Raw genomic sequence first — 54,422 nt, 5'->3', positions numbered from 1 at the left:
ACCCCCGCCGACATCGTGGTGATATCCGCCGCCGATACCGAACTGGCCGCCCTCTCCGAGGCGCGCGCCGAACTGCCCGATCCGCCCGGCCTGCGCCTGGCCAACCTCACCCACCTGGTGCACCCGATGTCGGTGGACCTGCATCTTGATGACTGCGCGACGAAATCGCGGCTGGTGATCGCCCGGCTTCTGGGGGGCGCGGGATACTGGAAATACGGCTTTGCCCAATATGCCGCCCGGCTGCACGCCGCCGGCGTGCCCTTCGCCGCCCTGCCCGGCGACGACAAGCCCGACGCCGAGATCCGCGCCCTTTCCACGGTCAGCGATGAGGATTACGACGCGCTCTGGTCCTATTTCGTCGAAGGCGGCCCGGCCAATGCCGCCAACTTGCTGCGCTATGGTCGCGCCATGCTCGACGCGCCCGCCACCCGCAAGGACATTCCCGCCGCGGCGCCCCTGCTGCGGGCCGGGGCCTATTGGCCCGGCAGCGGGCCGACATCGCTGGACGACATCCGAAACCACTGGCGCGACGGCGCACCCACCGTGCCCATCGTCTTCTACCGCGCCTTGGTGCAGGGAGCCGGGCTGCACCCCATCAACCGCCTTACCCGCGCGTTGCTGCGCGCCGGGATGAACCCGCTGCCCATCTTCGTTGCATCGCTGAAGGATCCCGTCTCGGCGGCCACGCTCGACCATCTGTTCACCGAAACCGCGCCCCAGGTGATCCTGAACACCACCGCCTTCGCCACCGGCTCGCCCCACCAGGGCGACGGGCAGACGGCCAATCCGCTGGCCATGACCTCGGCCAATGGGGCGCCGGTCTTCCAGGTCGTCCTGGCCTCGGGCACCGAAGACGCCTGGGCCAAAGGCACCACCGGCCTTTCGGGGCGCGACATCGCCATGAACGTCGCCCTCCCCGAGGTCGACGGCCGCATCCTGTCGCGCGCCATCTCGTTCAAGGGCGAGGCCTATTTCGACGAATCCACCCAATGCCCCATCGCCACCTACCGCGCCAACGGTGAACGGATCGATTTCGTCGCACACCTGGCCAGGAACTGGGCCAACCTGCGCACCACCGCAATTGCTGACCGCAAGGTCGCACTGATCCTCGCCAACTATCCCAACAAGGACGGACGCCTCGCCAATGGCGTCGGCCTCGACACGCCGGCGGCGACGGTCCATGTCCTCTCGCTGCTGGCCGCCCGGGGCTATGGCGTCGAAAACACCCCGCCCGACAGCGACGCGCTGATGCAGCACCTGCTCGCCGGGCCCACCAACTGGCTCACCGACCGCGCCGAGAGGGAGGGCGGCGAAACCCTGCCCCTGGCCACCTACCGCGACCATTACGCAAAGCTCCCCCTCGCCCTGCGCGACCAGGTCGAATCCCGCTGGGGCCCGCCCGAGGACGACCCCTTTCTCGCCCCCATCTTTGGTCCTGAAATATCCCCCCCGGAGGGTCGGCCAGCCACGGGCGCAGGTTTCAAGCTCAGCATCCACCGCTTCGGCAATGCCGTCGTCGCCCTGCAACCGGCCCGCGGCTACAACATCGACCCGACGGAAACCTACCATTCCCCCGATCTCGTCCCGCCCCACAACTATCTCGCCTTCTACATCTGGCTGCGCGAGCACTGGGGCGCCCATGCGCTGGTTCACATGGGCAAGCATGGCAACCTCGAATGGCTGCCGGGCAAATCCCTTGCGCTGTCCGATGAATGTTTCCCCGAGGCAGCACTTGGCCCCGTGCCCCATATCTATCCCTTCATCGTCAACGACCCCGGCGAAGGCACCCAGGCCAAGCGCCGCGCCCAGGCGGTGATCGTCGATCACCTGACCCCGCCCCTGACCCGCGCCGAAACCTATGGGCCTCTGCGCGATCTCGAAGCGCTGGTCGATGAATATTACGAAGCCGCGGGCGTCGATCCCCGCCGCATCACCCACCTGCGCCGCGAAATCCTGTCGCTGACGGCAACCTCGGGGCTCGATCAGGACGCGCAGTTCACCGGCGACGCCGACAGCGACCTGGCAAAGCTCGACGCCTATCTTTGCGAGTTGAAAGAGGCGCAGATCCGTGACGGGCTGCACGTCTTTGGCCAGTCGCCCGAAGGCCCCCTGCTGCGCGACCTTGCCATCGCCCTGGCCCGCATCCCGCGCGCAGATGGCAAGGGAAAGAACGCCTCGCTGCTGCGCGCCATGGCCGATGACCTTGCCCTCGGTTTCGATCCGCTGGATTGCGACATGGCCGCCCCCTGGACCGGCCCCCGCCCCGAGGTGCTGGCCCTCTCCACCGATCCCTGGCGCAATACCGGTGACACTGTCGAACGTCTGGAGCTTCTGGCGCAAAACCTCTGGGACGGTGAGCTGGGGTTGCCGGAATCGCGCCATCGGTCCGAGCGATCCCGGCACCGCGACAGCCGCGCACCTTCCCCCGGCCCCGCCACAGACGCCGTACTGGCGGAACTGGAAACGATCACCCATACCGTCACCCGCTGCGGCCCCGCCGAAGGCGCGGCCCTAATGCGCGCACTGGAAGGCCGCGCCATTCCCCCCGGCCCCTCGGGCGCCCCCACCCGCGGCCGGCTCGATACCCTGCCCACAGGGCGCAACTTCTTCAGCGTCGACAGCCGCGCCGTGCCCACCCCCACCGCCTGGGCGCTGGGATGGAAATCGGCCAACCTGCTGATCGAAAAGCACCTTCAGGATCACGGCGACTGGCCGCGCAGCCTGCTGCTCACCGCCTGGGGGACGGCCAACATGCGCACGGGGGGTGATGACATCGCCCAGGCCCTTGCGCTCATGGGGGTAAAACCCACCTGGGATGCCGCCAACCGGCGCGTCACCGGATTCGAGGTTCTGCCCGCCGAAACCCTCGCCCGCCCCCGGGTCGATGTCACCCTGCGCATCTCGGGATTCTTCCGCGACGCCTTCCCGCAACTGATCGACCTGGTCGACAGCGCCGCCCGCGCCGTCATGGCCCTCGACGAACCCGAAGGGATCAACCCCGCCGCCCACCGCGCGCGATCCGAAAACAGCACCTCCCGCGTCTTCGGCTCCAAACCCGGTGCCTATGGTGCAGGCCTGCAGGCCATGATCGACGAAAAGCTCTGGGGCAACACCGCCGACCTTGCCGACGCCTACCTGGCCTGGGGCAGCTACGCCTATGGCCAGGGCGATGAGGGACGCCAGGACCGAAGAGCCTTCGAAGCCCGCCTGACCCAGGCCGAGGCGATCGTCCAGAACCAGGACAACCGCGAACACGACCTGCTGGATTCCGACGACTACTACCAGTTCGAAGGCGGTGCCGCGGCGGCGGTGCAAACCCTGCAGGGACGCCAGCGCCCGATCTATCACAACGACCATTCCCGCCCCGAACGGCCGGTGATCCGCACGCTGGAGGATGAAATCGGGCGGGTCATGCGCTCGCGCGTGGTGAATCCCAAGTGGATCGACGGGGTGAAACGCCACGGCTACAAAGGTGCGTTCGAAATCGCCGCGACGGTGGATTACATGTTCGCCTTCGCCGCCACCACCGGCGCGGTGAAATCACACCATTTCGACCTGGTCCATGCCGCCTTTCTGGAAGACGACGAGACCCGCACCTTCCTGGCCGAGCACAACGCCCCCGCCCTGCGCGAGATTGCCGAACGCCTGAACGAGGCGATGGAACGCGGCCTCTGGACGCCGAAATCAAACTCGGCCCCCGCCCTGATCGACAGGCTGCGCCAATGACACCGCGCCGGATGGCCCCCGACGATCCGGCCCTCGACGCCACCCTGGCATTGGTCCAGGCCGCATTCGCCCCGATGCAGGGCCGGATCGATCCGCCCTCGTCGATCCAGGATCTTACCCGTGCGCGGTTGTCGGCCCATGCAGCTGAAGGCGCGCTCTGGGTGATCGGAACGCCACCCCTCGGCGCGCTCATCGCATCGCCGCAACAGGACGCCCTCTATCTGGGCAAGATCGCCGTCGCCCCCGCGGCCCGCCGCAGCGGTCTGGCCCGGCAGTTGATCGAGGCGATGGTCCGCCACGCCCGCGACAACGGTTTTTCGCGCCTGCGCCTGCAAACGCGGGTCGAGCTTGTGGAAAATCACGCCACCTTCGCCGCGCTGGGTTTCGTCGAAACCGCGCGCACCACGCACCCGGGCTTTGCGCGCCCGACCTCCATCACCATGGAACGCCCGGTATCCTAGCCACAGTCAAGACGAGCGCGCACGATGGCCTGATCGCCGCTCAGCCCGTTCTTCGCGATCCCGCAGCCCGAGGCCCGGCGAATCGCCTCTTCGCCCCGCGCCAGGATGTCGGGTTTCGCGGGCCACCTTTCGCGGCTGACGCGCATCGCTTCGGCACGGTCGCCGCGCACCCTGACACTGAAGGTTGACGGGCCAACGGTGACGCTTTGCGCCGGCACGCCCTGAAAGGCGATACTGGGGCTGTCGCAACCGGCAAGGGCCAGGGCGCAGACTGACAGGGCAAGGGCGGCAAGCTGTTTCATGCCCCCTTTCCACCACGCCGAGGTTAAGAAACCGTTAAGGACATTTCGGCCACAACGGCCTGAAATAAAAAGACTTGCCCGCGTTCACCACTTGTTAACCGACGCCGGTTCATATGCTAGGCGGGCCTGAACAACGGAGACCCCACATCATGCGTCGCGCCCTTATTGCCCTTGCCCTTCTGTCCCTCGCCGCCTGCGAAGCGGCGGATGTCACCACCCCGCCGATCATGGTCACACCCAAGAACCCGGCCGGCGCTGTCGGGATCGATGTCTATGCCCGCGACCGGGCCCGCGGCAATCCGGTGCCCCGCTTCCGTGGTCAGGAAACCGTCAATGTCCGCACCCGCGGCCAGGGCGAAACCGGCGGGGGCAACGTGGAAATCAGCGGTGTGCCCTGCATGCTGGATGCCGGTCTCTACACCGCCAGCTTCACGACACCGGCGAATGTCGTCGTTCCCGATTACGGCCCGAATTCGCCCGCCATCTTCGTGCGCTGCACCCACCCCGACGGGCGGGCCGGATCGGCGACAGTCAGCGCCTTCAACTTCTCTTCGTCCCAGCGCCAGAACGCCGCCATCGGCACTGGCGTGCTGGGGGCCATCGTGATCGGCGCCGTCAACGCCGCCAACACCAACCCCGAAACCGACGAATTCAAGTACCCCGCCATTTCGGTGCGCCTGAAGTAACCCGCGCCCCTTGCACCCACCGGTCAGCCGCGCCACTCTGGGCGCGACTGCACCGGAGGGCACCCCATGAGCGACACCCCGCAAGATCAGCAACAGGCCGACCTCGAGCGGCACAGCGCCAAGATGGCCAAGAAAAAGGCCGCCCGCGACAAGATCATGGCGACCAAGACCGATCAGAAGGGCCTGATCGTCGTTCACACCGGCAAGGGCAAGGGCAAGTCCAGCGCCGCTTTCGGCATGATCTTCCGCTGCATCGCCCACGAAATGCAATGCGCCGTGGTCCAGTTCATCAAGGGCGGGATGAGCACCGGCGAACGCGACCTGATCCTGCGGCATTTCACCGACACCTGCGCCTTCCACACCATGGGCGAGGGATTCACCTGGGAAACCCAGGACAAATCCCGCGACATGGAGATGGCCGCCGCCGCCTGGGAAAAGGCCAAGGAGCTGATCCGCGATCCCGCCAACACCATGGTTCTGCTGGACGAAATCAACATCGCCCTGCGCTATGATTACCTGGACATCAACGAGGTCGTCGCCTTCCTGCGCGACGAAAAACCCCACATGACCCATGTCGTGCTGACCGGGCGCAACGCCAAGGACGAACTGATCGAACTGGCCGACCTGGTGACCGAGATGGAACTGGTCAAGCACCCCTTCCGCTCGGGGATCAAGGCGCAGATCGGCGTGGAATACTGACGCGCCGCGCTAAAGCGTGGCGCGGTACTTGTCCTCGGTATCGCAGGCAAAGATCGCCACGCGTTTTTCCATGCGCCGCAGGATCGACGCGCGCGCCAGGCGCAATGATTGCGCCAGAAGCCGCGTCTTGAAGGTGCGCGGCACAAGCGCCAGCGTCACGGTCAACCGCGTCACCCCACGCGACAGGGCCAGAAGATCGACCGTCAGATCCAGGTCCACCCCCGAGGTGCCACCGCTGATCACATAGCCCGACGGCGGATCGAAGGACACCATATCGCCCTTCACCGACCAGATCTGGTTGCGGTAATCGATCTTCATCAGCCAGCTTGCCCCGGGCCCGACGGGGCCATTGCCGCTGGTGCGTGTCACCTCCAGCCCGCGACGCAGCGCCTGCCTTTCGAAGGCGGTGAAATCGCTGACCGCCCGAAAGACGAAATCCTGCGGCGCCTCGATATCCTTGCGGTTGGAAAATTCGATCATTGCTTTCGTGGCCTTTTCGTTGCGAAGCGTCTTTCCGGCCCTAATCCAGGCTGTCCGCCACCCAATGCGAGAGCAGGAATCCGGCGATCGCCCCCTTGCGCGGCGGGCGGATGCGCGGATGATCGCCGGCGAAGACCTGCATCATCTCTTCACGCGTCAGCCAGAGCGCCTCTTCAATCTCGTTCGGGTCGATGGTGAACTGATCGTCCAGCGCCACGCCACGGCATCCGAACATCAGCGACGCGGGAAAGGGCCAGGGCTGCGAGGCCAGGTATTCCACCGCCCCCACTGTCACGCCGACCTCCTCGAAAACTTCGCGGCGCACCGCCGCTTCGATGGTTTCGCCCGGCTCCACGAACCCAGCCAAAAGCGAGAACATCCCTTCGGGCCAGGCCGGAGACCGCCCCAGCAAAACAGAGTTGCCCCGCGTGATCAGCATGATGACCACCGGGTCGGTGCGCGGAAAGTGATGCCCGCCACAGGCCGCGCAATCACGCTGCCAGCCCGCCATCGTTATCCGCGATTCCGCACCGCAGCGCGCACAGAACCGGTGTGTCACATGCCATCCCAGAACCGCCTTTGCGGTCGCCACCAGTTCGGCGTCGCGCGCTGTCAGTTCGGTCATCACCCCGCGCAATTCGCCAAAGGCCATGTCGTCGGGCAACCCCGGATGCTGCTGTTGGGAAGGATCGAAGAAATCGTGAAGTGTGTCGGGCAGGGCCTCGGGCTCCCACAGGGAAAGATCGACGGCAAAGCGCGGGCCGTCGTCCAGCCCCAGAAAGACCGGCGGCCCCGCGTCGGCCAGGGCCGGATGCGCGGTGCCCAGCCAGCCGGGAAGCTGGCGGCCGTTTTCCATCGTGAACAACGGCTTGCCCCGCCAGATCGGCAGAACCCGCGCCGCCGGATCGGCCCAGAGCCGCGCCTGGGTTGCCGGATCCGCGCGCAATTCCGCGGCCCGGTTCAACCCGCCGCCGCCAAAAGTGACCGTCTCTGCCAGCTTCATTCCGCTCTCCGCACAAATCCCCCATTCCGTGCCACGTCAGCACCGCGCGGTAAATGCATCACTGTCAGAAACATCCGCGAAACAACCGAAGCAAGAGTTAAAATCCATTCACTCACCGTGATGGATATGTCAAAAGTTTCCTAACTCCGGAATTCCTGTCATGATGTCTTTCAATATGTCCGTTCAACGCTCCAGGAGTTCGAGATGTCTTTCAATGCAGTGTCCAGAATGAGTCGCCGTTCCTTTCTTCACATCACGGCCGCCGGGGGCGCCATGGTGCTGGTGCATCCGTTTTCGGCCCATGCCGCGGCCGGCCAGGCGCATCTGCGGCTGATGGAAACCACCGACCTTCATGTGCATGTTTTCCCTTACGATTATTACTCGGACAAGCCGGTGGATACCGTGGGCCTGGCCCGCACCGCGGCGCATATCGCCGATATCCGCGCCGAGGCCACCAACACCCTGCTGCTGGACAACGGCGATTTCCTGCAGGGCAACCCCATGGGCGATTACATTGCCTATGAACGCGGCATGAAAGAGGGCGACCTGCACCCGATCATCGCGGCGATGAACGCGGTCGGTTTCGATGCCAGCACCCTGGGCAATCACGAATTCAACTATGGCCTCGATTTCCTGATGAAATCGGTGGCGGGCGCGAAGTTTCCCGTGGTTTCCGCCAATGTGGTGAAAGAGGCGGGCAGCGATCCGACCAAGGACAAGACGCTTCTGCCACCCTTCGTCATTCTCGACCGCGAGCTGACGGATGGCGCGGGTGAAAAGCACCCGATCAAGATCGGCCTTATCGGGTTCGTGCCGCCGCAGATCATGAACTGGGATCGCAAGCATCTTGAGGGCAAGGTCAGCACGCGCGACATCGTCGCCACCGCCCGCGCCTGGGTGCCGGTGATGAAGGAACAGGGGGCCGACATCATCGTCGCCCTGTCGCATTCCGGCATCGGCACGCCGGACGACAAGGAGGGGCTGGAGAACGCCTCGACCGCGCTTGCCCTTGTCGACGGGATCGACGCGATCCTGACGGGCCATTCGCACCTTGTCTTTCCCGGCCCGAACTATGCCGATTTCCCCGGTGTCGACGCCGAAAAGGGAACGCTGCACGGCAAGCCCGCCACCATGGGCGGTTTCTGGGGCAGCCACCTCGGCGTTGTCGACCTGATGCTGGAACGTGACGGCGCGGGCTGGCGCATCGCCAGCCACATGAGCGAGACGCGCCCGATCTCCAAGCGCAACGAAGACCGTTCCGTCAGCGCCCTGGTGGAAAGCAACGATACCGTGCTGGCCGCCGCCCAGGCCGACCACGACGCCACCCTGGCCTATGTGCGGCGCGGCGTTGGCAAGACCGCGGCACCGCTGCACAGCTATTTCGCCCTGGTGGCCGACGATCCGTCGGTCCAGATCGTCAGCCAGGCCCAGACCTGGTACATCAAACAGATGATGGCGGGCACCGAATACGAAGGCCTGCCGATCCTTTCGGCGGCGGCCCCCTTCAAGGCGGGCGGGCGCGGCGGCCCCGAGTATTACACCGATGTTCCCGTGGGGGACGTGGCGATCAAGAACGTTGCCGATCTCTACCTTTATCCCAACACGATCCGGGCAGTGAAGATCGACGGCGCGCAGCTTCGCGGCTGGCTGGAGCGCAGCGCGGGCATGTTCAACCAGATCGAACCGGGCAGCACCGATACGCCGCTGCTGAACCCCGACTTCCCCAGCTACAATTTTGACGTGATGGATGGTGTGACCTATGCCATCGACCTGTCACAGCCCTCGCGTTTCGATTCCAAGGGCGCGCCGCTGAACCCCGAATCGGCGCGGATCACCGACCTGAAATACCAGGGCGAACCGGTGCGCGACGACATGGAGTTCATTGTTGCCACCAACAACTATCGCGCCTCGGGCGGCGGGGATTTTCCGGGCGCCAAGGGCGACACCATCGTGTTCGAGGGCCCCGACACCAACCGCGACGTGATCGTGCGCTATATCGTCGAACAGGGCACCATCAACCCCAAGGCCGACGGCAACTGGGTGTTCGCGGCGCTGCCCGGCACCACGGTGACCTTCGATACCGGTCCCGGTGGCGCGGCCTATGCCGACAAGGTGCCCGGCGTCACGCTGGAGCCTGCGGGCCAGGGCGACGACGGCTTCGCCCGCTTCCGCCTGACACTCTGACCGCTACGGCGCGGGCCCTGCATCGCCGGGGCCCGCCGCGTCAGCGCAGGATCAGGAAAAGCCCGCTGACGATGGCAAAGACCAGCACCGCAAGGCGCAGGCCCGGCCCGCCGATCCGGCTGTGGGTCAGGCGCGAAAGGCCGCTGCCCACCAGAACCGCCGGACAGAGATACAGCGCCGCCAGAAGCTGATCGGCCCCGATCCGCCCGGCAAAGGCCAGCACAGCAAGCGAAATCACCTCGCCCACCAGGAAACAGACCGCCACGGTCGACCGCAGAACCGGCCCCGAGGCATGTTGGTATAGCAGCGCCAGGGGCGGCCCGCCGATCCCGGTCGAGGTTTCGGTGATTCCGGTGAACAGCCCCACGCCCAGCGATGTCGGTCGGTTCGGGTCGAAGGGACGCGCCACCAGTGCCGCCCCCGCCGCAAGAATGGTGAACCAGCCGACAGCCAGATCAAGCTGCCCTGCCGAAAGCGCCGCCAGCAGCCAGAGCCCGGCGAAGGTACCCGCAAAGCGCCCGACGGTGATCCACTTCGCGCCGTCCCAATCCACATGCGCCCTTTCGCGCCAGGCGACATGGCTGTTGAGGGGCAGCATCAGGATAAGCAGCGTCACCGGCAACAGGTCGGGGCGGGTCAGCCCGATGATGGGCGCGACGATCAGCGCAAAGCCGATGCCGATCGCGCCCTGAACGAAGGCGGCCACGAAGACCGCCGCCGAGAGGATCAGGAACAGTTCAAAGGTCACGGTCTGCGCACCTGCTTTTGTGATCGGCCGAAACCGGGTGAATGCGTTGAATGCCGGCCCCGGCTATGGCCTTGTCGGCCACGTCGCGGATCTCGGCCATCAGGGCGCGGGCGTCCCAATCCACCGGCCAGCCCTGCCATATCCGCAGCCGGCCCTCGGTGAAGACCGCGTCAATCTGATCGCGGTTGCCATAGCGCACCAGCTCCCAGACCAGATCATGCGAGGGTGTGAATTCGGGGCGGTCCAGGTCGACCAGCAGGAAATCGGCGGCCAGCCCTTCCTGCACGGCGCCCGTCACCTTCGAGAGGCCCGCACAATCGGCAGCGCGGCTTGTCGCCGCCTCAAGCCAGAGCCAGCCGCCCCCGCAGGAGGAATCGCCGGTGGCCAGCCCTGTCCCGGCACGTTGCAGGCTTTCGCCCGCATCCATGAGCCGGAAGCCATCGGCCCGCGTCCCGTCGGTGCCAAGGCCGAAACGCACCCCCAGCGCCTCCATCTGCAGGGCCGGGGCGATGGCGTTACCCTTCCAGAGGCTGGCGACAGGGTTATAGGCCACCGCCGCGCCGCTGTCGCGCAGCAGGTTCAACTCGCCCGGCGTGATCAGCGTGGAATGCGCCAGCAGGGCATGGGGCCCCAGGGCGCCGATGGCGGCAAGATGCTCGATCGGGCGCTGGCCGCGCGCCACCAGCGACCGTTCGACAGCGACAAGGTGTTCGTTGACATGGGTCTGGAAAATCGCCCCCGCCTGCCCCGCCATCTGCGAGACATCGTGCAGCATGTCGTCGCTGGCCACCTCGGGAATCGAAATGGCAAGCGAAGGGTGGATCAGGGGATCATCCTGCCAATCGTCCAGGTGGGCGCGCGCGCGGTCAAGAATGGCATCCCGTTCAGGAATGTTCGCGGCACCGCCCCGATCGTTGCAGATGAAGCCGATGACGGTGCGCAGACCGGTTTCGCGCGCCGCCTGCGCCAGGGCATGGATGCACCCGTCCGAGCGGGTTCCGGCATCGACGGCGGTGGTAAACCCGCCGCGCAGACATTCCAGCGCGGCCAGCTTGCCCGACAGATGCACCATCCTTTCGTCCATGCTGGATTCCAGCGGCACCCAGATCCGGCGGAAAATCTCCGACGGTTCCCCGAAGACCAGCGACTTTCCAAAGGACTGGGTCAGGTGGGTGTGGCTGTCGATGAAGCCCGGCATCAACAGGTGATCGGGAAGATGGATCGGCTCTATCTCGGGGTATCGCGCCACCAGCGTCGCCGCATCGTCGATGTCGTGGTACCTGCCCTTGCGGACAAGCACACCCATCTTCCCACGACATGCGCCCCCGGTATAGAGCTGCCCCGGCAACAACAGAATGTCGCCCCCGCCCGACAGCATGGCCTTCAGATCCGTCATTTCGCCGTCTCCGCCTTGGCCACCGCCAGTTCGGTCTGCGCGGGCACTTCGGGGCCGACGTGGCGGAACAGGGCGTTCACGATCACCGCCGTGATGGTGCCCATGGCCAGGCCGTTCCCAAGGATCATCTGCGACCATTGGGGAAAGTTGCCATAGACGCCGGGAACCAGGATCGGCAGCAGGCCCATGGACAGGGCCGAGGCCAGGGTGAACATGTGACCATGGTCGCGCAGATCGACGCGGCGCAGCAGGTCGATCCCGATCACACCGATGATGGCGAAGACGATCACGGCGGTCCCGCCGATGACAGGCCCCAGCAGCGCAGAGGCCAGCCGCCCGATGGGGGCGATCAGCGCAATGATCACCAGGATCACACCGGCCGCCGCCGTCACGAAACGCGATTTCACGTTGGTGGCCCGCACGATCCCGATATTCTCGCCCGAAGTGATGATCAGCGAGGTGCCGAACATCCCGCCGATCAACGAGGTCAGCGCATCGCCCCTGATCGTCTTTGGCACCAGGGCATGGGCATCGCCGCGCCGACCCACGATCTCGGCGGTCGCAACGGTCTGGCCCGTCGCTTCGGCCATCGAGATGATCGAGAAGATGATCAGCGGCAGGGCCGCCAGCAGGTTGAAGGTAGGCATCCCGAAGGGAAACAGCTGCGGAACGGCGACGACAGGCCCATCCAGAACCCCGGACATATCGACCTGCCCGACCAGCAGGGCCAGAACCGTGCCCCCCACAAGGCCCAGCATCACCGCCAGGCGCTGAAGCGTGCCGGTGAAGAACCGCGCGAAAAGAACCGTCAGCACGATGGTGGCCAGGGCAAGACCGATGTTCAGAGGGTCGGCGAACCCCTCGGTTCCCGGGCGACCGGTGATGGTACCGCCATAGATGCGCACCAGGTTGACCGACACTAAAAGAAGCATGGTGCCAACGACGATGGGCGGGAAATAGGTCAACAGCCGCCGGAACACCGGCAGGGCGATGAAATAGAACACAGCCGTCATGATCACCGCGCCGACAGCCGTCTGCACATCGGTCTGCATGGCGATCGCCAGGAAGATCGCGATGGGCGCGCCGCCGGGCACCATGATGAAGGGCAGCCGCGCGCCGAAACCCGCCGGGCCAAAGCTTTGCAGGATGGTGCCGAAGCCGCAGATCAGGAAGGTTGCGCTGATCAGCGAAACGGTGACGGCATCGTCGAAGTTCAGCGCCTTGGCCACCAGAAAGACGGCAGTGATCGGCGAGGCCGCCATCACCAGGACATGTTGCAGGCCGAACAGGACAAGACTGCGCAGCGGCAGCACCTCGTCCGTCGGGTCGCGGGTTTCATCGGTCATGGTCATCTCATCCTCCCGTTTATCGCCCGCCTGTGCCGGTGGGCCTTTATCCCCAGCCAGTCACAGCGGGCTGCTGCAAATCGGTTTGCATTATGGTTCTGTATCATGATTATTGATTCGCACAAATCGGTTTGCTAACTTTTCGCCGTGGCGGCCGAAGGGGTTCATGGTATCGGGGCCGGATGAGCAGACCGACAATCAGCGATCTTGCCCGGCTGGCCGGAGTTTCAAAGACCACCGTGTCGCACGCCTTCAGCGGGCGCCGCCATGTGGACCCCGAAACATGCCGGAAGATCAAGGAACTGGCGCAACAGATCGGCTACCGCCCGAACAGGTCGGCGCAATCGCTGCGCACCGGACGGACGGGCATGATCGCGCTTGCCTCCTCCATGCCCTTCTCGATTGCGGCGGGGCCATCGCGGCTGGGCTTCTTCATGGAAATCGCGGCGGCGGCGGCCGTGGCCTCCCTCACCCGCAATCAGGCGCTGTGCCTCTTTCCCCCGATTGCAGCCGATACCGGCCCCCAGGCCCTGGCGATGGATGGCGCGATTCTTGTCGAACCCTTCCGTGATGATCCGATGGTCGAACGCTACTGCTCCAGTGGCATTCCCGTGGTGTCGATCGGCCGGGTGCCGGGGCGCGATGACATCCCCTTTGTCGATCTGCGGTCGCACCAGACGGCGCTGATGGTGCTTGGCCACCTGCGCGACTCGGGCGCCAACCGCATCGCGCTGGTGACTGGCGCCCAGCGGCGCAATTCCTATCTGAAGACCGAGGCCGCCTATGCCGCTTTCTGCACCGCGCGCAACATGCCCGAGATCCTGCTGCGCATAGACGAGGCCGGGGGCGAACCCGAGGCCGAAGGCCGCTGTGCCGCCCTTCTGGCGGATCACCCTGAAATCGACGCGCTTTTCGTGCCGGTCGATGCCTTTGCCTCGGGCGCGGTGACGGCCGCCCGCACCGCCGGGCGCGAGGTGCCCGGCAAACTGCGGCTGGCCACGCGCTACGACGGATCGCGCGCCAAGCTGGCCGAACCGCCCCTGACGGCGGTCGATCTGCATCTCGATGATATCGCCACGCTGGCCGTCGACCTGTTGATCGCCACGCTGGATGGCCGGGCGGGGGACGGGGCGCAACCGCCCGCGCCCACCCTCATCGCGCGCCGCTCATCCGGGCACTGACGGGTCAGAACGCCCGCCGCGCCCGCAGGGCGGCGGTGATGGTGCCGTCGTCCAGGTAATCCAGCTCGCCACCGATGGGCACGCCCTGCGCAAGCGAAGTCACGGCCACGCCCGCGCCTTCGACCTGTTCGGCGATGTAATGGGCGGTGGTCTGGCCATCGACCGTAGCATTCAGCGCCAGGATCAACTCGCGCACGCCTTCGCGGCTGACCCGGTCGATCAGGCGGGGAATGTGCAGATCCTCGGGGCCGATGGCATCCAGCGCCGACAGCGTACCGCCCAGAACGTGATAGCGGCCCTTGAACACCTGGCTGCGCTCCATCGCCCAAAGATCGGCCACATCCTCGACCACGCAGATTTCACCGGTGGCACGGGCCGGGTCGGTGCAGATGGGGCAAAGATCGCCGGTGCCGATGTTGCCGCAACTCAGGCATTCGCGCGCCGTGTCGCCCACCTTCTGCATGGCCAGGGCCAGCGGGCCCAGAAGCTGGCCGCGCTTCTTGATCAGGTGCAGCACCGCGCGCCGCGCCGAACGCGGGCCAAGGCCCGGCAGACGCGCCATCAGCTCGATCAGCGCATCGATGTCCGAAGGCGCCTTGCTCATGACTCAGCGCCCCCGGCACCGCTGGCGCCGTAACCGTTTTTGCAACGAAGATGCGGCAAGGCGGCTCAGAACGGCAGCTTCATGCCCGCGGGCAGGCCCAGACCCTCGGTCAGCTTGCTCATCTCTTCCTGGGATTTCGCCGCCGCGCGCTGCTGGGCGTCCTTGATGGCGGCCAGGATCAGGTCTTCGACGACTTCCTTTTCGTCGGCGTTGAAGATCGAAGGGTCGATGTCCAGCGCGGTCAGAACGCCCTTGGCGGTTGCCGTCGCCTTGACCAGCCCGGCACCGGATTCACCGGTCACCATGGTGGTCTCAAGCTCTTCCTGAAGCTCGGCCATCTTGCCCTGCATTTCCTGGGCAGCCTTCATCATCTTGCCCATGTCGCCCAATCCGCCAAGGCCCTTCAGCATGTCATCTCTCCATCTGGATGTGTCTGCGCAAGAGATACGCGCCATGGCCCCCGCCTACAAGCTTTGCGCAAACCACAGACGTTGCGGCAACAGCCCCATGGAGCGAAAGAAGGCCTGGGCACCGGTATTTTCCGCCCAGGTGTCGAGGGTCAGTTCGTCGCAGCCCTCGCGCAGCGCCTCGGCCCGGGCCGCGGCGATCAGCGCGGCACCGTGGCCCTGGCGACGGGTGCCCCCCGCAACCGCGATATGTTCGATCATCAGGCGCTTGCGGGCATGGGCAAAGGCGCTTTCCCCCCGCGTGGCGATCCGCGCGAAAAGGTAACCGCAGGCGACGCCATCGCCCGCCGCCGAAAGCCAGATCCGGCAATCGGGATCCCGCAGGATATCGGTGAAGAAGCCGTCCATGTTGTCGGGGGCGGGTTTGAACACCTTGGGGTAATGGCGCGCGTGCCAGTCCTGCAGAACGGCATGCAGGCGCACCAGGTCGTCGATGTCCCGGCCTTGGGCCGGGTGAACCTCGTGCATCAGTCGTCCTCGAACGGGTCCCATTCCTCGTCCACCTCGGGCAGGGCCTCCTCGGCGGCCTCGGCCTTCATCGCCTCGGGGGTGCGGATTTCGGTGATCTCGGCCTTGGGAAAGGCCAGCAGGACCGCCTGCATCAGGGGGTGGGCGTGGGCCTTGGCGCGCAGGTCGTTCTCGGCCGCGTCGCGCAGGGCGGCGATGGTGGGCGCGCCGCCTTCGTTCACCAGCGTGACGGCCCAGCGTGCCCCGGTCCAAAGCTGCAACCGCTGGGCCAGCCGCGCGGCCAGGTCGCGCGGCGCGTTGCCGGTGGGCACGAATTCGATCCGTCCGGGCGAATAGCCCGCCAGTTGCACGCAGGTCTCGACCTCGATCAGCAGCTTCGCATCGCGGTTGGCGCGGATCAGTTCGACGATGCTGTCAAAGCTGGTGAACCGGGCCAGCGCGGTTTCCGTCTGTGTCGCCAGCGCCGTCGCGGCGCCACCGCGTGCACCGCCGTTGCGCGGCGCGGCGGACCGGGCCACACCGCCACCGCCCCCCGCCGAAGCCCCGCCGCCCCCGCCGGAACCACCCGTTGGCGCGGGCGGGCGCGGCGTATCCTGCAGCTTGCGCAACAGGTCTTCGGGGCTGGGCAGGTCGGCCACATGGGTCAGGCGGATCACGGCCATCTCGGCGGCCATCATCGCCCCCGGCGCCTGCCCCACCTCTTCGATGGCCTTCAGCAGCATCTGCCACATCCGCGTCAGCACCCGCATCGGCAGCTTTTCGGCCATCATCATGCCCCGCGCCCTTTCGTCGGGGCCGATGGTGGGGTCTTCGCCCGCCTCGGGGGTGATCTTGATGACGCTGATCCAGTGGGTGATCTCGGCCAGGTCGCGCAGAACCGCCATGGGATCGGCGCCGTCGGAATACTGCGCCCCCAGCTCGGTCAGCGCGCCCGCGGCATCGCCCGCAAGGATCATGTCGAACAGATCCAGCACGCGCCCCCGGTCGGCCAGCCCCAGCATGGCGCGCACCTGTTCGGCGGTGGTTTCGCCCGCGCCATGGGCGATGGCCTGATCCAGCAGCGACATGGCATCGCGCACCGACCCTTCGGCGGCGCGCGTGATGAGAGCCAGCGCATCCTCGGCGATCTCGGCCTGTTCCAGCCCGGCGATCTTCTTCAGGTGCGCGATCATCACCTCGGGTTCGATCCGGCGCAGATCGAACCGCTGGCAGCGGCTGAGCACGGTCACCGGCACCTTGCGGATCTCGGTGGTGGCCATGATGAATTTCGTATGGGCGGGGGGTTCTTCCAGGGTCTTCAGAAGCGCGTTGAAGGCCGCCGTCGACAGCATGTGAACTTCGTCGATGATGAAGATCTTGTAGCGCCCCTCGGCAGGCCGGGTATTGGCCATGGCGTTCAGCTCGCGCACGTTTTCCACCCCGGTAGAGGACGCGGCATCGATTTCCAGCACGTCGAAGAACCGCCCCTCGGCGATGCCCTTGCAGGGCTTGCACTGGCCGCAGGGCGTGGTGGTGGGGCCACCATTGCCATCGGGGCCGATGCAATTCATGCCCTTGGCGATGATCCGCGCCGTCGTCGTCTTTCCCGTGCCGCGGATGCCGGTCATGATGAAGGCCTGGGCGATGCGGTCGGCCTCGAACGCGTTCTTCAGCGTGCGCACCATGGCATCCTGGCCGATCAGGTCGGCAAAGGTTTCGGGGCGGTATTTGCGGGCAAGCACGCGATAGGCGGGGGCGTCTGACATGGGGCTCCGGGGATTCGGGGGCGGGGTCTGCGGCTGTAACTTAGGCAAGGGCGGGGGCGGCGTAAACGGGGCGCGCTCAGATGATCCAGAGCAGCGCCGCCGTGCCAAGGCATCCCAGCGTCAGAAGCCAGGCCAGCAAGGTCATGCTGCGTTCGGTTATGGGGCGGGTGGCATGGGCGTTCATCCGCGCCTGGGTGGCCGCGCTCTTGCGTTGCGCGATCCATACGATCACCACCGCGATGCCGCAAAACAGCGTGGCGACAATGCGCGCGGGATGAAACCACAGGTCGGCATCGCCGAAGATGGCCCTGAGCCCCAGAGCGATGGCGATACAGGCCATGGCCGTGCGCATCCAGCCTGCGAAGGTGCGTTCATTGGCCAGAACCGTGCGATCCTCGGCCCAATCCGTGCGGTCTTCGGCAAAATCGGTACGATCTTCGGCCAGGTCGGTGCTTTTGTCGCTCATCCCTCAACATAGGCTTGCCCCGCGCCACCGATGCAAGCTAAAATAAAAGCCGCAGCACGGGGCTGCACCCTGATCCGCGGAAAGCCTGACGGCCCCCCGACATTGCACGGAACGACCCTTCTTCAGGTTTTTTCTGGCCCGGTCACAGCGGATCGTCGGGCATTGTCAGAGGAAACCCCGATGCCCTCCCTTGATGAACTGCGCCGCAAGGCCACCCTTTTGAAACGCGCCTATGGTGCGGGCGACAGTGCCGCCGCCGCCCGGGTGCGCGAGGTTCTGGGCGATGCCCCCGCGCCGCTGAAACGTGCCGATTTCCTGCACGTCATCGCCAACGAAGCCAGCTTTGACAGCTGGCCACGCCTGAAAACCGCCGCAGAAACCGAAGGTCTGGACCGCGCCGCCAAACAGCAGCGGCTGAAGATCGCGCTTTTTCAGGGACAGAACCACGTCACCCAACAGCTTCTGTCCGACACCCCCGACCTTGCGCGCGGCCTCTTGGGGCTGGAGATCGCGCTTTACGATGTTCAGGCGGTGCGCGCGGCCCTGTGGAACGATCCGGCCGCCGCCACACGCGCCTTCGGCCCGCGCCGCCCCATCGCGCACCTTGCGTTTTCGCGCTATCACCAGCTTCGCCCCGATCTGCGCGAGGACATGCTGGAGATTGCCGGGCTTCTGGTCCGGCACGGTGCCGATGTGAACGACGCTGCCGACCATCCGCAGGGGCGGCTTTCGGTGCTCTACGGCGCCCTGTGCCATGCCGACAACCTGCCGCTGGCCGAATGGCTACTGGAGCATGGCGCCAACCCCGACGACGGCGAAACGCTCTATCATGCGACCGAGCCGGGCCGCCACGCGGGGCTGCGCCTGTTGTTGTCCAAGGGGGCCGATCCGAAGGGCACCAACGCCCTGCCCCGCGCCATGGATTTCAACGACCACGAGGCGGTGCGCATGCTGCTGAATGCGGGCGCCACCCCCGATGACGGCGCAGGCACGATCCCCGCGCTTTGCCATGCCGCGCGGCGGATGAACGACGGCGCGATGGTGCAGCTTCTGCTTGAGGCCGGGGCCGACCCCTCGGCGCGCTGGCGGGCCTGCTCGGCCTATGCGCTGGCGCGGGTCATGGGCAATGGGCAGGCCGCCGAACGGATCGCCAAAGCCGGGGGCGAGGTCAGCCTGTCGGAAACCGAAACCCTTCTGGCCCGCGCGGCCGAGGGCGAAGCCACCCCCGGCACCTTCCTCGATCCGGCCACCCTGCCCGAGGAATACCGCAACCTGATCGCCGATCTTGTCATGCTGCCCGACACGCGGGGGCATATCGAACGGCTAGTGGCGCTGGGGCTGGAATACGACCGCCCCGCCGCCATGGGGGTCACACCGGTGCAAGGCGCCGGCTGGGCGGGCAACGCCGAGCTGCTGGCCTATTTCCTGTCGCTTCGGCCCGACCTGGAGCACCGGAACGATCACGGCGGCAGCCTTCTGGGCACGATCATCCATGGCTCGGAACATGCACCGCAGAGGGCGGGCGCCGATCACGTCGCCTGCGCGCGGCTGGCGCTGGAACATGGCCTTTCCCTGCCCCGGCGTACCGTCGACATGGCCGGAGCCCCCGCGATGCGCGCCTTCCTGGCCGATTGGGCCGCGCGCTTCCCCAGCCAGGTGACCGAGGGCGCCACCCCCTAGAAGACGACAGCGGCGGCGCGGTATCACGAACCGCGCCGCCGTCGCCATTGGCCCCAACCGGATTGGCCCCTGCGCCCCGCTGTGCGATGCTTTGCCATGGCGCACAGGAACGTCTTTCTTCTGCTCTTCGTCCTATGGGCGACGGTCTGGCTATGGTCCGTGGCCGGGCTGTGGCTGATCGCACCCACCGGCGACGGGTTCACGGGCGGGCTGAACCGCATCACCACCTTTCTGGGCTGGCAGGTTCTGGCGGGCGGGCTGGCGCTTTGCCTGTTCTGGATACGCCAGGGCGTTGGCCCGGCTCTGCGTCGCCTGGCGTGGTTGCCATTGTGCCTGGCCCTGCTGCTGGTCGCATTCATCGCCGTTGTGCTGATCTGGTCGTGGGTGCAGCACCTGATCTGGCCCCCGGGCGGGTACACGCCGCCCGACGGGCCGGTCACGCAGACGCCAGGCGGTTGACGGGCTAAAGCCCTTCCTTGCGGCGGCGGTTCGCCTTGCCCTCGCGGTACATCTTGTTCAGCGACCGGTCGCGCCGGCGGCTTTCGTGCAGGCTGGCACTGTTGTGCTGCTCCTCGCGCGCCAGCTTCTGCCAACGCGACAGCCGGTCGGCATCGATCTGCCCGGCGGCGATGGCGGCCTGAACCGCGCAGCCCGGCTCGCGGTCGTGGGCGCAGTCCGAGAACCGGCAATCCGCCGCAAGCTCCACCAGGTCGGCGAAGACAACGTCGATCCCTTCGGCCACATCCGACAGCCGGATCGCCCGCATTCCCGGCGTATCCACCAGCCAGCTGCCGCCATGGGCCGCGAAAAGCCCCCGGGCGGTGGTGGTGTGGCGGCCCTTGGCGTCATCCTCGCGGATTTCGCCCGTGGCCGCACCGCCCGCGGTCAGCGCATTCAGAATGGTGGTCTTCCCTACGCCCGAACTACCCAGAAGCGCCCCCGTCCGCCCCCGCCCCAGCCAGGGCGAAAGCCGCGCCACGACATCGCCGCCCTTGGCGTTCAGCGCCTCGACCGGCACGTTGCCGGCCAGCGCCCGCGCGCGCGCGATGTAATCCTCGGCCTCGTCTGCCAGGTCGGCCTTGGTCAGAAGGATCACCGGCGCCACGCCCGCCTCGGCCGCAAGGACAAGATACCGCTCCAACCGTGCCGGGTTGAAATCGGCGTTGCAGGAACTGACGATGAACAGCGTGTCGATATTGGCGGCGATCAGCTGCACCTCGCGCCCGGTGCCGGCCGCACGCCGCTGCAACAGGGAATGCCGCTCCAACCGGCGCAGGATCCGCCCCACGTCCGGGTCAACCAGCACCCAGTCGCCCACGGCATAGTCCCCGGCGCTTTCGTCCGAGGGCAGGATCAGCGTTCGCGCCCCCGCCTCGCCCAGGCCGACAACGCTGTCGCGCTGGACCGAGGTGATGCGGGCGGGGGCCAGAGTGGCATATTCGTCGATATCAAGCTGGGATGAAAAATGCGCCGACCATCCAAGATCGGCCAGGGTGATCGGTGAATCCGTCACGGGAATGCCTTGCTTTGCAGAAAAAAGCGGCCACGCGGCGTTTCGCGGCGCAGCGTCCGAATCAGCGGCAGGGCCTGGCGGATCAGGCCCCGGCCCGCCGGAGGGTTGCGATAACGGTCATCAAGCGCCCTCCTCAGGAACAGCAAAACAAAGGGTGAGAGGCTGGACAACGACCCAAGCGGGGCTCGTTACGGCTGCTTCCTTCCGGACCTGACCGGGTTGGCGAGGCGCCTGCCCGCGCCAACCTCTCAAGGGGTTACATAGAGACATTGCCGGACCGGTTCAAGGGTGGCCGGCCGGGGAAAAAGCCCCCCGCGAGGGAGGGTGGGCGGGGCGATGGCGCAGCCGAGCGCCGTCCTCCCGCCCTCGTGGCTCAGTCCCTGTCGTCGTCGTCCTCGTCGTTGTCGGGCAGGTTGAAGAAGCTGTCGGCATCCGGCAGATCCTTTTCCTTCTCGTCCTCGTCGTCGTTGCCCGAAAGCGAGAAGGTCTCAAGCCCGGCAATCGCCGTGGGCATCCGGGGCTCGGGGTCCATCCCCAGGCTCTGCTCGGTGCTCACCAGCTTGCGGCGCTCGTCATCGGTCATGACGCCGCCTTCCTTGGCCTTCTTGGCGTTGGCCTTCTGCACCGCCATGTCCAGTTCCGACTGCTTGCACAGGCCCAGGGCCACCGGGTCGATCGGCTGGATGTTGTTGATGTTCCAGTGGGTCCGCTCGCGGATCGCCTGGATGGTCGGCTTGGTGGTGCCCACCAGCTTGCTGACCTGGCCATCGCTCAGTTCAGGGTGGAATTTCACCAGCCACAGGATGGATGCCGGGCGGTCCTGGCGCTTGGACAGGGGGGTATAGCGCGGCCCGCGGCGTTTTTCCTCGCCCACGGCGGCGGCGTAGAACTTCAGCTTCAGCTTGTGCAGCGGATCCTTCTCGGCCTTGTCGATCTCGCTCTGCTCAAGCTGGTTGTTGGCGACGGGGTCGAACCCCTTCACCCCGGCGGCCACATCGCCGTCGGCGATGCCCTGCACCTCGAGTTCGTGAAGCCCGCAAAAATCCGCAACCTGGCGGAACGTGAGCGTCGTGTTGTCCACCAGCCAGACGGCGGTGGCCTTGGCCATGATCGGTTTCTGCATCGCTGGTCTCCTTTGGCGGCAACCGGACATGTCTCTTGGTCCGGGGAAAACGGCTGGTCCGGCTGGACCCTTACCTCGTTTTCGGGGAAGTTGGCCCTGATATAGTCCTCCTCGGCCCCAAGGAAAAGAGAAAATGCGCATTCTGCTGGTGCTCCTGCTGTTGCCCACCCTTCTGCGCGCCGAGGGCGAGCGCGCCGGAGACTTCGACTATTACGTTCTGTCGCTGTCCTGGTCGCCCACCTGGTGCGCGCTTGAGGGCGATGCGCGCGGCGCGCCGCAATGCGCGGCCAGTGCCGACAACGGCTGGGTGCTGCACGGGCTGTGGCCTCAGTTCCACCGGGGCTATCCCAGCTACTGCCGCACCACGGCCCGCGATCCCTCGCGCGCACAGACGGCGGGCATGGCCGACATCATGGGCGATGGGGGCGCCGCCTGGTACCAGTGGAAGAAGCACGGCCGCTGCGCCGGGCTTTCGGCCGACGACTACTTCGCCACCGCGCGCCGGGCCTATGACGCCGTCACGCGGCCCGCCGTGTTGCGCAGGCTGGAACGCGCGGTGAAACTGCCCGCCTCGGTCATCGAAGAGGCCTTCCTTGAAGAAAACCCCGCCCTTTCGGCGGATGGCCTGACCATCACCTGCAAGGCGGGCCGCATCCAGGAGGCCCGCATCTGCCTTGGCAAGGATCTTGCGCCCATGCCCTGCGGGCGAGACGTGATCCGGGATTGCACGCTGACGGACGCGCTTTTCGCCCCGATCCCCTAAGCCATCAGCCCCGGCGGAACAGGCCCGCCAGCGGCATCAGCATGTAGGTGACCAGCGGGATCAGGACTGCCCCGATCATCAGGCCCACCACGCCATCAAGGAATGCGGTGACGATCCATTCCACCGCCCCCGGCGCGGTGCCCACAACAGCGACCGCCTTCAGCGCCAGGTCGTGGATGATCTCCTGCGGGGCGTGCCAGCCCAGCACATGGGTGCCGTGCACGATGATCTGCCCGCCGACCCAGATCATCGCCGCCGTGCCGACGATCACCAGAAGCGTCAGGAAGCCCGGCATCCCGCGCACCACCGCCCGCCCGATGGCCCGGGTGGCCTGCAACCGCCCCTTGGCGGCCATGGCCAGGCCCACGTCGTCGGCCTTCACGATCAGCCCGACCGCACCATAAACCGTCAGCGTGATGATCACCGCCGCAACCGCCAGGGCGCCCGCCGTCTGCCATATCCCGATATCTGTGGGCAGGGCGGAAAGGATGATCGTCATGATCTCGGCCGACAGGATGAAGTCGGTCTTGATGGCGCCCCGCACCTTCGTTTCTTCCAGCTGGGCCTTGTTCATCTTTTCGGCCACCAGGTCTTCGGTGTGGTGATCGGCGGGGTTGACCACGTGCCAGACCTTCTCGGCCCCTTCAAAGCACAGGTAGGCCCCGCCCAGCATCAGCAGCGGCGCGATGGCCCAGGGCGCGAACTGCGACAGCAGCAGGGCCGCCGGCAACAGGATCACCAGCTTGTTGAACAACGATCCCTTGGCGATGTTCCAGACGATGGGCAATTCGCGGGCCGCGGCGAATCCGTGAACATACTTGGGCGTCACCGCCGCATCGTCGATCACGGCACCCGCCGCCTTGGACGATACCTTCATCGCCTGTCCGATCACATCATCGACCGAGGCCGCCGCCACCTTGGCGATGGCTGCCACGTCGTCCAGAAGCGCGATAAGTCCGCTCATTTACTGCCTTTCGTTGGAGTTGGGTCGGGGGTGTCTCAGCCCGCGATGCGCAGCACGATCTTGCCGATATGGGCGCTGCTTTCCATGCGTTCATGGGCCTTCGCGGCCTCGGCCAGGGGAAATTCGCTGTCCATGACCGGCGCGATGCGCCCGGCCGCCAGCAGCGGCCAGACCTCGCGTTCCAGTGCCCGGGCGATCCTTGCCTTGGCCAGGTCCGACTGCGGGCGCAGGGTGGAGCCGGTGATGGTCAGCCGGCGCATCATCACCTCGGCAAAGTTGAGTTCCACCTTCGGGCCGGTCAGAAACGCAATCTGCACCAGTCGCCCGTCATCGGCCAGCGCCTTGACATTGCGCGGCAGATAGCTGCCCCCCACCATGTCGAGGATCAGATGTGCGCCGCCCGCCTCGCGCAAAACCTCGACGAAATCCTCCTCGCGATAGTTCAGGGCCACCTCGGCCCCCAGTTCACGGCAAGCCGCGCATTTTTCGGCCGATCCGGCCGTCGTGAACACCCGTGCGCCCCGCGTATGGGCCAGCTGGATCGCCGTCGTGCCAATGCCCGAGCTGCCACCATGGACCAGAAAGCGCTCTCCGGCCTGCAGGCCGCCACGCATGAAGACGTTGGACCAGACGGTGAAGAAGGTTTCGGGCAGGCAGGCGGCCTGTTTCATGTCCAGCCCCTCGGGCACCGGCAGGGCGTGATCGGCGTTGCAGACCACCTGTTCGGCATATCCGCCGCCAGGCAGCAGGGCGCAGACCCGGTCCCCCACCGACCAGCGCGTGACCCCGGGCCCCACCGCCGCAACCTCTCCGGCGCCTTCAAGGCCGGGCAGATCGCTGGCGCCGGGGGGCGGGTTGTATTTGCCCGCCCGTTGCAGGGCATCGGGGCGGTTCACCCCCGCGTAATGAAGGCGAATGGCAATCTGCCCCTGCCCGGGCCGGGGCAGTGGACGCTGCCCCAGGCGCAGGGCCTCGGGCCCGCCGGGGGCCTTGATCTCGACGGCGTTCATCCTGTCACTCATCGGTCCGTTCCGTCCCTCTTCGTTCATCGCGGGCTGTTCCAGCTTCCGGGCAGATCGACACGCGGCAGCTTCGACGGCGCCTTCACATGGGACAGCGCCCAGTTGGGCAGTGCCATGAAGGGTTTGAGCAGCGGGTTCTTGTTCACCGCCGCCTTCACCTGTTCGATCTTCATCACATCGTCGATCCGCCGATCCAGGAAGGCCCAGGTCGCCTCGTGGCCGGGGCTGTCATCGCCCAGCCAGAACAGCACGGTAGAGCCATATACCCCCGACAGGGTCGCGCGCTTGGTGTACCAGTTCACATCGCGCGAGGCATCGCCAAGTGCCGTCCAGATATGATCGGCGGTATCCCAAAGCGCCCTTGCGCCGTCGGCGGCGTGATTGGGCAGCGCGAACAGCGTGCTGCCCCGGCGCACCGCCTCTTTCTCGGCCCCCTCAAGGCGCAGGCGCACGGCCAGCGCCACGCGATCGCGGAACCGCATGTCGGCCAGGGGTTCGCGCGCCAGCCGCGCCACCATGTCGGCATCCCCGGCGCGGTGATAGGCCAGCGCCAGATCGACACCGCCGCGCGGGAACAGCGCCCGCGCCGTGGCCGAATCGACTCCCGCATCGCGGGCCGCGGCAGAAAGGGTGGCATCGCTCCAGCCGTCGAAGGCCACATGGGCCAGGGCAGCATCGACAACAGCCTGTTTCGGATCGGTCATTCGGGCCTCCTGCGTTTGCGACAACGCTAGACAAGTTAGGGCGCCTTTGCTATAGGGCCAGTTCCTGCAATTCCTTGCAACTCAAACCAGAAAGGTGGTGAAAACCACATGCAGGTCAGTGTTCGTGACAACAACGTCGATCAGGCGCTTCGCGCTCTGAAGAAAAAGCTCCAGCGTGAGGGCGTTTTTCGTGAAATGAAGCTCAAGCAGCATTTCGAAAAACCGTCCGAGAAGAAAGCGCGCGAGAAGGCCGAGGCCATCCGCCGCGCCCGCAAGCTTGCCCGTAAAAAGGCCCAGCGCGAAGGCATGATGTAAGTCATTGTCGATACTGGGGGTTTCGGCCCCACAGAGAGAACCCCCGGAGCATTGCGCCGGGGGTTTGTCGTTTCAGGCCCCACCCGACGCAGATTTGCGCAGGCCCTCGCGCATCAGGCCGGCGTTGCGCAGGTTGGCCTTGAAGGCGACATCGAAGATATCCCCCAGCACCGGCACCGACCCCAGCACATAGTCCAGAGCGGTGTTGCCAGCCATTCGCACGATGACCGACCGCGGCAGGCCCAGCCGGTGCGCCCGCCAGATCATCATCGCCGAGGGCGCAACCACCACCAGATCGCCCAGGCCAGGGACCAACCCGAAGATCGCGTCCCAGCCAAAGCGTATGCCAAACAGGCTGAACCGCGAATCCATCATCCGCGCCAGGCGTTCGGCGCGGGCAATCTCGGCGGCGTGATCCACGCCCTTCAGCGCGGCCATCTCAGCGCGCCCATCTCAGGACAGGCAGGCCCCGGGCGGAAAGCGCCGCCCGGGGTGCACAATGCGAAGCGGCCAGGATCATTCGACCGACCGCAGGGTCAGCGAGGTCAGCCCCACCGCGACGTTGAGGCCTGTCTTGCCCTCGACGCTGAAGGGTTGAAGGCCGATCGATTCGTTGTCGCCGCCAAGAAGGGCATTGGCGCCAAGCCCCACGCCGACCGAGGCATCGGCCGAGACGCCGTTGTAGGTGCCGTCCAGCGTCACATCCTCGCCCTTGTGATCCAGCAGCTGCACAACCACCCATTTCATGTAGCTTTCGCCCGACACGCCGATATCGACGCCCAGCTTGTCGATGGTGCCGACATATTGCTGGGTTTCGCCTTCGGCCTGATCGAAGGTGCAGACGGCATCCTTGCTGGATGCGATCAGCAGGCCGAAGCCGCCCTCGACGGTGCATTCAAGATAGCCAAGGGTGCTGCCCGTCTCGACGGTTTCCGTGGTGGTGGCGGTCTGCGCCAGCGCCGGAAGGGCAAGGGCGGAAACGGCGGTGGCCAGTGCGGCGGTTCTGATCGTGTTGGTCATGGTATAAACTCCTGTCTTGCTCCGGGGCAGTGGCCGCCGGTGCGCTTGTCAGGGAAATGCGGCGCAGCGCGGTGCAGTTCCACCTGTGGCGCGATTGCCACGGCGGCAACTTTCCGCCAAGGCGCGCCGCCGTCCCTGCCCGCTGCACTCCAGCCCCGTTGCCGCAGCCCGGGGCAGAGTGGTATCTGCGGACGGTCCCGCCAGAGGTTTGCCCATGCGCCCGATCCTTTTTGCCCTGCTCATCGCCCTTGCCGCCTGTTCCGGTCGCGGCCCCGACCCCGACGTGCAGCGCACCCAGGCCCGCGGCCCCGCCGCCCTGAACAGGATGATCGCCCGTTATGCCGACCGCTACGATGTGCCTGTCGACCTGGTGCACCGGGTGGTCCAGCGCGAAAGCGGTTACAATCCGGCAGCGCGCAACGGCCCCTATTACGGGCTGATGCAGATTCACCCGACCACGGCGCGCACCATGGGGCATCGCGGCCCGCCCTCGGCGCTTCTGGATGCCGAGACCAACCTAGAATACGCGGTGAAATACCTGCGCGGCGCCTGGATGGTGTCGGATGGCAGCCGCGATGCCGCCGTGGGCTGGTATTCGCGCGGCTATTATTACGAGGCGAAGCGGCGTGGGCTGCTTTACGAAACGGGGCTGCGGCGCTGACCACGGGGTAAGGTTTTGCCCACTGGCCTGCGCGACCGTCCTGCATCTATCCTTTACGCTAGGGCAATGGCGCCCGGGGAAGGGAAACGCAGATGACGGGAGAGAACTCAGCAACCAACGCGGCCACCACAGTTGCCGCCTTTGCAGTCGAACGGGCCCTGGGCGGCGCCCGGGGAAGCGTGGCCGGCCTGGCCGTGCAGCCCGTGGTCTGGGCCATCACCGGCACCGGGCCGGACGCCGCAGACGCCTTCATCTATGGCACCGGGGCCGTCGGCGCCGTGGTGGGCGCCATCGTTGCCGTGCCCGCCATCATCACCGGCGCGGTGAAGGCGGCGGTCGACGATCACACCGCCTCGCTTGTGGCCGAGGCGCGGCGCGACGAACCGGCGGCGGTGCGCGCTGGCGTCACATCGGTCGCCGACTACAGCTTTGCGGCCAGCGGCGGCCATATCCAGGCCATGACCATCGCCAGTTACGGCGGCGTCGCCTGGCAGCATCCCAACGGTGTCTACCTGTTCCTGCGGGATGCAGCCGAAAACCCGGTCTGCGATTACGTGCCCCAAAGGTTCACCAGCATTTACCGCCCGCTTATCCCGCTGCAGGGCAACGGCGACGGCAGGGTACGCTGGACCGGATCGCGCCCCTAGAGCCAAGGCAGGGCATCGTCAGGGAACGGGTAAACCGCCACAGCTTTGCCCCATTCGTGGGGTAACCGCGGCGATGACGATGAACTCTGCGAAATGCCCATGATCCTCCTTGCGCTATTGCTTTGGCTTCTGGCGATCAACGCCATCACCTTCGCCACCTTCGCATGGGACAAATCCTGTGCGCGGCGCCGCGCCTGGCGGGTGCCCGAATCACGGCTGCTGTTGCTGGCCTTCATCGGCGGCTGGCCGGGCGCCAAGTTTGCCCAGCGCCGGTTGCGCCACAAGACCGTCAAGATGCCCTTCGCGCGGCAGCTGAACAACGTGCCGCCGTGGCAGATCCTGGTGCTGGGATGCGGGCTGATCCTCTGGGCGTCATCCGGGATGCGCGACCTGAACGGGCTGGTCACGTCAGTGTTCGCGCAGGAAGAACAGCGCCCCCTGCCCCGCAGGTTCGGCCCCGGCAGCTAGACGGACAGCGCGGTCGTCCAGCGCACCGTGCGCAGCGCGAAGGACGATTGCATCTGCGCCACCCCCGGCAGACGCGACAGATGGCGGCGGTGGATCATCGCGAAATCCTCGCTGTCCTGGGCGACGACCTTCAGCAGGTAATCGGCCGACCCCGCCATCAGGTGACATTCCAGCACATCGGGAATCCGCGCCACTGCCCGCTCGAAGGCATCCAGAAGGTCTTCGGCCTGGCCCGACAGCGTGATCTCGACAAAGACGGTGGCCTTGCGCTCCAGCTTGTGCCGGTCAAGAAGGGCGACATAGCCGCTGATCACGCCCTCGGCCTCCAGCCGCTGCACCCGCCGGTGACAGGCCGACGCCGAGAGGTTCACCGCCTCGGCCAGGTCGGCATTGCTGATCCGCCCGCGCCCCTGCAGGACCGAAAGAATGCGCCGGTCGGTCGTGTCGATCACAGTCAATTCGCGGGTTCCTTCGCCTGAATGCCGGTCTTGCGCAAGTTTCTCCCAAAAGTCCTGCGCTAACGCGGGTTTTATATCAACCCTCTTCGGGGCAATCGCCCCTAGGCTGAAACGACAAACAGGGAGGTTAGGATGCTGATTGGTTGCCCCACGGAAATCAAGCCGCAGGAATTTCGCGTCGGGCTGACCCCGAACGCGGCGCAGGAGGCGGTGGCCCACGGCCACCAGGTTGTCGTGCAGGCCGGCGCCGGGGATGGTGCCGGGTTCACCGACGAGGATTACACCGGCGCGGGCGCGCGCATCGCCGCCACGGCCGCCGAGGTTTTCGACCAGGCCGAGATGATCGTGAAGGTGAAGGAGCCGCAGCCGGGCGAACGCCGGATGCTGCGCGAGGGTCAGGTGCTGTTCACCTACCTGCACCTTGCCCCCGACCCCGAACAGACCGAGGATCTGCTTGCCTCGGGCTGTACCGCCATCGCCTATGAAACCGTCACAGACGCGCGGGGGGGCCTGCCCCTGCTTGCGCCGATGTCCGAGGTGGCGGGCCGCCTGGCCCCCCAGGTGGGCGCCTATGCCCTGCAGAAGGCCAATGGCGGGCGCGGGGTTCTGATGGGCGGCGTGCCCGGAGTCGGGCCGGCGCAGGTGGTTGTGATCGGCGGTGGCGTGGTCGGCACCCAGGCGGCGCGGATCGCGGCGGGCATGGGGGCCGATGTGACGGTGCTTGACCGCTCCCTGCCCCGGCTCAGCCATCTGGACGACGTGTTCTGTGACCGGTTCAAGACCCGATATGCCAACGCCGGCAATACCGCCGAACTGGTGATGACCGCCGACATGGTGATCGGCGCGGTGCTGGTTCCGGGCGCGGCGGCACCCAAGCTGGTGACGCGCGAACAACTGGCGGGGATGAAACCCGGCGCGGTGATCGTCGATGTCGCCATCGATCAGGGCGGATGTTTCGAAACCAGCCGCGCCACGACCCACGAAAACCCCACCTACGAGGTGGACGGGATCGTGCATTACTGCGTGGCCAACATGCCCGGCGCCGTGTCGCGCACCAGCACTCTGGCGCTTGGCAATGCCACCCTGCCCTTCATGCTGGCCCTTGCAGACAAGGGCTGGCGCAGGGCCTGCGAAGACGATCCGCACCTTCTGGCGGGGCTGAACATCCATGCGGGGCGGCTGACCAACCGGGCAGTGGGCGCGGCCCTGCAACGCGATGCCCTGTCCCCCGCTGAGGCGCTGAAGATCTGACAGGAAGGGTTGGCCCGCCACCCCGGCCGGCCAACCCCGCACAAGGCAAGATCAGCCGCGCGGAGCCTTCAACTGGTCGCGGATCTCAAGCAGCACGTCCAGCTCCGAGGGCCCGGTTTCCACCTCGGGGGCAACCTCGTCGGGCTTTTCGGCCACGGCCTTCAGACGGTTCACGAACTTCACCAGCATGAAGACCACGAAGGCGATGATCAGGAAATTGATGCAGGCGGTGATGAAGGCGCCATAGGCAAAGATCGCCGCGCCGCTTTCGCGCGCCGCCTCAAGCCCGACACCCGGTGCAACCTCACCCGACAGAACCACGTACATGCTGGTGAAATCGACGCCCCCCAGCACCAGCCCGATGATCGGGTTGATCAGGTCGCCCACAAGACTGCTGACGATGGCCGTGAAGGCCGCGCCGATGATGATGCCCACGGCAAGATCCATCACATTGCCCTTGGCAATGAAATCCTTGAATTCGTTAATCATACTTGTCCCCACTCACGATGTTGCGGCAGCTTCGTTCGCTGCCGCACAGGGGATAGCACCAAAAACCACAGATGGTGTGGTTTTTTCGTCGGAAATATCGCTTAGCTGTAGGCAGACCGAAAAACCAAAGGACGTTCCCATGGCCGATCTATCCGCCTTTCCGATCACCAAGCGCTGGCCCGCCGCCAACCCCGACGTGATCCAGCTTTACTCCTTCCCTACCCCCAACGGCGTGAAGGTTTCGATCGCGCTTGAGGAACTGGGGCTGGACTATGAACCCCACAAGGTGACGCTGGCCGACGAGGACGTGAAAAGCGACGCCTTCCTGTCGCTGAACCCCAACAACAAGATCCCCGCGATCATCGACCCCAACGGCCCCGACGGCGCCCCCGTCGGCCTGTTCGAAAGCGGCGCGATCCTGATCTATCTGGCCGAAAAGACCGGCAAGCTGATGGGCCAGACGGCCACCGACAACGCCCACACCATCCAGTGGCTGATGTTCCAGATGGGCGGCGTGGGGCCGATGTTCGGGCAACTGGGCTTTTTCGCCAAGTTCGCCGGCGCCGAGATCGAAGACCCGCGCCCGCGCGAACGCTACATCAACGAGGCAAAGCGCCTGCTGGCGGTGATGGAAAAGCAGATGGAGGGCAAGGACTGGATCACCGGCGAATTCTCGATCGCCGATATCGCCATCGTGCCCTGGCTGAACGGGCTGGATTTCTACGGCGTGAAAGACACCCTGGGATGGGACGATCACCCCAATGTCGTGGCCTGGCACAAGAGGTTCTATGCCCGCCCCGCCGTCGAGAAGGGCAAGAACATCCCGGCCCGCGACTGACGGTACTGAATGGCCCGGTGGGGCAATGCGCCACCACCGGGCCGAAGGCCTATCCGGGCAAGGCGCCGGTCAGGACATAGCGCAGGATCTCGACCACCTGGCGCGGCTCCTGCGCCACGGCAAGGGCGGCGGCGTCCACCTCTTTCAGGGCGTGGGCGTGATCGGGGCCGTGCAGGATGATCAGCGACTTGCCCAGCGCGGCGGCATAGCCTGCATCGAAGGCGGCGTTCCATTGCTTGTACTGGTCGCCAAAGCGCACCACGACGACATCGGCATCGGCGATGCCCTTGCGGGTGCGGATGGCGTTCACCATGGCGCCCTTGTGATCGTGCCAGTACTTGTGGTCCTCGGCGCCCAGGATCGCTACGCCGCAGTCGTCGCTGGCGCCGTGGTCGGTCACCGGGCTGTCGAAGGTCACATCCAGCGCCTTGGCACCCTCGATGATCTGTTCGCGCCAGTCGGTGTGGATCTCACCGGACAGATAGACTCTCAGCATCTTGTTCTCCTCTTCAATGTCGGACGCCTCCGGCGGGAGTATTTTGGGCAAGAAAGAAACCCGGGGGCTTCTCTTTTGTCCAAATACTCATCTTTTGCCATCAGCCGCGCAGCGTACCGCCCGTGGCCTTGGCGACCTTTTCGATGATCTTGGCCGACACGGCCTCGATCTCCTTGTCGGTCAGCGTGGCGTCCTTGGGTTGCAGCCGCACGGTGATGGCCAGCGACTTGCGCCCCTCGCCCAGCGAACCGCCCACGAACTGGTCAAACACCCGCACGTCGGAAATCAGCGCCTTGTCGGCCCCGGCGGCGGCGTTGGTCAGGGTCAGCGCCTCGACTTCGGCATCCACCACGAAGGCGAAGTCGCGATCCACCGGCTGCAGGTCCGACAGGATCAGCGGTGCCCGCGCCGCGCCTGTGTTGCGGGGCATCGGAATTTCCGCCGGCCAAAGGGTGAAGGCCATGGCCGGCCCCTTGACCCCCACGGCGTTGAGGATGCGCGGATGCACCTCGCCGAAGATGCCCAGCACCTTCTTGGGGCCAAGGCAGATCTTGCCGTGCCGCCCCGGATGCCACCAGTCGTTCGCGCCGCGCAGGATCTGCACCTTGGCGGGCGCGCCCATGGCCGAAAGCGCCGCCTCGGCGTCGGCCTTCACGTCGTAGATATCGACCGCGCGCGCGTCGCCATGCACGTCCTTGGGCCCGGTACGCCCGATCAGCAAACCGGTGGCCAGCAGGTGCTGTTCACCCGGCTCGCCACCATGGAAGGCGGGGCCGACCTCGAACAGGGCCATGTCGGCGATGCCGCGCGCCTGGTTGCGCCGTGCCGCCTGCAACAGGCCGGGCAGAAGCGCCGGGCGCATGTGCGACAGATCGGCCGAGATCGGGTTTTCCAGCCGCATCGCATCACCGCCGCCGTCAAACAGGGCCGCCGTTGCGCCATCCACGAAGCTGTAGGTCACGCATTCGTTGTAGCCCAGCGCCGCGATGGTGCGGCGCACCACCTGTTCGCGCTTTTGCATCGGGGTGAGGATCGGTTTCGGCACCCCCGCATTGGCCCGCGCCATGGGTTGCCCCTTGAGCCGGGTCAGCGAGGCGATGCGCGCCACCTCCTCGACCAGGTCGGCCGAACCGCGCACGTCGGGCCGCCAGCTTGGCACCTGCACCTGATCGCCCTCGACGACAAAGCCAAGCGCGGTCAGCGAGGCGCGCTGCACCTCGGGCGCAATCTCCATGCCCACCAGGCTTTGCACCCGGTCGGTATCAAGGGGATAGCTGCGCGCGTGATCGGGCGCCGCGCCCGCAACGACAACCTCGGAAGCCTCGCCGCCGCAAAGGTCCAGCACCATGCGCGTCGCCGCCTCAAGCCCCGGCAGGGTAAAGGCCGGGTCCACGCCCCGTTCGAAGCGATAGCGCGCGTCCGAGTTGATCTTCAGCGCCCGGCCCGTGTGGGCGATGGTCACCGGGTCCCACCAGGCGGATTCGAGGAAGACGTTCACCGTCTCGTCCGAGGCCCCCGAAGGGGCGCCGCCCATGATCCCGGCGATGCTTTCGGCGCCGGTGTCGTCGGAAATCGCCATCATGCCCGGCTGGAAGCTGTATTCCTTGTCATCCAGCGCCATCAGGGTTTCCCCGCCCTGCGCACGATGCACCCGCAAGCCGCCCTTCACCTTGTCCGCGTCGAAGACATGCAGGGGGCGGTTCTGGTCGTAGGTGAAGAAATTGGTGATATCCACCAGCGCCGAGATCGGACGCAGCCCGATGGCCTTCAGCCGCTGTTGCAGCCACTGCGGCGACGGGCCGTTCTTCACGCAGCGGATCACGCGGCCGGTGAAATGCGGGCAGCCGTCGAGCGTATCGTCGTCGATCGTCACCGAAACCGGGCAGGGAAAGGCACCTGCCACGGGTTCCACCGGTTTCTCGATCAGCCGGCCCAGCCCCCGTGCGGCCAGGTCGCGGGCGATGCCATGCACGCCCAGGGCATCCTGCCGGTTGGGGGTGATGGCGATTTCGATCACCGGGTCCACCTTGGCCGGATCGTGTTCGGCCAGCCAGTCGATGAACCGCTGCCCCACCTCGCCCGAGGGCAGTTCGATGATGCCGTCGTGTTCGTCGGAGAGTTCCAGTTCGCGTTCGCTGGCCATCATGCCGTGGCTTTCGACACCGCGAATGTTGCCCACCGAAAGGGTCACGTCGATGCCCGGAACGTAATCGCCGGGCTTGGCCAGCACCACGGTGATGCCCGCCCGCGCGTTCGGGGCGCCGCAGACGATCTGCTTGTCGCCCTCGTCGGTTTCCACCACGCAGACGCGCAGCCGGTCGGCATCGGGGTGCTGTTCGGCCGATCTGACCTTGGCCAGGGTGAACTGCGCCAGCCGCGCGGCGGGGTCTTCGACGCCTTCAACCTCAAGCCCGAGATCGGTGAGGGTTTCCGCGATCTCATCGACCGTCGCGGTGGTTTCGAGATGCTCTTTGAGCCAGGAGAGGGTGAATTTCATCGGTCAGCTTTCGGTTATTCAGCGCGGTCGGATAGGTCGGAAAAATCGCCCATGCGGTAGAGTCTTATCTCGCGGCCCAGTCGCAGCGTAGGCTTCAACGCAAACAGAAGCGAGCCGACAACGAACAACCAGGTTCCCGTGTATTGCCATGCTTCCCGAAAGAACATGACGGACCCCACAAGAAAACAGACGGCCGCCGCGAAATCGGCCATCGTGTGGGCCAGTTCATAGCGGGCATAGAGCCGCCGGCTTTCGGCCGAGCGTTGGCGCGCTTCATGGCGGAACAGTCTCATTCTGCCTCCTGCGTTTTGCGCTCCACCAGACAAGATCGGATGGCGGAGCTGCGGATCACTACACCCCACCATGCAGAGTCGGCACCGCCAGCGGGCTGAACCCGTAATGGCGCAGCCAGCGCAGGTCGGAATCGAAGAAGGCGCGCAGGTCGGGGATGCCGTATTTCAGCATGGCGATCCGGTCGATGCCCATGCCGAAGGCGAAGCCCTGCCATTGGTCGGGGTCGATGCCGCCGGCCTTCAGAACCGAGGGGTGCACCATGCCCGAGCCCAGCACCTCGAGCCAGCCGTCGCCCTCGCCCACGCGCACCTGGCCGTCTTCCCAGGAACACTGGATATCCACCTCGGCCGAGGGTTCGGTGAAGGGGAAATGCGAGGCGCGGAAGCGGGTTTTCACCGTGGTGCCGAAATAGGCGGTGAAGAATTCCTCAAGCACCCATTTCAGGTTGGCCATCGAGATCGACTTGTCCAGCGCCAGGCCTTCGACCTGGTGGAACATCGGCGTGTGGGTCTGGTCGTAATCGGCGCGATAGACACGGCCCGGCGCGATGATGCGGATCGGCGCGCCCTGCTCCTGCATGGTGCGGATCTGCACCGGGCTGGTGTGGGTGCGCAGCACGTGGGGCGGGCGGTTGTCGCCCTCGGCACGGTGCATGTAGAAGGTATCCATCTCACCCCGCGCGGGGTGATGGCTGGGAATGTTCAGCGCGTCGAAATTGTAGAAATCGGTTTCGATCTGCGGGCCCTCGGCCACGGCAAAGCCCATGTCGGCAAAGATGGCCGTCACCTCCTCCCAGACCTGGGACACCGGGTGGATCGTGCCCATGGCCGCCCCGCGCGACCGCCCCGGCAGCGTCACGTCCAGCCATTCACCGCGCAGCCGTTCCTCAAGGGCGGCATCGCCCAAGGCCTGCTTGCGCGCGGCAATGGCGCTGGTGATCTCGTCCTTGAGCGCGTTCAGCGCGGGGCCGGCCACCTGGCGTTCTTCCGGGGTCATGCGACCCAGTTCGCGCATCTTCAGCGAAACTTCGCCCTTCTTGCCGATGGCCGCGAGGCGCACGGTTTCAAGCGCCGATTCATCCGCCGCCCCGGCCACCTCGGTCAGGTATTTCTGTCGCAGTTCTTCCATGGCGGCCTCCGGCAAAGTGGGTTGCGCTGTCAGCTATCCCGTTGCGGCGCCGCTTGCAAGTTTGCGCTTATTTCAGAAGCATCCAAAGGGCCATGGCGACCATCATCAGGTTCTCGGTCAGCGACACGAACCCCAGCGGCACGTTCGAGCTGCCGCCCATGCAAGCACATTTCAGCTCGCGCTTGTCGATATAGACCGCCTTGAACACCGAAACCGCGCCGATTCCGCCGATGAACAGGGCCACGGGCGCGGCCAGCCAGATCAGCGCGCCCGATATCATCAAGACACCGGCCAGCGCCTCGCCGAAGGGATAGACATAGCCGTAGGGCACCCAGCGCCGCGCAAGAACGTCATAGTTCAGGAACATGGTCGAGAAACTCTCGACATCGCGCAGCTTCTGCACGGCCAGAAGGCACATGGAAAAGGCGATGAACCATTCTCCAGCCCGCACCGTCAGGATGCTGCCATAAGCGGCCCAACTGGCGGCCAGCGCCATGGCCAGCCCCATGCCGAACAGGGCGAACACCGGGGTGTAGGTGGTTTCGTCCTCGCCGGTCAGCGGAATGCCGAAATGGGCGCGCAGATCGTCATAGCCGCCGATCCTTTCGTCGTCGATGAAGGTCTGCGGCGTGGTTTCGACCCCGTGCTTTTCCATGAAGGCATCGGTTTCGTCGCGCGTTGTCAGGTGGTGATCTTCAACGTCGTATCCCTTCGCCTCAAGCAGGGCCTTCGACTTCAACCCGTAGGGGCACAGGTGGTCGGGCATCACCATGCGGTAAAGGCGGGCTCTCTTCGCGCTGTCACTGGACATGGGGTTTCCTCACTTTCCGTCGATTTCCGGGGTCGCGGCCGGACCGCCGCGCAGGTCGGCCAGAAGCGCCTTCATTTCGGCGATCTCGCGCCGCTGGGTTTCGATGATTCCATCGGCCAGCCTGCGCACCCGCGGGTCCGAGATTTCGGCCCTTTCGCTGGTCAGGATGGCGATCGAATGATGCGGGATCATCGCCGACATCCAGGCCTCGTCACCCACGGTATCCTGGCTGCGCACGAGATAGAGCGCGGCACCAAAGACAAGAACCGCACCCACAAAGATCGAAAGATTGATCTTCCGGTCGGTGTACATTCCCAGCATGAAGGCCAGCATGACCACGGCCATCGCCGCGCCCATGTAAAGCGCCATCCACATGCGCGTCTGGCTGAACATCACGTGATCAAGGGCATAGGTGTTCAGGTACATCAGCCCGAACATCACCACGGTCGAACTGGCGATCATGGCGGCAAAGCGCAGATATGACGGTTTCATGCGGGGTCTCCTTCCTTCGGGCCTGCGCGAACGGGCGGCTTTGGGAAAGGAAACGCCCCTCCTGCGCTGGAAGGTTCCGCAACGAAAAGGGCCGCCCCCGAAGGAGCGGCCCACAATCTGCAATGCAGAGGCGATCAGGCGGCCAGGGCGGCCTGTGCCTTCGACACGATGGCACCGAAGGCATCGGGCTCGTTCACGGCCAGATCGGCCAGAACCTTGCGGTCGACATCGATGCCGGCCAGCGACAGGCCGTTGATGAAGCGGCTGTAGGTCAGCGCCTCGTCATGGCTGCGCACGGCGGCGTTGATCCGCTGAATCCACAGGGCGCGGAAGTTGCGCTTGCGGTTCTTGCGGTCGCGCGTGGCGTACTGGTTGGCCTTGTCCACGGCCTGCGTGGCGGTCTTGAACGCGGTGCTGCGACGGCCATAATAGCCTTTCGCGGCCTTCAGAACCTTCTTGTGACGGGCGTGGGCGACGGTTCCACCTTTGACTCTCGACATGGATCTGTCTCCTTAACCGGCGTAGGGCATGTAAGATTTGGCAAGCTTCTGGTCCGGCTCGCTCAGAACACGGGTACCACGGGCGTCACGAATGAACTTCGTGCTGCGCTTGATCATGCCGTGCCGCTTGCCGGCATAGCCGCCGACGATCTTGCCGGTCGCCGTCACCTTGAAGCGCTTCTTGGCGCTCGACTTCGTCTTCATCTTGGGCATTTCCGTCTCCTGTTCATTGGGTCGGGTTTACGCGCGACTCGGCATGCCACATTGGCCGGACGCACGGCAGAGAGCGCCGTATACGGGCGCGGATGGAAAACGGCAAGCGCAAATTCACCGGTTCAGTGGATCACCATGCCGACGACATGCACGAAGGCGCCGGGGATCTCGTCAAGGGTATAGCCGCCGGGCCGCTTGGTGATCGCCCAATAGATGGCCCCCCCGGCCAGGACGATCAGCACCATGGCGGCCCGCGGCGGGCGCGATTCCGAAAAGGAGGACAAAAGCGACGGAACGGCGAGCGCAAGGAAGATGACACCCAGCACGATGGCAATATCAGGGTCCACGCTCACCTCCCCGGCTTGGATGGCCGATGTTATTCGGGATCTCCCGCGAAAATCAACCTTTCTTCGCAGGGGGCGACCCGCAGGATGTTGGTGGTGCCGGGCATGTTGAAGGGCACACCGGCCGTCACGACGATCAGGTCTTCGCGGGTGGCGAAGCCTTCGGCCAGCGCGGCCCGGGCCGAGGCGACGACCGCGCCCTTGAACCGGTCGACCGCCCGCACCATCACGCAATGCAGCCCCCAGGTCAGGCACAGCCGGCGCGCGGTGCCTTCCACGTGGGTCATGGCCAGGATCGGCACACGCGGGCGTTCGCGCGCGACAAGGCTGGCTGTCGTGCCCGACTGCGAGAAACAGCAGATCGCCTTGATCTCGGTGGTTTCCGCGATTTCGCGCGCCGCCGATACGATGGCATCGGCCACGGTTTCCTTGCGCCCGCCCCGGCTTGCCTCGATCACCTCGCGGTAGGTCAGGTCGCTTTCCACCTCGATGGCGACGGCGTTCATAGTCGTCACCGCCTCGATCGGGAAGCTGCCCGCCGCCGATTCGGCCGAGAGCATGACCGCATCGGCGCCCTCGTAGATCGCGGCGGCCACGTCCGACACCTCGGCCCGGGTGGGCATGGGCGATTCGATCATGGATTCCAGCATCTGGGTGGCCACGATCACCGGCTTGGCGGCCGCGCGGCACTTGCGCACCAGGCGCTTCTGGATCGGCGGCACGTTCTGCACCGGCAGTTCGACGCCAAGATCGCCCCGGGCCACCATGATGCCGTCGGATGCTGCAAGGATCGCGTCAAAGTTCTTCACCGCCGAGGGCTTCTCGATCTTGCTGAGGATCGCGGCGCGGCCATAGGCCAGATCGCGCGCCTCGGCCACATCCTCGGGCCGCTGGACAAACGACAGGGCAAGCCAGTCGACCCCCAGGTCACAGACGAAATCCAGATCCTTGCGGTCCTTCTTGGAAAGCGCGGCAAGGGGCAGAACCACGTCGGGCACGTTCACGCCCTTGCGGTTCGAGATCACGCCCCCCACCGTCACTTCGCAATCGGCATGGTCCTTGCCGCATTCCTTGACCCGCAGACGGATCTTGCCGTCATTGACCAAAAGGGTCGCCCCGGGCTCAAGCGCCGCGAAAATCTCGGGATGGGGCAGGCAGACGCGGGTTGCGTCGCCATCCGCCTTGTCAAGGTCAAGGCGGAAATCCTGCCCGACGGCCAGATCCTCTTCGCCATTGGCAAAGACGCCGACGCGCAGCTTCGGCCCCTGAAGATCGGCCAGAATGGCGATCGGGCGGCCAAGGTCGGATTCGATTCGCCGGATGATGGCATGGCGGGCAGCGATCTCGCTGTGGTCGCCATGGCTCATGTTCAGGCGGAACACGTCGGCGCCAGCCTCGAACAGGGCGCGGATCGTCTCGTAATCATTGGATGCGGGGCCGAGCGTGGCGACGATCTTGACGTTGCGAAGGCGTCTCATGTGGGCCTTTTCCTTCATGCGGGTCATCGTTGTGACGGGTCGCGGCGGTTATGGCGCAAAAATGTTAGCGGTACAACTGGCGCCGGCATGCCGGACCATCCATGCCCGAAATCCCCGAAGAATGGATGAAGGCCAGCGCTTGACGAAAGCGGCGCGCGATCCCACCCTCGCATCAACCATTGGAGGATGACATGGACCGCGACACCGAAATCGAACTTCAGGCCGCCGCCTTTCGCCGCCTGCGCGATCACCTGGCAGAACGCACCGATGCCCAGAACATCGACATGATGAATCTTGCCGGGTTCTGCCGCAACTGCCTCAGCCGCTGGTACCAGGAGGCCGCCAACGAACGCGGTATCGAGATGGGCAAGGAAGAAGCGCGCGAGGCCTTCTATGGCATGCCCTACGATACCTGGAAGGAAAAGCACCAGACCGAGGCGACAGCCGAACAGAAGGCCGCCTTCGCCAAGACGCACCAATAAGGAAACGCCGCTGCGCGGCGTGCCTGCGGCATGAGTATTTGTCGGCAAGAAAGAGAGGGGCGGCGCTGGGGGAAACCTGCGCCGCCTCTTTCTTGCCGGCAAATACTCAAAAATCCGACGGCCCGGGCACGCGCCGGGGCTTCGAAGGCACGCCTAGACGGCGGCCTTGCGGCTTTCGTCCAGGTAGATTTCGCGCAGGCGGGGGGCGACGCGGCCGACCTTGCCATCGCCCACGGGCGCGCCGTCGATCTCGACCACCGGCATCACGAAACTCGAGGCCGAGGTGATGAAGGCCTCGTCGGCGGCCTTGGCCTCGTCCAGGGTGAAGGCGCGCTCCTCGACCTCCATCTGCGCCTCGCGGGCGAACCGCAGCACGGCGGCACGGGTGATGCCATGCAGGATCTCGGTGCCCAGGTTGCGGGTGATGATCTTGCCGTTCTTGACGATATAGGCGTTGTTGCTGGTGCCTTCGGTGATCTTGCCGTCCTCGACCATCCAGGCGTCATGGGCACCGGCGGCCTTGGCCATCATCTTGCCCATCGAGGGGTAGAGCAGTTGCACCGTCTTGATGTCGCGCCGCCCCCAGCGCTGATCCTCGATGCTGATCACCTTCATGCCCGTGGTTGCCATCGGGTTCTCGGCCAGGCCCGGCTTGGACTGGGTGAAAAGCACGATGGTTTGCGGCGTATCCTCGGCGGGGTAGGCGAAATCGCGGTCGGCGGCGCCGCGGGTGATCTGAAGATAGATCAGACCGTCGCCGATGTCGTTGCGGCGCACCAGTTCGCGATGCACCTCAAGCAGGTCTTCCTTGCTGATCGGATTGCCCATCTCAAGTTCGCCCAGCGACCGGGCAAGACGGGTGGCGTGGCCGTCGAAATCGATCAGCTTGCCGTCCAGAACCGAGGTGACCTCGTAAACGCCATCGGCAAAGAGAAACCCGCGGTCGAAGATCGAAACCTTCGCCTCGTCCTCGGGCAGGTATTGACCATTGAGATAGACGGTACGGGTCATCGGAGCTCTCCTTGCGATATCTGCCTGACGGAGTGCGGCGCGCGGGCCTGCCTGTCAAGACCCGCCAAGCACCCTCTCGACCCCGTGGCGCAGGCGGCGCGTCGAAAAGCCGTGGCCGCCGTCGAAGGTGCAGAACTCCAGCAGCTTGCCGCCCGGGTTGCGCGATTGCGTGCAGCGCATCCCGTCCGGCGCGGGCACGCCCTGGGCCGTTTCGGTGAAATTGCCATGTGCGGCATACATCGCGAGGGCCCTGTGCACGTCGCCCTGCCTTGCCGGGCCAATGGTGCGCCCCGTCAGCGGCACCGTGCCGTCCTGCGTGCCGTGAAGATGTACAAGGTTCGCCGCTGGCGTCGGGCAGGATTGCGGCACCGGCGCCCAGAAGGTGCCCGACATCGGCACGAAGCCGGCAAAGCTCTCGGACATGCCGCAGGCCATGGTCCAGGTCATCATGCCACCGGCCGAAAACCCGCTGAAGACCAGTTTCGTGCTGTCGAGGTGCATGTGGCTGGCCAGATCCCGCAGCACCGCCGCGACATAGGCGAATTCCGCCGCCTCGCCCTGCTGCGGGGCGCTGGGGCGGTGGGCCAGGTTCCAGTCGTCGCCCCTCGACTTGAGCGCCACCAGCGCCATGCCCAGATCATCCGCCAGCCGCCTCAGGGCCTTGTTGCGCATGGCCCCGGCCGCACTGCCCCGATAGCCGTGGGCATAAAACAGCGCGCCCATCGGTTGCCCGGCGTCTGCGGGCACATAAAGCCGATAGGTCCGCTCTCCCACCTTGCAATCGCTGTCGGGCCCGCAGGCCAGAGCGGGGCCGGCGGCCACCATCATGAGAAGGGCAATCATCAGGCGCATGGCACGGCTCCGCTGTGGTTTGCCCCACCCTGTCGGAAAGCCCCCGAAAGCGGGAGTCACCTTGCCGTGAGGCTCAGCCCCAGAGCGCCGCGTCCGGCGGATGCACCCCGGCGGCATCAAAGCGCAGGGGGGTCTCCCGATCTTCGGCCAGCAACAGCGGGCCATCGAGATCGGTAAAGGCGGCCCCCTGCGCCAGCAGCACCGCCGGCGCCATGGCCAGCGATGTGCCCACCATGCAGCCCACCATCACGCCGAAACCGGCGCTGCGGGCGGCATCGCGCAGGGCCAGCGCCTCGGTCAGCCCGCCGGTCTTGTCCAGCTTGATGTTGATGACATCGTATTTGCCCGCCAGATCGGCAAGCGAGCCACGGTCATGGCAGGATTCATCGGCGCAGACCGGCAGCGGGCGGGCGATTTCACCCAGCATCCCGTCTTCTCCGGCGGGCAGCGGCTGTTCCACCAGCTTCACGCCCATGCGCACCAGGTGCGGCGCAAGGTCGGTATAGACATCGGCGCTCCAGCCTTCGTTCGCATCGACGATGATCGCCGCATCGGGCGCCCCGGCCCGCACCGCCTCAAGCCGCACCATGTCGTCGGGGGTGCCCAGCTTGATCTTCAGAAGCGGGCGATGCGCGTGACGTGCCGCCGCCGCGCGCATCTTCTCGGGCGTGTCCAGCGACAGGGTGAAGGCCGTGATCTCGGGGCCGGGCGCCGCCAGTCCGGCCAGCTCCCACACCCGCTTGCCCGCCTGCTTGGCGGCAAGATCCCACAGCGCGCAATCCACCGCGTTGCGCCCCGCCCCCGGCTCCATCACCTCCTGCAACCGGGCGCGGGTGATGTCGGCGGGCAGCGCGTCGATCTGGGCGGTGACGCTTTCGGGCGTTTCGCCATAGCGGGCATAGGGCACGCATTCGCCCCAGCCGCGGCTGCTGCCATCCTCAAGCCGCACGGTCAGCACCCGCGCCTCGGTGCGCGAACCGCGCGAGATGGTGAAAGCCTCGGCCAGGCGGAAGGTGTCGGTGGTCACGCTGCGCTGCATCGGGATACTCCTTTGGCGGTAAGCCTACAGCGCCTGCAGCGCATCGACCAGATTGGCCGTGCCGAAACGGTAGGGGTCGGTGCAGGGCAGGCCCATGCGTGTCTCGGTCTCTGCGATCAGGCGGCGCGCCTCATCCTCGCCCAAGGCCTTGGTGTTCATCGACACGCCCACAACCTGCGCCGCCGGATTGGCGATCCGCGCAAGCGGCAGCGCGGTGTCGCGCAATTGCTCAAGCGAGGGCAGGCCATAGTCGGGCAGGCCACGCATGTGGGTGCGCGTCGGTTCGTGGCACAGCACCATGGCATCGGGCTGCCCGCCGTGGATCAGCGCCAGCGTCACGCCGGAATAGGAGACGTGGAACAGGCTCCCCTGCCCCTCGATATGGTCCCAGTGGTCCGGGTCGTTGTCGGGCGTCAGATATTCCACGGCCCCCGCCATGAAATCGGCGATCACCGCATCCAGAGGCACACCGCCCCCGGTGATCAGGATGCCGGTCTGCCCGGTGGGGCGGAAGGTCGATTTCATGCCCCGCCCGCGCATCTCGGCATCCATCGCCATGCCCGTGTACATCTTGCCCACCGAACAGTCGGTGCCGATGGCCAGGCAGCGCTTGCCGGTCCGCTTCTTGCCGTTGGCAATGGGATAGGCGACGGTGGGAATGCGCACGTCATGCAGGGTGGAATTGTACATCCGCGCGGCCGCGATCAGATCGTTCTCGTTGCGCAGCAGGTTGTGCAGGCCCGCAGCCAGATCGAAACCCATCTTGATGGCCTCGATCAGAACGGCCTTCCACTTGTCCGAAATCACCCCGCCCCGGTTGGCCACACCGATCACCAGGGTCTTCACCCCGGCGGCCTTCGCTTCGGCCAGGGTCATGTCGGGCAGGCCCATGTCGGCGCCACAGCCGGGCAGGCGCAACTGGCCCAGGGCCACATCGGGGTTCCAGTCGCGAATGCCCTGGGCCACCTTGGCCGCAAGGGCATCGGGCGCGTCACCGAGAAAAAGAAGATAGGGGGTCTGGATCATGGTGGTCATCCTCTTAGGTTCGGGACAGCATAGCGCGTTTCAGTGAAAGAGGCTTCCTGTCTCGGCGCTGATCGCGGCCATTCATGAAGATCCTTCGATCCCCAAGCCATTTCACGCAAGATACCTGCGTCGAACCTTCGTGCAGCCCGAAAGCGACCCGCCGCAACGGCTTGCAAGGCTCATGGCAATATCATACCAAAAACCAACCGCCAAAAGAACTATTATTGCGAGGCTCCAATGTCGTTCCGCGTGCAACCCCCCGCCCCCGCCCGCCCGAACCGCTGTCAGCTGTTCGGCCCCGGCTCGCGTCCGGCGATCTTCGAAAAGATGGCGGCCAGCGATGCCGATATCATAAACCTCGACCTGGAAGATTCCGTCGCCCCCGACGACAAGCAGAAGGCGCGCGCCAACATCATCCAGGCGATCAACGATATCGACTGGGGAAACAAGCACCTCAGCCTGCGCATCAACGGGCTGGACACGCCCTGGTGGTATCGCGACGTGATCGAGGTGCTGGAACAGGCTGGCCCGCGCCTTGACCAGATCATGATCCCCAAGGTCGGTTGCGCCGCCGATGTCTATGCCGTCGACGCCCTGGTGACCGCCGTCGAAGCCGCGAAGGGGCGCACCAAACCCCTCGCGCTCGAGGTCATCATCGAAACCGCAGCCGGCATCGCCCATGTCGAAGAGATCGCCGCCAGCTCGCCCCGCCTCCAGGCCATGAGCCTGGGCGCCGCCGATTTCGCCGCCTCCATGGGCATGCAGACCACGGGCATCGGCGGGACGCAGGAACACTACTACATGCACCACGAGGGGCGGAAATACTGGTCCGATCCCTGGCATTGGGCACAGACGGCCATCGTCGCCGCCTGCCGCACCCATGGCGTGCTGCCGGTGGATGGCCCCTTCGGCGACTTCTCCGACGACGAAGGCTTTCGCGCCCAGGCCCTGCGCTCGGCCACCCTCGGGATGGTGGGCAAATGGGCGATCCACCCAAAGCAGGTGGCGCTGGCCAATGCCGTCTTCACCCCCTCGCCCGAGGCGGTGCAAGAGGCGCGCGACATCCTCGCCGCCATGGAACAGGCCAAGCGCGACGGCCAGGGCGCGGCGGTCTACAAGGGCCGCCTCGTCGATCTTGCCTCGGTCCGCCAGGCCGAAGTGATCGTGCGCCAGTCCGAGATGATCGCCACCTGACCCCTCTTTCTTGCCCGAAATACTCCCGCCGGAGGCTCCCGAACCCGCCGACCGTGCCAGGCTGGCAGGGGCACGCAAAACCTGCCGGGCGCGCCAGCCGCCCGAAGGGCGCAAACATCGTGTGCGCCGAAGGCGCTCCGCCAGGTCCCGGCAGATCAGGTGCATGTGGACATGACAGGACCACAGGGATCTTGCCGAGTTGCATTGCCCGGCGTGCATCGTCATATACACCACATTCTCGCGACCGCAGCAGGAGCATCCGATGACAACATATCTCGAGTTCGAAAAACCGCTTTCGGCCATCGAAGGCAAGGCCGAGGAACTGCGCGCCATGGGACGCGCGAACGAGGATATGGATGTCGAGAAGGAAGCCGCGGCGCTGGACAAGAAGGCCGCCGAGATGCTGGCCGATCTCTACAAGTCGCTCTCGCCCTGGGCGAAGTGCCAGGTGGCGCGCCACCCCTCGCGCCCGCATTGCAAGGATTACATCCAGGCCCTGTTCACCGAATACACCCCGCTTGCCGGTGACCGGAACTTTGCCGACGATCACGCCGTGATGGGTGGCATCGGGCGGCTGAACGACCGCCCGGTGATGGTGATCGGCCATGAAAAGGGCCATGACACCAAAACCCGGATCGAACGCAACTTCGGCATGGCCCGCCCCGAAGGCTATCGCAAGGCGATCCGCCTCATGGACCTGGCCGACCGCTTCAACATGCCCGTGGTTACCCTGGTGGACACCCCCGGCGCCTATCCCGGCAAGGGCGCGGAAGAGCGCGGCCAGTCCGAGGCCATCGCCCGCAGCACCCAGAAGTGCCTTGAGCTGGGCGTGCCGCTGATTTCGGTCATCATCGGCGAAGGCGGATCGGGCGGCGCCGTCGCCTTTGCCACCGCCTCGAAGCTGGCGATGCTGGAACACTCGATCTATTCTGTGATCTCGCCCGAGGGCTGTGCCTCGATCCTCTGGAAGGACGCCGAGAAGATGCGCGAAGCCGCCGAGGCCCTGCGCCTCACCGCCCAGGACCTCAAGAAGCTGGGCGTCATCGACCGGATCATCACCGAACCCCTGGGCGGCGCCCAGCGCGATTCGGCCAGTGCCGTGGCCAATGTGGGCAAGGCGGTCGAGGAGATGCTGACGGAGATGGACGGCATGTCACGCGCAGATGTGATCGCCCACCGGCGCAAGAAGTTCCTCGGGATGGGCGCCAAGGGCCTCGCGGCCTGAGGCCGGCCTGATTGCCGGAAAAGAAGGGGGGCTGTCTGCCCCCCGTCGCTGCGCGACTCCCCCCGAGGATATTTTCCGACCAAAGATGACAGGCGGTGCTTTCGCGGGCTACCACATGGTTTCGGCGGCGCGCCCGGCCCATTCGGAATCGTAGCCCTTGCCGCCGACCTGGCCCTGGGTAAGCGCGGCCAGCATCTGGCCCGCTGTCGGCAGATCCGCGCTGTCGTCGCGCCCCTGCCAGAGACCCGAGCGCAGGATGGCGCGGGCGCATTGGAAGTAAACCTCGGAGATCGTGATCACCGCGACGCTGCGCGGCCGTTTCCCGTTGCGTTCGAAGCTTTGGCACAGGTCCGCATCGGCGGTGACGATGGCGCGCCCGTTCACCCGCACCACGTTGCCCGATCCCGGCACCATGAACAGCAGCGACACGCGCGGATCGCGCAGGATGTTGCGCAGGGTGTCGATCCGGTTGTTGCCCCGCCAGTCGGGCAGGGCCAGCCGCTGCGCATCCAGTTCCCGCACCACGGGGCCGTCATCCCCCCGGGGCGAGGCATCGGTGCCCTCGGGCCCGACGGTGGACAGGATGCAGAAGCGCGAGGCCATGATCCAGCGGCGGTATTCGTCGTTCAGCGCCCCGGCCACCTTGCGGATCGAAGCCTCGGCCGGTGCGCCGTAAAGCGACTCAAGCGTCGCGAGGTCGGTGATCGGTTCGTATGTCATCTTTGCTGACCCTTGCCTTGCGCCGCCTTGGCCCTGGCGGCAAGTGACGCCCCTAAGCCTTGTCGATACGCGGCATGGTGAACCCCGCCTCGGCCATCAGGGCGTCGGAGCGGGTTTCGACCGCGGTTTCCAGTTGCGCCATGAACTGCGCCTTGGGAAGTCCCGGCGGGATCGGATCGAGGAATTCGACCACTGCCGTTCCCGGCTTGCGATAGACGCCGTGGCGGGGCCAGAAGACGCCCACGTTGCAGGCCACCGGCACGCAGGGTTGGCCCAACTGCTGATACAGGACGCCCGTGCCCGCCTTGTAGGGCATCCGCACCCCCGGAGCCACGCGCGTGCCCTGGGAATAGATCGTCACCTGCCCCGGCGTGGTATTTCCCGCATCGACGTCGCGCATCATCTTGATGATCGCCTGACCGCGCTTGCCTCTGTCGACGAAGATGCAGCCGATGCGCCAGGCGTATTGGCCCAGGATCGGTGCCCAGGCGAGTTCCTTCTTCATGATGAACCGGCCCCGCGGCATCGCCCCGAAGATCATCAGGATATCGAGGAACGACTGGTGCTTGGCCGCCACCAGGACCGGCCCGGTGGGGGGCGTGCCCCGCACCTCGGTCTTCAGCCCGATCATCCAGGCCGCCGACCATCGGACCCAGCGGCAATAGGTGTGGCAGGCCGCATAGGCGCCCCGCGCCGAGAACAGCGCCCAGGGCAGGAAGACCACCGCGATCACCGCCATCGCAAGATACATCGCAAAATTGAACACGAGCGAGCGCAGCCACTGGATGCCGTAGGCCATCAGGTAATCTCCTTCAATGCACGCAGGGCGGCCAGCCGGGTGGACCAGAACGCGATGACCGCCGCCAGGGGCGGGATGAACAGCGGCAGCAGCCACCCTGCCCCCTGAAACCCCAGCCCGGTCAGGAACCCGCCCGCCGGATCGGCGCGGGGCAGCAGCGCCATGGCGATCATGCCCAGGACGGTGCCAAAGGCCGCCCCGCTCAGCGCGCGCAGGGTGAAGCGGCGCACGAAGGCCCGGGCGATATAGGCATCGCGCGCGCCCACAAGGCGCAGCACGCGGATCACCTGGGCATTGGCCGAAAGCGCCGCGTTGGCCGCCAGCGTGATCATCGCCACCACCACCGCCCCGATCAGCAGCAGGCTGAACAGCCCCAGCGCGTTCAGCCGGCCCGCCGCCTCGATCAGAGGGCGGCGCCAGCGGGTGTGGTCATCGAGAACCGCGCCCGGCGTTTCCGCCTTCAGGCGCAGGCGCAGGCCCTCGGCGTCGTACCCGTCGCGGGTTTCGATCACCTCGATCAGCTGCGGAATGGGCAGGGTTTCGACCGGCAGGTCCGGCCCGAACCAGGGCGCCAGCAGGGCAAGCTGTTCGGCCGCGTCCAGCGGGCGGGCCGAGGCGACACCGCTGGTCGAGCGCAGCACCCGCAGCGCGGCCTCGGTCTGGGCCGCCATCTGGTCGGCGGGGGCCGAGATGCGCACGGTCGAGCTTTGCGCCAGTTCGCTGGACCAGCGATCGGCCAGCCGCCCCGTGGCCAGCGACAGGGCCAGGGCGAAGACCCCGAGAAAGGCCATGGCCGCCGCCGTCAGCAGGGTCAGCCGGGCGGTATAGCCGGTGGGCGGCACGGCACGATCGGCGCGCGGATCGCCCTTGAGGATCGTCACGATCTCGGACAGGCGCATCACAGGTCGGCCCCCGCCAGTTGCAACCGCCGGTCCTTGATCCGCAGCACCCGGGCGGCCACCTGCGCCTTGGCCTGGCGGATCAGGTTCAGATCGTGGGTGGCCACCAGGATCGCCTTGCCCATGCGGTTCAGTTCCACCAGCAGCGTCAGCAGGCGCAGCGACATCTCCCAATCCAGGTTGCCGGTGGGTTCGTCGGCAAGGATGACATCGGGCGACATGACGACGGCCCGCGCCAAGGCGGCGCGCTGCCGCTCTCCGCCCGAAAGTTCCGGCGGCAGGGCGCGCAGCTTCGACGACAGCCCGACCCAGGCCAGAAGTTCCTGCATCTCGGCCATGTTCGCCTCGGTGCTCTGGCCCGATACGGTCAGCGGCAGGGCGACGTTTTCAAGCAGCGGCAGATGGTCGAGGAACTGGCAATCCTGATGCACGATCCCGACGCGGCGGCGCACCGAGGCCACGCCATCGCGCCCGATCTCGTGGGCGGGACGCCCGAACAGGGTTACAGTGCCCTGGGTCGCCATCAGCTCCATGTAACACAGCTTGAGTAGGGTGGATTTGCCCGCGCCCGACGGCCCGGTCAGGAAGTGGAACGACCCCGGCGCCAGGCGCAGCGATATGTCCGACAGCAACGCATCGCCACCGTAACTATAGCTGACCTCATTCAACTCGATCACGACAAATCCCCGGCCCCAAGCGCGCCTTGCGGCATGTTCTGCCCCAGACCGTCGGGTGTTTCAATCATATCACGCGCCACGGGCAATATTGCAACGCCACCTCTTGATCTTCGCGCCATCCGCATGAAAGTGTTAACAAAGTCATGTTCAACGATCGAGGGGTCCGCAATGCGGCTGATTTGTCCGAATTGCGCAGCTGAATACGAGGTGGACGCCTCGATGATCCCGGACGAGGGGCGCGATGTGCAATGTTCGTCCTGCGGACATACCTGGTTTCAGCGCCCCGACACGGCCGAGGATGACCTGGCCGAAGAGATGGGCGTCACCCTTCCCGATCCGGCCTTCGAAGAGCCTGAACCGGATGAACCGCGCGCGCCTGCCGCTGCCCCCGCCCCCAAGGCCCGCCAGATGGACGAGGCCACGCGCGACATCCTGCGCGAAGAGGCCCGCCGCGAGGCCGAGGCCCGGCGGCGCGAACGGGGGGGCCGCGGCGGCCTTGAATCCCAGCCCGACCTGGGCCTGACCGACCCCGAGGGCGCGCAATCGCGCGCCGCCGCGGCAAAGGCCCGGCTGGCCCGCCTGCGCGACACCCCGGAAGAGGCGACCGAGCAGGAGGCCGAGGAAGCCGCCGTCGATGCCGCCGCGCCCGGATCGTCGCGGCGCGAACTTCTGCCCGACATCGAAGAGATCAACTCGACCCTCACCGCCACGGGTGACCGGCATGGCCCGGAAACCGTTGAGGAAGAGGAACAGGCCGCAGAAAGCCGCCGGGGGTTCCGGTTCGGCTTTTTCACCGTGTTCCTGACCATGGCGGTGCTCATGGCGATCTATCTTTTCGCACCGCAGATCGCCGCCGCCGTCCCGGCGCTCTCACCGGCCTTGACCGGCTATGTGGGCTGGGCCGACGGCGTTCTCGACGTGATCCGCGCCGGCCTGCAACAGGCGGTGGGCGTCATGCAGGGGCTGATCGGCACCGACGGCTGAGCGGCACCGCCCGACGGCGCGTTCAGAACCGGTCAAGCAGACGTTTCAGATAGTCCAGTTCCTGTTCCGGGCGATCCTGTTCGCCCGAGCGGCGGCGAATTTCGTCAAGCAGTTCCTCGGCCCGGCGGTACACGTCTTCGCCCTGAAGCAGCTTCTCGTCGGTTCCCAACTGCCCCTGCGATCCGGCCTCGCGGCCCAGCGGATCGCGCTGGCGGCCCTGCGGGTCGCCGCTGGTGCTGGCTTGGCCCTGGCCGTTCTGCTGACGCTGTTCCTGCGCCATCGCCTCGCCCAGGTTGCGGATGCCTTCGCGCAGGGCGTCCATGGCGTCTGACTGTTGATCCAGCGCCCCGGCATAATCGTCTTGGCGCAGGGCCTCTTCGGCGCCCTCCATCGCCTCTTCGGCGCGCTTCAGCGCCTCGCGGGCCGCGTCACCTTCGGGGGTGCCCGCCCCGGGCAGGTTGCCCTGCTGGCGGTTCAACTCGTCGCGCAGGGCATGCTGGCGGTCGGCAAGGCTCTGCTCGCCGCCCTGGCCCTGGCCGCCTTCGGGGTTGTCGCCTTGGCCCTGGCCATCCTGCCCCTCGTGGCCTTCACCGCGGCCACGGTTGCCGCCCTTGCCCTCGTTGCCATCGCTTTCGCCGGCCCGGGCGCCGGGGTTGTACTGTTCTTGAAGATCGCGGAACGCCTGGTCTGACAGGCCTTGCTGTTCGCGCAGGGTTTCGCCCAGGTCTTCCATGGCCTGCTGGCCTTCGCCCTGCTGCCCCTCGCCCTGCTGGCCCTGGGTGACCTGCATGTTCTCCATCATCTGCTGAAGCTGGTCCAGAAGCTGCTGCGCCTCGGCCATGCGGCCCTGTTCCATCAGGTCCTGGATCCGGTCCAGCATCTCCTGAAGCTGGTCGCCGGTGATCTCCTGCATCTCGCCCTGGGCCTGCTGCTGGTCACGCTCGTCCGCGTTTTCGGCAAGCTGGCGCATATAGTCCTGCATGGCCTCTTGCAGTTCCTTCATCAGACCGGCGATTTCATCGTCGCTGGCGCCGTTCTTCATCGCCTCGCTCAGCCGGTCCTGGGCGCGGCGCAGCCGTTCCAGCGCATCGGCCATGTCGCCGTATTCCAGTTCCTCGGCAATGCTCCACAGCGCCTCGGCCACCTCGTCCTGGATGGCGGGGGCTAGGGGGGCTGCCATGAACCCCGCCTCAAGCCGGCGGATCGCATAGCGCAATTTCAGGTACAGCGTTTCCGAGCGGAAGATATCCTGAGGCGACCAGGACACCGCGCGCAGCACTTGCGCCACCCGTTTCGCGTTGTCGCGCGACCACAGAAGATCGCGCCGCTGTTCGATGATCGCCTTGGCCAGCGGATCGAAAAACCGCAGCCCGCCCAGGTTTTCGCGAATCCGCGCACTGGTTCCGGTCTGGCCCCGGGCATCCCTGACCGTGAAGGTGATCTGCACCGGCATGTTGGCCCAGGGGTGCTTGCTGAAGTTGTCGATCAGCACCTCTTCGAAATCCGCCCGGTCGCCGTTGAAGGGCAGCGGCAGGTCCAGCGTGATCGCCTCGCGCGGGTCGGGTTCGGGGGCCAGGCCATAGCGGCGGTCAAGCGCCTCGATGTCGAGCGTGATTTTCGCGGTGCCCGACACCACGCCATAATCGTCGCGGGCCAGGAAGGGCTGGCGCAATTCGCCATCGGCCTTGCGCTCGGCCTGGGCGGAGATGGCGACGGTGGGGGCCATGTCGGGCTCCATCACCACCTGCCAGTCGCGCCCGCCGGGGCCGTCGATTTCCAGACGCCCGCTGCGGGTGATCTCGAAACTCTGCGACAGACGGGCGGCGGGGTCTTCCCCGCCCTCGGCGGGGGTAGCCGGTTCACGGCCCGATACGTCTTCGACGACCGAAAGCGCGCCCACCTCGCCGTAAAGGCGCAGGGTCAGGCGGCTGCCCTCGGGGACACGCAGCGTTTCGCCGGTGATGTCGGCCAGGTAAAGGCTGGGCTTGCCGGTATAGGCGGGCGGTTCGACCCAGCCTTCCCAGGACGGCCCGGCAGCCAGCGCGGCTCCCCCGCCCCCCGGTGCCATGTCGCCCACTGACGCCACGCGCCAGAACGATCCGAACAGCAGCGCCACGGCAAAAAGCAGCACCGCGGCATAGCGCAACGCGAAGGGATCGCGCGCCGCGATCCGCAGGTTTGGCTGCACGGCGCGGGCGGCCTTGACCCGTTCGGCCATGCGGGCGACGTGGGCCTGCCAGACCGCCTGCGAGCCGGGATCGCCGCCGCCGATGGCCTGCTGATCGTTCAGCGCGCCGATCGGACGGCCCGGCAGGGTGGAATCAAGCCGCGCCAGCGCTTCGGCCCGGGTGGGCATGCGAAAGGCCCGCAGCCCGCGCCACAGGAACCACAGCAGCGCCAGCGCCGAAATCACCGCGCCGGCCCAGACCGCCTCAAGCGGTACAATGTCCTGCAACCCCAGCATCAGCGCGCCGAGAACGGCCAGAAGCACGCTCCAGACGGGCCAGAAACAGCGCGTAGCGCGCTCGGCCGTCATGCCGAAACGGGTCAGGGCCAGCGGGCGGCGCAGGCTGTCAAAGGCAGGGTGGGTCAGTGTCGTGTCCGGCATCGGCCCTCGCGGATGGTGCGCCCGACGCGGGCGAACCACGTCAGAGCCATTCGGGTATGGTATCGCGGTTCAGCATTTCGTCAAAGGTGGGCCGTGCGCGAATGACGGCGAATTGATCCCCGCTGACCAGAACCTCGGGGATCAGGGGGCGCGAGTTGTATTCCGACGCCATGACCGCACCATAGGCACCGGCGCTGCGGAACGCGATCAGATCGCCTGCCGCAAGGGCGGAAAGGGCGCGGCGTTTGGCAAAGGTGTCGCCGGATTCGCAGACCGGTCCGACGATGTCGTAGAGGTGCGTCTCGGCCCCCGGTGCCGCCTCGTCCAGCGGGACGATATCGTGGTGGGCACCATACATGGCAGGGCGGACCAGATCGTTCATGGCCGCATCGACGATCAGGAATTCGCGTTCCTCGCCTTCCTTGAGATAGATCACCTCGGTCACCAGCACCCCGGCATTGCCCGCGATCAGGCGGCCCGGTTCGATCTCGATCTCGCAGCCCAGATCGCCCAGCACGCGCTGCACCATGGCGCCATAATCCGAGGGCAGCGGCGGGTCGGCGTTGCTCCGCTCATAAGGGATGCCCAGCCCGCCCCCAAGGTCGAGCCGCGAGATTTCGTGCCCGTCGGCGCGCAGTTGCGCGGTCAGGTCGGCCACCTTGGCATAGGCCGCCTCGAAGGGGGCAAGATCGGTCAGCTGGCTGCCGATATGCACGTCGATGCCGATCACCTTCAGCCCCGGCAGGCGCGCGGCATGGGCGTAGACCTCGCGGGC

At 66.2% G+C, this 54,422-nt stretch carries 59 protein-coding genes and 1 other RNA gene (2 of these 60 only partly in view); 19 read left to right on the top strand and 41 right to left on the bottom strand.

Annotation, left to right across the window (positions count from 1 at the left end):
* Both cobN and H7828_RS16125 read left to right on the top strand, forming a co-directional pair.
* Positions 1-3,726, top strand: the 3' portion of a protein-coding gene (gene cobN / locus H7828_RS16130) for a cobaltochelatase subunit CobN (protein WP_226782087.1). It extends 66 nt beyond the left edge of the window; only the last 3,726 of its 3,792 coding nucleotides appear in the window; its start codon lies beyond the left edge, outside the window; it ends in the stop codon at positions 3,724-3,726.
* Positions 3,723-4,187: a GNAT family N-acetyltransferase gene (locus H7828_RS16125; RefSeq protein ID WP_226782086.1), complete on the top strand. Its 465-nt coding sequence runs from the start codon at positions 3,723-3,725 to the stop codon at positions 4,185-4,187. The genes cobN and H7828_RS16125 overlap by 4 nt, the downstream gene beginning before the upstream one ends.
* Here the strand turns inward: H7828_RS16125 and H7828_RS16120 are convergent.
* Positions 4,184-4,489, bottom strand: coding sequence for a YgdI/YgdR family lipoprotein (locus H7828_RS16120; protein ID WP_226782085.1), 306 nt, complete (start codon positions 4,487-4,489; stop codon positions 4,184-4,186). The genes H7828_RS16125 and H7828_RS16120 overlap by 4 nt on opposite strands.
* 149 nt (positions 4,490-4,638) lie before the next feature.
* Between H7828_RS16120 and H7828_RS16115 the strand changes: the two genes are divergently transcribed.
* Both H7828_RS16115 and cobO read left to right on the top strand, forming a co-directional pair.
* Positions 4,639-5,175 (top strand): hypothetical protein, encoded by a 537-nt coding sequence (locus tag H7828_RS16115; RefSeq protein ID WP_226782084.1) that lies wholly within the window; start codon positions 4,639-4,641, stop codon positions 5,173-5,175.
* Between the two features lie 66 nt (positions 5,176-5,241).
* A complete protein-coding gene (gene cobO, locus H7828_RS16110; RefSeq protein ID WP_226782083.1) occupies positions 5,242-5,874 on the top strand; it encodes a cob(I)yrinic acid a,c-diamide adenosyltransferase in 633 nt (210 codons plus the stop codon).
* A 9-nt stretch (positions 5,875-5,883) separates the two neighbouring features.
* Here cobO and H7828_RS16105 read toward each other — a convergent pair whose 3' ends face one another.
* Together H7828_RS16105 and nudC are read right to left on the bottom strand one after the other, a co-directional pair.
* Positions 5,884-6,354, bottom strand: a complete 471-nt coding sequence (locus H7828_RS16105; RefSeq protein ID WP_226782082.1) for an SRPBCC family protein — start codon at positions 6,352-6,354, stop codon at positions 5,884-5,886.
* Positions 6,355-6,394: 40 nt separating this feature from the next.
* Entirely contained in the window at positions 6,395-7,357 is a 963-nt protein-coding gene (nudC, locus tag H7828_RS16100) for an NAD(+) diphosphatase (protein WP_226782081.1), read from the bottom strand.
* 228 nt (positions 7,358-7,585) lie between these two features.
* On the opposite strand from nudC, the gene H7828_RS16095 reads away from it, so the two are divergent.
* Positions 7,586-9,541, top strand: a complete 1,956-nt coding sequence (locus tag H7828_RS16095; protein ID WP_425354954.1) for a bifunctional 2',3'-cyclic-nucleotide 2'-phosphodiesterase/3'-nucleotidase — start codon at positions 7,586-7,588, stop codon at positions 9,539-9,541.
* Positions 9,542-9,581: 40 nt separating this feature from the next.
* Here the strand turns inward: H7828_RS16095 and H7828_RS16090 are convergent, their stop codons facing one another.
* From H7828_RS16090 to H7828_RS16080, 3 genes are read right to left on the bottom strand one after another with little or no spacing between them, the layout of a single operon-like run.
* Positions 9,582-10,289 carry a sulfite exporter TauE/SafE family protein gene (locus tag H7828_RS16090; protein WP_226782079.1) on the bottom strand — a complete coding sequence of 236 codons (708 nt, stop codon included), beginning with the start codon at positions 10,287-10,289 and terminating at the stop codon, positions 9,582-9,584.
* Complete coding sequence (locus tag H7828_RS16085) at positions 10,279-11,685, bottom strand: amidohydrolase family protein (protein ID WP_226782078.1); 1,407 nt, start codon at positions 11,683-11,685, stop codon at positions 10,279-10,281. The genes H7828_RS16090 and H7828_RS16085 overlap by 11 nt, the downstream gene beginning before the upstream one ends.
* A complete protein-coding gene (locus H7828_RS16080; RefSeq protein WP_226782077.1) occupies positions 11,682-13,037 on the bottom strand; it encodes a uracil-xanthine permease family protein in 1,356 nt (451 codons plus the stop codon). Before H7828_RS16080 ends, H7828_RS16085 begins: the two co-directional genes overlap by 4 nt.
* 176 nt (positions 13,038-13,213) lie before the next feature.
* On the opposite strand from H7828_RS16080, the gene H7828_RS16075 reads away from it, so the two are divergent.
* Positions 13,214-14,212, top strand: a complete 999-nt coding sequence (locus H7828_RS16075; RefSeq protein ID WP_226782076.1) for a substrate-binding domain-containing protein — start codon at positions 13,214-13,216, stop codon at positions 14,210-14,212.
* Positions 14,213-14,216: 4 nt separating this feature from the next.
* Here the strand turns inward: H7828_RS16075 and recR are convergent, their stop codons facing one another.
* From recR to H7828_RS16050, 5 genes are all read right to left on the bottom strand, one after another.
* Positions 14,217-14,816, bottom strand: coding sequence for a recombination mediator RecR (gene recR / locus H7828_RS16070; protein ID WP_226782075.1), 600 nt, complete (start codon positions 14,814-14,816; stop codon positions 14,217-14,219).
* Between the two features lie 65 nt (positions 14,817-14,881).
* Complete coding sequence (locus tag H7828_RS16065) at positions 14,882-15,226, bottom strand: YbaB/EbfC family nucleoid-associated protein (RefSeq protein ID WP_226782074.1); 345 nt, start codon at positions 15,224-15,226, stop codon at positions 14,882-14,884.
* Positions 15,227-15,280: 54 nt separating this feature from the next.
* Entirely contained in the window at positions 15,281-15,751 is a 471-nt protein-coding gene (locus H7828_RS16060; protein WP_226782073.1) for a GNAT family N-acetyltransferase, read from the bottom strand.
* Positions 15,751-17,496: a DNA polymerase III subunit gamma/tau gene (locus H7828_RS16055; protein WP_245398752.1), complete on the bottom strand. Its 1,746-nt coding sequence runs from the start codon at positions 17,494-17,496 to the stop codon at positions 15,751-15,753. The genes H7828_RS16060 and H7828_RS16055 overlap by 1 nt, the downstream gene beginning before the upstream one ends.
* 76 nt (positions 17,497-17,572) lie before the next feature.
* Complete coding sequence (locus H7828_RS16050; RefSeq protein WP_226782071.1) at positions 17,573-17,962, bottom strand: YidH family protein; 390 nt, start codon at positions 17,960-17,962, stop codon at positions 17,573-17,575.
* Between the two features lie 180 nt (positions 17,963-18,142).
* On the opposite strand from H7828_RS16050, the gene H7828_RS16045 reads away from it, so the two are divergent.
* Positions 18,143-19,642 carry an ankyrin repeat domain-containing protein gene (locus H7828_RS16045; RefSeq protein ID WP_226782070.1) on the top strand — a complete coding sequence of 500 codons (1,500 nt, stop codon included), beginning with the start codon at positions 18,143-18,145 and terminating at the stop codon, positions 19,640-19,642.
* 96 nt (positions 19,643-19,738) lie between these two features.
* Positions 19,739-20,101, top strand: a complete 363-nt coding sequence (locus tag H7828_RS16040; RefSeq protein ID WP_226782069.1) for a hypothetical protein — start codon at positions 19,739-19,741, stop codon at positions 20,099-20,101.
* A 4-nt stretch (positions 20,102-20,105) separates the two neighbouring features.
* On the opposite strand, the gene rsgA is transcribed toward H7828_RS16040, so the two are convergent.
* The 3 genes from rsgA to H7828_RS16025 form a co-directional block, all read right to left on the bottom strand.
* Complete coding sequence (rsgA, locus tag H7828_RS16035) at positions 20,106-21,155, bottom strand: ribosome small subunit-dependent GTPase A (RefSeq protein ID WP_226782068.1); 1,050 nt, start codon at positions 21,153-21,155, stop codon at positions 20,106-20,108.
* A 153-nt stretch (positions 21,156-21,308) separates the two neighbouring features.
* An RNA gene (gene ffs, locus H7828_RS16030) (signal recognition particle sRNA small type) lies at positions 21,309-21,405 on the bottom strand.
* A gap of 123 nt (positions 21,406-21,528) precedes the next feature.
* On the bottom strand, positions 21,529-22,278 hold the full coding sequence (locus tag H7828_RS16025) for a DUF1013 domain-containing protein (protein ID WP_226782067.1): 750 nt from the start codon (positions 22,276-22,278) through the stop codon (positions 21,529-21,531).
* A gap of 133 nt (positions 22,279-22,411) precedes the next feature.
* Here H7828_RS16025 and H7828_RS16020 point away from each other — a divergent pair, with 133 nt between their 5' ends.
* Positions 22,412-23,041: a ribonuclease T2 family protein gene (locus H7828_RS16020; protein ID WP_226782066.1), complete on the top strand. Its 630-nt coding sequence runs from the start codon at positions 22,412-22,414 to the stop codon at positions 23,039-23,041.
* Positions 23,042-23,045: 4 nt separating this feature from the next.
* On the opposite strand, the gene H7828_RS16015 is transcribed toward H7828_RS16020, so the two are convergent.
* The 3 genes from H7828_RS16015 to H7828_RS16005 are packed head-to-tail and all read right to left on the bottom strand — an operon-like array spanning position 23,046 to position 25,731.
* The gene (locus H7828_RS16015; RefSeq protein WP_226782065.1) at positions 23,046-24,005 is read right to left on the bottom strand and encodes a DUF808 domain-containing protein; all 960 of its coding nucleotides are present in this window, start codon (positions 24,003-24,005) and stop codon (positions 23,046-23,048) included.
* Positions 24,006-24,040: 35 nt separating this feature from the next.
* A complete protein-coding gene (locus tag H7828_RS16010) occupies positions 24,041-25,027 on the bottom strand; it encodes an NAD(P)H-quinone oxidoreductase (protein WP_226782064.1) in 987 nt (328 codons plus the stop codon).
* A 23-nt stretch (positions 25,028-25,050) separates the two neighbouring features.
* Entirely contained in the window at positions 25,051-25,731 is a 681-nt protein-coding gene (locus H7828_RS16005; RefSeq protein WP_226782063.1) for a COQ9 family protein, read from the bottom strand.
* A gap of 108 nt (positions 25,732-25,839) precedes the next feature.
* On the opposite strand from H7828_RS16005, the gene rpsU reads away from it, so the two are divergent.
* A complete protein-coding gene (gene rpsU, locus H7828_RS16000; protein ID WP_007118112.1) occupies positions 25,840-26,046 on the top strand; it encodes a 30S ribosomal protein S21 in 207 nt (68 codons plus the stop codon).
* Between the two features lie 72 nt (positions 26,047-26,118).
* Here rpsU and H7828_RS15995 read toward each other — a convergent pair whose 3' ends face one another.
* Positions 26,119-26,484, bottom strand: a complete 366-nt coding sequence (locus H7828_RS15995) for a DUF4112 domain-containing protein (protein WP_226782062.1) — start codon at positions 26,482-26,484, stop codon at positions 26,119-26,121.
* A gap of 78 nt (positions 26,485-26,562) precedes the next feature.
* Entirely contained in the window at positions 26,563-27,066 is a 504-nt protein-coding gene (locus H7828_RS15990) for a DUF992 domain-containing protein (RefSeq protein ID WP_226782061.1), read from the bottom strand.
* Positions 27,067-27,280: 214 nt separating this feature from the next.
* On the opposite strand from H7828_RS15990, the gene H7828_RS15985 reads away from it, so the two are divergent.
* The 3 genes from H7828_RS15985 to H7828_RS15975 all read left to right on the top strand — a co-directional run bounded on the left by H7828_RS15985 (position 27,281) and on the right by H7828_RS15975 (position 28,842).
* Complete coding sequence (locus tag H7828_RS15985; RefSeq protein WP_226782060.1) at positions 27,281-27,727, top strand: lytic transglycosylase domain-containing protein; 447 nt, start codon at positions 27,281-27,283, stop codon at positions 27,725-27,727.
* Between the two features lie 92 nt (positions 27,728-27,819).
* Complete coding sequence (locus H7828_RS15980) at positions 27,820-28,374, top strand: hypothetical protein (RefSeq protein ID WP_226782059.1); 555 nt, start codon at positions 27,820-27,822, stop codon at positions 28,372-28,374.
* Between the two features lie 93 nt (positions 28,375-28,467).
* Positions 28,468-28,842 (top strand): DUF1294 domain-containing protein, encoded by a 375-nt coding sequence (locus H7828_RS15975; RefSeq protein WP_226782058.1) that lies wholly within the window; start codon positions 28,468-28,470, stop codon positions 28,840-28,842.
* Here the strand turns inward: H7828_RS15975 and H7828_RS15970 are convergent.
* Positions 28,839-29,300, bottom strand: coding sequence for an Lrp/AsnC family transcriptional regulator (locus H7828_RS15970; protein ID WP_226782057.1), 462 nt, complete (start codon positions 29,298-29,300; stop codon positions 28,839-28,841). The genes H7828_RS15975 and H7828_RS15970 overlap by 4 nt on opposite strands.
* Positions 29,301-29,432: 132 nt before the next feature.
* Between H7828_RS15970 and ald the strand changes: the two genes are divergently transcribed.
* On the top strand, positions 29,433-30,551 hold the full coding sequence (gene ald / locus H7828_RS15965) for an alanine dehydrogenase (RefSeq protein ID WP_226782056.1): 1,119 nt from the start codon (positions 29,433-29,435) through the stop codon (positions 30,549-30,551).
* A 51-nt stretch (positions 30,552-30,602) separates the two neighbouring features.
* Here the strand turns inward: ald and mscL are convergent, their stop codons facing one another.
* Complete coding sequence (gene mscL, locus H7828_RS15960; protein WP_226782055.1) at positions 30,603-31,040, bottom strand: large conductance mechanosensitive channel protein MscL; 438 nt, start codon at positions 31,038-31,040, stop codon at positions 30,603-30,605.
* Positions 31,041-31,179: 139 nt separating this feature from the next.
* On the opposite strand from mscL, the gene H7828_RS15955 reads away from it, so the two are divergent.
* Entirely contained in the window at positions 31,180-31,878 is a 699-nt protein-coding gene (locus H7828_RS15955) for a glutathione S-transferase family protein (RefSeq protein WP_226782054.1), read from the top strand.
* Positions 31,879-31,927: 49 nt separating this feature from the next.
* Here H7828_RS15955 and H7828_RS15950 read toward each other — a convergent pair whose 3' ends face one another.
* The 10 genes from H7828_RS15950 to pyk all read right to left on the bottom strand — a co-directional run bounded on the left by H7828_RS15950 (position 31,928) and on the right by pyk (position 40,131).
* The gene (locus tag H7828_RS15950; RefSeq protein ID WP_226782053.1) at positions 31,928-32,374 is read right to left on the bottom strand and encodes a YtoQ family protein; all 447 of its coding nucleotides are present in this window, start codon (positions 32,372-32,374) and stop codon (positions 31,928-31,930) included.
* 100 nt (positions 32,375-32,474) lie between these two features.
* Positions 32,475-34,871 carry a phenylalanine--tRNA ligase subunit beta gene (gene pheT / locus H7828_RS15945; protein WP_226782052.1) on the bottom strand — a complete coding sequence of 799 codons (2,397 nt, stop codon included), beginning with the start codon at positions 34,869-34,871 and terminating at the stop codon, positions 32,475-32,477.
* 14 nt (positions 34,872-34,885) lie between these two features.
* Complete coding sequence (locus H7828_RS15940) at positions 34,886-35,164, bottom strand: YrhK family protein (RefSeq protein WP_226782051.1); 279 nt, start codon at positions 35,162-35,164, stop codon at positions 34,886-34,888.
* Between the two features lie 58 nt (positions 35,165-35,222).
* Entirely contained in the window at positions 35,223-36,293 is a 1,071-nt protein-coding gene (pheS, locus tag H7828_RS15935; RefSeq protein ID WP_226782050.1) for a phenylalanine--tRNA ligase subunit alpha, read from the bottom strand.
* A 67-nt stretch (positions 36,294-36,360) separates the two neighbouring features.
* Entirely contained in the window at positions 36,361-37,104 is a 744-nt protein-coding gene (locus H7828_RS15930) for a glutaredoxin (protein ID WP_226782049.1), read from the bottom strand.
* A gap of 9 nt (positions 37,105-37,113) precedes the next feature.
* On the bottom strand, positions 37,114-37,596 hold the full coding sequence (locus tag H7828_RS15925; RefSeq protein WP_226782048.1) for a DUF305 domain-containing protein: 483 nt from the start codon (positions 37,594-37,596) through the stop codon (positions 37,114-37,116).
* Between the two features lie 134 nt (positions 37,597-37,730).
* Entirely contained in the window at positions 37,731-38,096 is a 366-nt protein-coding gene (rplT, locus tag H7828_RS15920; protein WP_226782047.1) for a 50S ribosomal protein L20, read from the bottom strand.
* Positions 38,097-38,108: 12 nt separating this feature from the next.
* The gene (rpmI, locus tag H7828_RS15915; RefSeq protein WP_226782046.1) at positions 38,109-38,309 is read right to left on the bottom strand and encodes a 50S ribosomal protein L35; all 201 of its coding nucleotides are present in this window, start codon (positions 38,307-38,309) and stop codon (positions 38,109-38,111) included.
* 122 nt (positions 38,310-38,431) lie between these two features.
* Positions 38,432-38,656, bottom strand: coding sequence for a hypothetical protein (locus H7828_RS15910; RefSeq protein WP_226782045.1), 225 nt, complete (start codon positions 38,654-38,656; stop codon positions 38,432-38,434).
* Between the two features lie 29 nt (positions 38,657-38,685).
* On the bottom strand, positions 38,686-40,131 hold the full coding sequence (gene pyk / locus H7828_RS15905) for a pyruvate kinase (RefSeq protein WP_226782044.1): 1,446 nt from the start codon (positions 40,129-40,131) through the stop codon (positions 38,686-38,688).
* Positions 40,132-40,322: 191 nt separating this feature from the next.
* On the opposite strand from pyk, the gene H7828_RS15900 reads away from it, so the two are divergent.
* The gene (locus H7828_RS15900) at positions 40,323-40,613 is read left to right on the top strand and encodes a DUF1244 domain-containing protein (protein WP_226782043.1); all 291 of its coding nucleotides are present in this window, start codon (positions 40,323-40,325) and stop codon (positions 40,611-40,613) included.
* Positions 40,614-40,766: 153 nt separating this feature from the next.
* On the opposite strand, the gene H7828_RS15895 is transcribed toward H7828_RS15900, so the two are convergent.
* The 4 genes from H7828_RS15895 to dgcN all read right to left on the bottom strand — a co-directional run bounded on the left by H7828_RS15895 (position 40,767) and on the right by dgcN (position 44,541).
* Complete coding sequence (locus H7828_RS15895) at positions 40,767-41,624, bottom strand: D-amino-acid transaminase (protein WP_226782042.1); 858 nt, start codon at positions 41,622-41,624, stop codon at positions 40,767-40,769.
* A gap of 54 nt (positions 41,625-41,678) precedes the next feature.
* Positions 41,679-42,476 (bottom strand): CE1 family esterase, encoded by a 798-nt coding sequence (locus H7828_RS15890; RefSeq protein ID WP_226782041.1) that lies wholly within the window; start codon positions 42,474-42,476, stop codon positions 41,679-41,681.
* A 73-nt stretch (positions 42,477-42,549) separates the two neighbouring features.
* Positions 42,550-43,515, bottom strand: a complete 966-nt coding sequence (gene dgcA, locus H7828_RS15885) for an N-acetyl-D-Glu racemase DgcA (protein ID WP_226782040.1) — start codon at positions 43,513-43,515, stop codon at positions 42,550-42,552.
* Positions 43,516-43,539: 24 nt separating this feature from the next.
* Entirely contained in the window at positions 43,540-44,541 is a 1,002-nt protein-coding gene (gene dgcN, locus H7828_RS15880) for an N-acetyltransferase DgcN (RefSeq protein ID WP_226782039.1), read from the bottom strand.
* A 237-nt stretch (positions 44,542-44,778) separates the two neighbouring features.
* Here dgcN and H7828_RS15875 point away from each other — a divergent pair, with 237 nt between their 5' ends.
* Together H7828_RS15875 and H7828_RS15870 are read left to right on the top strand one after the other, a co-directional pair.
* Entirely contained in the window at positions 44,779-45,735 is a 957-nt protein-coding gene (locus H7828_RS15875; protein WP_226782038.1) for an L-malyl-CoA/beta-methylmalyl-CoA lyase, read from the top strand.
* A gap of 262 nt (positions 45,736-45,997) precedes the next feature.
* On the top strand, positions 45,998-46,960 hold the full coding sequence (locus H7828_RS15870) for an acetyl-CoA carboxylase carboxyltransferase subunit alpha (RefSeq protein ID WP_226782037.1): 963 nt from the start codon (positions 45,998-46,000) through the stop codon (positions 46,958-46,960).
* 108 nt (positions 46,961-47,068) lie between these two features.
* Here H7828_RS15870 and H7828_RS15865 read toward each other — a convergent pair whose 3' ends face one another.
* Genes H7828_RS15865 through H7828_RS15850 form a run of 4 tightly spaced genes read right to left on the bottom strand, consistent with a single transcriptional unit; the run spans position 47,069 to position 50,055 of the window.
* Positions 47,069-47,680 (bottom strand): pyridoxamine 5'-phosphate oxidase family protein, encoded by a 612-nt coding sequence (locus H7828_RS15865; protein ID WP_226782036.1) that lies wholly within the window; start codon positions 47,678-47,680, stop codon positions 47,069-47,071.
* A gap of 52 nt (positions 47,681-47,732) precedes the next feature.
* Complete coding sequence (locus H7828_RS15860) at positions 47,733-48,479, bottom strand: lysophospholipid acyltransferase family protein (RefSeq protein ID WP_226782035.1); 747 nt, start codon at positions 48,477-48,479, stop codon at positions 47,733-47,735.
* Positions 48,479-49,378, bottom strand: a complete 900-nt coding sequence (locus H7828_RS15855) for a cell division protein FtsX (RefSeq protein WP_226782210.1) — start codon at positions 49,376-49,378, stop codon at positions 48,479-48,481. The genes H7828_RS15860 and H7828_RS15855 overlap by 1 nt, the downstream gene beginning before the upstream one ends.
* Positions 49,378-50,055, bottom strand: coding sequence for a cell division ATP-binding protein FtsE (locus tag H7828_RS15850; protein WP_226782034.1), 678 nt, complete (start codon positions 50,053-50,055; stop codon positions 49,378-49,380). The genes H7828_RS15855 and H7828_RS15850 overlap by 1 nt, the downstream gene beginning before the upstream one ends.
* 168 nt (positions 50,056-50,223) lie before the next feature.
* On the opposite strand from H7828_RS15850, the gene H7828_RS15845 reads away from it, so the two are divergent.
* Positions 50,224-51,039 (top strand): zinc-ribbon domain-containing protein, encoded by an 816-nt coding sequence (locus H7828_RS15845; protein ID WP_226782033.1) that lies wholly within the window; start codon positions 50,224-50,226, stop codon positions 51,037-51,039.
* A 22-nt stretch (positions 51,040-51,061) separates the two neighbouring features.
* Here the strand turns inward: H7828_RS15845 and H7828_RS15840 are convergent, their stop codons facing one another.
* Together H7828_RS15840 and lysA are read right to left on the bottom strand one after the other, a co-directional pair.
* Positions 51,062-53,647, bottom strand: a complete 2,586-nt coding sequence (locus H7828_RS15840) for a TIGR02302 family protein (RefSeq protein WP_226782032.1) — start codon at positions 53,645-53,647, stop codon at positions 51,062-51,064.
* Between the two features lie 40 nt (positions 53,648-53,687).
* Positions 53,688-54,422, bottom strand: partial view of a diaminopimelate decarboxylase gene (lysA, locus tag H7828_RS15835; RefSeq protein WP_226782031.1) — the 3' portion only. 531 nt of this gene lie beyond the right edge of the window; only the last 735 of its 1,266 coding nucleotides appear in the window; the start codon falls outside the window, past its right edge; its stop codon occupies positions 53,688-53,690.

It is taken from the genome of Oceaniglobus trochenteri (assembly GCF_020529025.1).
GTDB classification, from domain to species: domain Bacteria; phylum Pseudomonadota; class Alphaproteobacteria; order Rhodobacterales; family Rhodobacteraceae; genus Oceaniglobus; species Oceaniglobus trochenteri.
The sequence above is the reverse complement of the archived record's forward strand: the minus strand, read 5'-3'. Positions and strand labels throughout refer to the sequence as shown.

Coding starts and splice junctions, on each gene's coding strand:
- H7828_RS16125 (WP_226782086.1), top strand. CDS start 3,723: ATGACACCGCGCCGGATGGCCCCCGACGATCCGGCCCTCGACGCCACC.
- nudC (WP_226782081.1), bottom strand. CDS start 7,357: ATGAAGCTGGCAGAGACGGTCACTTTTGGCGGCGGCGGGTTGAACCGG.
- H7828_RS15845 (WP_226782033.1), top strand. CDS start 50,224: ATGCGGCTGATTTGTCCGAATTGCGCAGCTGAATACGAGGTGGACGCC.
- dgcA (WP_226782040.1), bottom strand. CDS start 43,515: ATGCAGCGCAGCGTGACCACCGACACCTTCCGCCTGGCCGAGGCTTTC.
- H7828_RS16060 (WP_226782073.1), bottom strand. CDS start 15,751: ATGCACGAGGTTCACCCGGCCCAAGGCCGGGACATCGACGACCTGGTG.
- pheS (WP_226782050.1), bottom strand. CDS start 36,293: ATGGAAGAACTGCGACAGAAATACCTGACCGAGGTGGCCGGGGCGGCG.
- H7828_RS15900 (WP_226782043.1), top strand. CDS start 40,323: ATGGACCGCGACACCGAAATCGAACTTCAGGCCGCCGCCTTTCGCCGC.
- H7828_RS16005 (WP_226782063.1), bottom strand. CDS start 25,731: ATGACCGATCCGAAACAGGCTGTTGTCGATGCTGCCCTGGCCCATGTG.
- rpmI (WP_226782046.1), bottom strand. CDS start 38,309: ATGCCCAAGATGAAGACGAAGTCGAGCGCCAAGAAGCGCTTCAAGGTG.
- H7828_RS15985 (WP_226782060.1), top strand. CDS start 27,281: ATGCGCCCGATCCTTTTTGCCCTGCTCATCGCCCTTGCCGCCTGTTCC.
- H7828_RS16115 (WP_226782084.1), top strand. CDS start 4,639: ATGCGTCGCGCCCTTATTGCCCTTGCCCTTCTGTCCCTCGCCGCCTGC.
- H7828_RS15860 (WP_226782035.1), bottom strand. CDS start 48,479: ATGGCCTACGGCATCCAGTGGCTGCGCTCGCTCGTGTTCAATTTTGCG.
- H7828_RS15940 (WP_226782051.1), bottom strand. CDS start 35,164: ATGAGACTGTTCCGCCATGAAGCGCGCCAACGCTCGGCCGAAAGCCGG.
- H7828_RS16095 (WP_425354954.1), top strand. CDS start 7,586: ATGAGTCGCCGTTCCTTTCTTCACATCACGGCCGCCGGGGGCGCCATG.
- pheT (WP_226782052.1), bottom strand. CDS start 34,871: ATGAAATTCACCCTCTCCTGGCTCAAAGAGCATCTCGAAACCACCGCG.
- H7828_RS16065 (WP_226782074.1), bottom strand. CDS start 15,226: ATGCTGAAGGGCCTTGGCGGATTGGGCGACATGGGCAAGATGATGAAG.
- H7828_RS16075 (WP_226782076.1), top strand. CDS start 13,214: ATGAGCAGACCGACAATCAGCGATCTTGCCCGGCTGGCCGGAGTTTCA.
- mscL (WP_226782055.1), bottom strand. CDS start 31,040: ATGATTAACGAATTCAAGGATTTCATTGCCAAGGGCAATGTGATGGAT.
- H7828_RS15990 (WP_226782061.1), bottom strand. CDS start 27,066: ATGACCAACACGATCAGAACCGCCGCACTGGCCACCGCCGTTTCCGCC.
- H7828_RS16085 (WP_226782078.1), bottom strand. CDS start 11,685: ATGACGGATCTGAAGGCCATGCTGTCGGGCGGGGGCGACATTCTGTTG.
- H7828_RS15995 (WP_226782062.1), bottom strand. CDS start 26,484: ATGGCCGCGCTGAAGGGCGTGGATCACGCCGCCGAGATTGCCCGCGCC.
- H7828_RS16120 (WP_226782085.1), bottom strand. CDS start 4,489: ATGAAACAGCTTGCCGCCCTTGCCCTGTCAGTCTGCGCCCTGGCCCTT.
- H7828_RS16025 (WP_226782067.1), bottom strand. CDS start 22,278: ATGCAGAAACCGATCATGGCCAAGGCCACCGCCGTCTGGCTGGTGGAC.
- H7828_RS15875 (WP_226782038.1), top strand. CDS start 44,779: ATGTCGTTCCGCGTGCAACCCCCCGCCCCCGCCCGCCCGAACCGCTGT.
- H7828_RS16050 (WP_226782071.1), bottom strand. CDS start 17,962: ATGAGCGACAAAAGCACCGACCTGGCCGAAGATCGTACCGATTTTGCC.
- H7828_RS15955 (WP_226782054.1), top strand. CDS start 31,180: ATGGCCGATCTATCCGCCTTTCCGATCACCAAGCGCTGGCCCGCCGCC.
- H7828_RS15870 (WP_226782037.1), top strand. CDS start 45,998: ATGACAACATATCTCGAGTTCGAAAAACCGCTTTCGGCCATCGAAGGC.
- H7828_RS16020 (WP_226782066.1), top strand. CDS start 22,412: ATGCGCATTCTGCTGGTGCTCCTGCTGTTGCCCACCCTTCTGCGCGCC.
- ald (WP_226782056.1), top strand. CDS start 29,433: ATGCTGATTGGTTGCCCCACGGAAATCAAGCCGCAGGAATTTCGCGTC.
- H7828_RS15895 (WP_226782042.1), bottom strand. CDS start 41,624: ATGACCCGTACCGTCTATCTCAATGGTCAATACCTGCCCGAGGACGAG.
- rplT (WP_226782047.1), bottom strand. CDS start 38,096: ATGTCGAGAGTCAAAGGTGGAACCGTCGCCCACGCCCGTCACAAGAAG.
- H7828_RS16010 (WP_226782064.1), bottom strand. CDS start 25,027: ATGAGTGACAGGATGAACGCCGTCGAGATCAAGGCCCCCGGCGGGCCC.
- H7828_RS15950 (WP_226782053.1), bottom strand. CDS start 32,374: ATGCTGAGAGTCTATCTGTCCGGTGAGATCCACACCGACTGGCGCGAA.
- H7828_RS15865 (WP_226782036.1), bottom strand. CDS start 47,680: ATGACATACGAACCGATCACCGACCTCGCGACGCTTGAGTCGCTTTAC.
- dgcN (WP_226782039.1), bottom strand. CDS start 44,541: ATGATCCAGACCCCCTATCTTCTTTTTCTCGGTGACGCGCCCGATGCC.
- H7828_RS16105 (WP_226782082.1), bottom strand. CDS start 6,354: ATGATCGAATTTTCCAACCGCAAGGATATCGAGGCGCCGCAGGATTTC.
- recR (WP_226782075.1), bottom strand. CDS start 14,816: ATGAGCAAGGCGCCTTCGGACATCGATGCGCTGATCGAGCTGATGGCG.
- H7828_RS16055 (WP_245398752.1), bottom strand. CDS start 17,496: ATGTCAGACGCCCCCGCCTATCGCGTGCTTGCCCGCAAATACCGCCCC.
- H7828_RS15890 (WP_226782041.1), bottom strand. CDS start 42,476: ATGCGCCTGATGATTGCCCTTCTCATGATGGTGGCCGCCGGCCCCGCT.
- rpsU (WP_007118112.1), top strand. CDS start 25,840: ATGCAGGTCAGTGTTCGTGACAACAACGTCGATCAGGCGCTTCGCGCT.
- H7828_RS15925 (WP_226782048.1), bottom strand. CDS start 37,596: ATGAAACCGTCATATCTGCGCTTTGCCGCCATGATCGCCAGTTCGACC.
- H7828_RS16080 (WP_226782077.1), bottom strand. CDS start 13,037: ATGACCATGACCGATGAAACCCGCGACCCGACGGACGAGGTGCTGCCG.
- pyk (WP_226782044.1), bottom strand. CDS start 40,131: ATGAGACGCCTTCGCAACGTCAAGATCGTCGCCACGCTCGGCCCCGCA.
- H7828_RS15975 (WP_226782058.1), top strand. CDS start 28,468: ATGCCCATGATCCTCCTTGCGCTATTGCTTTGGCTTCTGGCGATCAAC.
- H7828_RS16015 (WP_226782065.1), bottom strand. CDS start 24,005: ATGAGCGGACTTATCGCGCTTCTGGACGACGTGGCAGCCATCGCCAAG.
- H7828_RS15840 (WP_226782032.1), bottom strand. CDS start 53,647: ATGCCGGACACGACACTGACCCACCCTGCCTTTGACAGCCTGCGCCGC.
- cobO (WP_226782083.1), top strand. CDS start 5,242: ATGAGCGACACCCCGCAAGATCAGCAACAGGCCGACCTCGAGCGGCAC.
- H7828_RS15855 (WP_226782210.1), bottom strand. CDS start 49,378: ATGCGCCTGTCCGAGATCGTGACGATCCTCAAGGGCGATCCGCGCGCC.
- H7828_RS15980 (WP_226782059.1), top strand. CDS start 27,820: ATGACGGGAGAGAACTCAGCAACCAACGCGGCCACCACAGTTGCCGCC.
- H7828_RS16045 (WP_226782070.1), top strand. CDS start 18,143: ATGCCCTCCCTTGATGAACTGCGCCGCAAGGCCACCCTTTTGAAACGC.
- H7828_RS16040 (WP_226782069.1), top strand. CDS start 19,739: ATGGCGCACAGGAACGTCTTTCTTCTGCTCTTCGTCCTATGGGCGACG.
- H7828_RS15930 (WP_226782049.1), bottom strand. CDS start 37,104: ATGTCCAGTGACAGCGCGAAGAGAGCCCGCCTTTACCGCATGGTGATG.